The sequence below is a fragment of the Staphylococcus caprae genome (assembly GCF_002902725.1).
GTDB lineage: Bacteria > Bacillota > Bacilli > Staphylococcales > Staphylococcaceae > Staphylococcus > Staphylococcus caprae.
In genome coordinates, this window is the sequence record NZ_PPRT01000072.1 from 8,144 (window position 1) to 65,814 (window position 57,671).

General features: G+C 33.1%; 61 protein-coding genes, 8 tRNA genes and 2 riboswitches (1 of these 71 cut by a window edge). Of the genes, 46 read left to right on the top strand and 23 right to left on the bottom strand.

Translation table 11 applies throughout. From position 1 onward, the window contains the following. Window positions 1-60: 60 nt before the first annotated feature. From CD155_RS11235 to fumC, 4 genes are all read left to right on the top strand, one after another. Window positions 61-660 (top strand): 6-phosphogluconolactonase, encoded by a 600-nt coding sequence (locus CD155_RS11235; RefSeq protein WP_070872359.1) that lies wholly within the window; start codon window positions 61-63, stop codon window positions 658-660. Between the two features lie 24 nt (window positions 661-684). Next, entirely contained in the window at window positions 685-864 is a 180-nt protein-coding gene (locus tag CD155_RS11240; RefSeq protein WP_002443566.1) for an SAS053 family DNA gyrase inhibitor, read from the top strand. 234 nt (window positions 865-1,098) lie between these two features. Continuing rightward, window positions 1,099-1,497: a hypothetical protein gene (locus CD155_RS11245; protein WP_103213369.1), complete on the top strand. Its 399-nt coding sequence runs from the start codon at window positions 1,099-1,101 to the stop codon at window positions 1,495-1,497. 152 nt (window positions 1,498-1,649) lie between these two features. Further along, window positions 1,650-3,035 (top strand): class II fumarate hydratase, encoded by a 1,386-nt coding sequence (gene fumC / locus CD155_RS11250; RefSeq protein ID WP_103213370.1) that lies wholly within the window; start codon window positions 1,650-1,652, stop codon window positions 3,033-3,035. A 209-nt stretch (window positions 3,036-3,244) separates the two neighbouring features. Here the strand turns inward: fumC and CD155_RS11255 are convergent, their stop codons facing one another. Next, the gene (locus CD155_RS11255; protein ID WP_070833371.1) at window positions 3,245-4,072 is read right to left on the bottom strand and encodes an RluA family pseudouridine synthase; all 828 of its coding nucleotides are present in this window, start codon (window positions 4,070-4,072) and stop codon (window positions 3,245-3,247) included. Window positions 4,073-4,250: 178 nt separating this feature from the next. Here CD155_RS11255 and CD155_RS11260 point away from each other — a divergent pair, with 178 nt between their 5' ends. The 9 genes from CD155_RS11260 to CD155_RS11300 all read left to right on the top strand — a co-directional run bounded on the left by CD155_RS11260 (window position 4,251) and on the right by CD155_RS11300 (window position 14,253). After that, on the top strand, window positions 4,251-5,363 hold the full coding sequence (locus CD155_RS11260; protein ID WP_002443558.1) for a GAF domain-containing sensor histidine kinase: 1,113 nt from the start codon (window positions 4,251-4,253) through the stop codon (window positions 5,361-5,363). Between the two features lie 18 nt (window positions 5,364-5,381). Then, window positions 5,382-6,005 carry a response regulator gene (locus CD155_RS11265; RefSeq protein ID WP_070833365.1) on the top strand — a complete coding sequence of 208 codons (624 nt, stop codon included), beginning with the start codon at window positions 5,382-5,384 and terminating at the stop codon, window positions 6,003-6,005. A gap of 252 nt (window positions 6,006-6,257) precedes the next feature. After that, complete coding sequence (gene xdrA, locus CD155_RS11270) at window positions 6,258-6,722, top strand: XRE family transcriptional regulator XdrA (RefSeq protein WP_002443555.1); 465 nt, start codon at window positions 6,258-6,260, stop codon at window positions 6,720-6,722. Between the two features lie 229 nt (window positions 6,723-6,951). After that, entirely contained in the window at window positions 6,952-8,082 is a 1,131-nt protein-coding gene (locus tag CD155_RS11275; protein ID WP_103213371.1) for a DUF445 domain-containing protein, read from the top strand. A 71-nt stretch (window positions 8,083-8,153) separates the two neighbouring features. Beyond that, window positions 8,154-8,498, top strand: a complete 345-nt coding sequence (locus CD155_RS11280; protein ID WP_002443551.1) for a YlbF/YmcA family competence regulator — start codon at window positions 8,154-8,156, stop codon at window positions 8,496-8,498. A 384-nt stretch (window positions 8,499-8,882) separates the two neighbouring features. Continuing rightward, the gene (locus CD155_RS11285; RefSeq protein WP_070872346.1) at window positions 8,883-10,079 is read left to right on the top strand and encodes a metallophosphoesterase family protein; all 1,197 of its coding nucleotides are present in this window, start codon (window positions 8,883-8,885) and stop codon (window positions 10,077-10,079) included. Further along, a complete protein-coding gene (locus tag CD155_RS11290) occupies window positions 10,069-13,005 on the top strand; it encodes an ATP-binding protein (RefSeq protein ID WP_103213372.1) in 2,937 nt (978 codons plus the stop codon). The genes CD155_RS11285 and CD155_RS11290 overlap by 11 nt, the downstream gene beginning before the upstream one ends. Then, window positions 13,005-13,946: a 3'-5' exoribonuclease YhaM gene (gene yhaM, locus CD155_RS11295; RefSeq protein ID WP_002443545.1), complete on the top strand. Its 942-nt coding sequence runs from the start codon at window positions 13,005-13,007 to the stop codon at window positions 13,944-13,946. Before CD155_RS11290 ends, yhaM begins: the two co-directional genes overlap by 1 nt. 202 nt (window positions 13,947-14,148) lie before the next feature. Then, complete coding sequence (locus tag CD155_RS11300; protein ID WP_037541522.1) at window positions 14,149-14,253, top strand: type I toxin-antitoxin system Fst family toxin; 105 nt, start codon at window positions 14,149-14,151, stop codon at window positions 14,251-14,253. Between the two features lie 157 nt (window positions 14,254-14,410). Here the strand turns inward: CD155_RS11300 and prsA are convergent, their stop codons facing one another. The 4 genes from prsA to CD155_RS11320 form a co-directional block, all read right to left on the bottom strand. Beyond that, window positions 14,411-15,406: a peptidylprolyl isomerase PrsA gene (gene prsA, locus CD155_RS11305; RefSeq protein WP_103213373.1), complete on the bottom strand. Its 996-nt coding sequence runs from the start codon at window positions 15,404-15,406 to the stop codon at window positions 14,411-14,413. Window positions 15,407-15,609: 203 nt separating this feature from the next. After that, entirely contained in the window at window positions 15,610-16,179 is a 570-nt protein-coding gene (locus tag CD155_RS11310; protein WP_002443541.1) for a DUF3267 domain-containing protein, read from the bottom strand. Between the two features lie 181 nt (window positions 16,180-16,360). Continuing rightward, window positions 16,361-16,732 (bottom strand): YtxH domain-containing protein, encoded by a 372-nt coding sequence (locus CD155_RS11315; RefSeq protein WP_070833355.1) that lies wholly within the window; start codon window positions 16,730-16,732, stop codon window positions 16,361-16,363. A 79-nt stretch (window positions 16,733-16,811) separates the two neighbouring features. Further along, a complete protein-coding gene (locus tag CD155_RS11320; RefSeq protein ID WP_103213374.1) occupies window positions 16,812-17,234 on the bottom strand; it encodes an HIT family protein in 423 nt (140 codons plus the stop codon). Window positions 17,235-17,365: 131 nt separating this feature from the next. Between CD155_RS11320 and ecsA the strand changes: the two genes are divergently transcribed. Together ecsA and ecsB are read left to right on the top strand one after the other, a co-directional pair. Beyond that, complete coding sequence (ecsA, locus tag CD155_RS11325) at window positions 17,366-18,106, top strand: ABC transporter ATP-binding protein EcsA (protein WP_103213375.1); 741 nt, start codon at window positions 17,366-17,368, stop codon at window positions 18,104-18,106. Continuing rightward, window positions 18,099-19,322: an ABC transporter permease EcsB gene (gene ecsB, locus CD155_RS11330; protein WP_103213376.1), complete on the top strand. Its 1,224-nt coding sequence runs from the start codon at window positions 18,099-18,101 to the stop codon at window positions 19,320-19,322. The genes ecsA and ecsB overlap by 8 nt, the downstream gene beginning before the upstream one ends. A 136-nt stretch (window positions 19,323-19,458) precedes the next feature. Here ecsB and traP read toward each other — a convergent pair whose 3' ends face one another. Further along, the gene (traP, locus tag CD155_RS11335) at window positions 19,459-19,962 is read right to left on the bottom strand and encodes a signal transduction protein TRAP (RefSeq protein WP_002443532.1); all 504 of its coding nucleotides are present in this window, start codon (window positions 19,960-19,962) and stop codon (window positions 19,459-19,461) included. 339 nt (window positions 19,963-20,301) lie between these two features. Here traP and hemE point away from each other — a divergent pair, with 339 nt between their 5' ends. The 14 genes from hemE to menC all read left to right on the top strand — a co-directional run bounded on the left by hemE (window position 20,302) and on the right by menC (window position 28,825). Further along, entirely contained in the window at window positions 20,302-21,336 is a 1,035-nt protein-coding gene (gene hemE, locus CD155_RS11340) for a uroporphyrinogen decarboxylase (protein WP_103213377.1), read from the top strand. Window positions 21,337-21,410: 74 nt separating this feature from the next. Beyond that, a complete protein-coding gene (hemH, locus tag CD155_RS11345; protein ID WP_103213378.1) occupies window positions 21,411-22,334 on the top strand; it encodes a ferrochelatase in 924 nt (307 codons plus the stop codon). A 275-nt stretch (window positions 22,335-22,609) separates the two neighbouring features. Further along, a complete protein-coding gene (gene hemY, locus CD155_RS11350; protein WP_044466431.1) occupies window positions 22,610-24,004 on the top strand; it encodes a protoporphyrinogen oxidase in 1,395 nt (464 codons plus the stop codon). Between the two features lie 144 nt (window positions 24,005-24,148). Further along, complete coding sequence (locus CD155_RS11355) at window positions 24,149-24,703, top strand: RBBP9/YdeN family alpha/beta hydrolase (RefSeq protein ID WP_002443520.1); 555 nt, start codon at window positions 24,149-24,151, stop codon at window positions 24,701-24,703. Between the two features lie 308 nt (window positions 24,704-25,011). Further along, window positions 25,012-25,085: transfer RNA gene (locus tag CD155_RS11360), tRNA-Met, on the top strand. A gap of 15 nt (window positions 25,086-25,100) precedes the next feature. Next, window positions 25,101-25,176, top strand: a tRNA-Asp gene (locus CD155_RS11365). Window positions 25,177-25,186: 10 nt separating this feature from the next. Further along, window positions 25,187-25,259 (top strand) — tRNA-Phe (locus CD155_RS11370). A gap of 13 nt (window positions 25,260-25,272) precedes the next feature. Next, window positions 25,273-25,348 (top strand) — tRNA-His (locus tag CD155_RS11375). Between the two features lie 17 nt (window positions 25,349-25,365). After that, a tRNA-Gly gene (locus CD155_RS11380) sits at window positions 25,366-25,439 on the top strand. Window positions 25,440-25,450: 11 nt separating this feature from the next. Beyond that, window positions 25,451-25,525, top strand: a tRNA-Asn gene (locus CD155_RS11385). Window position 25,526: 1 nt separating this feature from the next. Then, a tRNA-Glu gene (locus tag CD155_RS11390) sits at window positions 25,527-25,598 on the top strand. Between the two features lie 59 nt (window positions 25,599-25,657). Then, a tRNA-Ser gene (locus tag CD155_RS11395) sits at window positions 25,658-25,746 on the top strand. Between the two features lie 678 nt (window positions 25,747-26,424). Then, a complete protein-coding gene (menE, locus tag CD155_RS11400; protein WP_103213379.1) occupies window positions 26,425-27,834 on the top strand; it encodes an o-succinylbenzoate--CoA ligase in 1,410 nt (469 codons plus the stop codon). Continuing rightward, on the top strand, window positions 27,824-28,825 hold the full coding sequence (gene menC / locus CD155_RS11405; RefSeq protein ID WP_103213380.1) for an o-succinylbenzoate synthase: 1,002 nt from the start codon (window positions 27,824-27,826) through the stop codon (window positions 28,823-28,825). Before menE ends, menC begins: the two co-directional genes overlap by 11 nt. Here menC and yidD read toward each other — a convergent pair. Further along, on the bottom strand, window positions 28,822-29,070 hold the full coding sequence (yidD, locus tag CD155_RS11410) for a membrane protein insertion efficiency factor YidD (RefSeq protein WP_037541567.1): 249 nt from the start codon (window positions 29,068-29,070) through the stop codon (window positions 28,822-28,824). The two genes, menC and yidD, sit on opposite strands and share 4 nt — an antisense overlap. Before the next feature lie 71 nt (window positions 29,071-29,141). On the opposite strand from yidD, the gene ytkD reads away from it, so the two are divergent. Both ytkD and CD155_RS11420 read left to right on the top strand, forming a co-directional pair. Next, complete coding sequence (gene ytkD / locus CD155_RS11415; protein WP_103213381.1) at window positions 29,142-29,615, top strand: RNA deprotection pyrophosphohydrolase; 474 nt, start codon at window positions 29,142-29,144, stop codon at window positions 29,613-29,615. Further along, on the top strand, window positions 29,596-30,378 hold the full coding sequence (locus CD155_RS11420) for an alpha/beta hydrolase family protein (RefSeq protein ID WP_103213382.1): 783 nt from the start codon (window positions 29,596-29,598) through the stop codon (window positions 30,376-30,378). Before ytkD ends, CD155_RS11420 begins: the two co-directional genes overlap by 20 nt. A 78-nt stretch (window positions 30,379-30,456) precedes the next feature. On the opposite strand, the gene pckA is transcribed toward CD155_RS11420, so the two are convergent. Continuing rightward, complete coding sequence (gene pckA, locus CD155_RS11425; RefSeq protein WP_070830767.1) at window positions 30,457-32,049, bottom strand: phosphoenolpyruvate carboxykinase (ATP); 1,593 nt, start codon at window positions 32,047-32,049, stop codon at window positions 30,457-30,459. Between the two features lie 155 nt (window positions 32,050-32,204). Next, a riboswitch (SAM riboswitch) is annotated at window positions 32,205-32,315 on the top strand. Window positions 32,316-32,424: 109 nt separating this feature from the next. Between pckA and metK the strand changes: the two genes are divergently transcribed. From metK to CD155_RS11440, 3 genes are all read left to right on the top strand, one after another. Continuing rightward, a complete protein-coding gene (metK, locus tag CD155_RS11430; protein ID WP_070830769.1) occupies window positions 32,425-33,621 on the top strand; it encodes a methionine adenosyltransferase in 1,197 nt (398 codons plus the stop codon). 106 nt (window positions 33,622-33,727) lie between these two features. After that, a complete protein-coding gene (locus CD155_RS11435; protein ID WP_070830771.1) occupies window positions 33,728-34,636 on the top strand; it encodes a nuclease-related domain-containing protein in 909 nt (302 codons plus the stop codon). A gap of 155 nt (window positions 34,637-34,791) precedes the next feature. Beyond that, entirely contained in the window at window positions 34,792-35,628 is an 837-nt protein-coding gene (locus CD155_RS11440) for an aldo/keto reductase (RefSeq protein WP_103213383.1), read from the top strand. 276 nt (window positions 35,629-35,904) lie between these two features. On the opposite strand, the gene CD155_RS11445 is transcribed toward CD155_RS11440, so the two are convergent. The 3 genes from CD155_RS11445 to CD155_RS11455 form a co-directional block, all read right to left on the bottom strand. Further along, the gene (locus tag CD155_RS11445; protein ID WP_172605815.1) at window positions 35,905-36,258 is read right to left on the bottom strand and encodes a fluoride efflux transporter FluC; all 354 of its coding nucleotides are present in this window, start codon (window positions 36,256-36,258) and stop codon (window positions 35,905-35,907) included. Further along, window positions 36,255-36,620, bottom strand: coding sequence for a fluoride efflux transporter CrcB (crcB, locus tag CD155_RS11450; RefSeq protein ID WP_103213385.1), 366 nt, complete (start codon window positions 36,618-36,620; stop codon window positions 36,255-36,257). Before crcB ends, CD155_RS11445 begins: the two co-directional genes overlap by 4 nt. A 97-nt stretch (window positions 36,621-36,717) precedes the next feature. Beyond that, window positions 36,718-37,026 carry a hypothetical protein gene (locus CD155_RS11455; protein ID WP_044466752.1) on the bottom strand — a complete coding sequence of 103 codons (309 nt, stop codon included), beginning with the start codon at window positions 37,024-37,026 and terminating at the stop codon, window positions 36,718-36,720. Between the two features lie 292 nt (window positions 37,027-37,318). Between CD155_RS11455 and CD155_RS11460 the strand changes: the two genes are divergently transcribed. Together CD155_RS11460 and CD155_RS11465 are read left to right on the top strand one after the other, a co-directional pair. Further along, window positions 37,319-38,032 (top strand): transaldolase, encoded by a 714-nt coding sequence (locus CD155_RS11460; protein WP_070873395.1) that lies wholly within the window; start codon window positions 37,319-37,321, stop codon window positions 38,030-38,032. Between the two features lie 157 nt (window positions 38,033-38,189). Beyond that, on the top strand, window positions 38,190-38,633 hold the full coding sequence (locus CD155_RS11465; protein WP_103213386.1) for a hypothetical protein: 444 nt from the start codon (window positions 38,190-38,192) through the stop codon (window positions 38,631-38,633). Here CD155_RS11465 and CD155_RS11470 read toward each other — a convergent pair. Beyond that, entirely contained in the window at window positions 38,620-39,063 is a 444-nt protein-coding gene (locus CD155_RS11470; RefSeq protein WP_103213387.1) for a competence protein ComK, read from the bottom strand. The two genes, CD155_RS11465 and CD155_RS11470, sit on opposite strands and share 14 nt — an antisense overlap. A gap of 13 nt (window positions 39,064-39,076) precedes the next feature. Further along, a complete protein-coding gene (locus tag CD155_RS11475) occupies window positions 39,077-39,553 on the bottom strand; it encodes a sigma-70 family RNA polymerase sigma factor (RefSeq protein WP_103213388.1) in 477 nt (158 codons plus the stop codon). Between the two features lie 208 nt (window positions 39,554-39,761). Between CD155_RS11475 and CD155_RS11480 the strand changes: the two genes are divergently transcribed. The 7 genes from CD155_RS11480 (at window position 39,762) to ribH (ending at window position 46,756) form a co-directional block, all read left to right on the top strand. After that, entirely contained in the window at window positions 39,762-39,980 is a 219-nt protein-coding gene (locus CD155_RS11480; protein ID WP_002443489.1) for a hypothetical protein, read from the top strand. A gap of 314 nt (window positions 39,981-40,294) precedes the next feature. Beyond that, window positions 40,295-41,146, top strand: a complete 852-nt coding sequence (gene sagB, locus CD155_RS11485) for a peptidoglycan release complex glucosaminidase SagB (RefSeq protein WP_103213389.1) — start codon at window positions 40,295-40,297, stop codon at window positions 41,144-41,146. Window positions 41,147-41,463: 317 nt separating this feature from the next. Beyond that, a complete protein-coding gene (locus CD155_RS11490; RefSeq protein WP_103213390.1) occupies window positions 41,464-42,954 on the top strand; it encodes an FAD/NAD(P)-binding protein in 1,491 nt (496 codons plus the stop codon). A 139-nt stretch (window positions 42,955-43,093) separates the two neighbouring features. Next, window positions 43,094-43,227, top strand: a riboswitch (FMN riboswitch). 151 nt (window positions 43,228-43,378) lie between these two features. Further along, the gene (gene ribD / locus CD155_RS11495) at window positions 43,379-44,422 is read left to right on the top strand and encodes a bifunctional diaminohydroxyphosphoribosylaminopyrimidine deaminase/5-amino-6-(5-phosphoribosylamino)uracil reductase RibD (RefSeq protein ID WP_103213391.1); all 1,044 of its coding nucleotides are present in this window, start codon (window positions 43,379-43,381) and stop codon (window positions 44,420-44,422) included. Window positions 44,423-44,428: 6 nt separating this feature from the next. After that, window positions 44,429-45,061, top strand: coding sequence for a riboflavin synthase (ribE, locus tag CD155_RS11500; protein ID WP_103213392.1), 633 nt, complete (start codon window positions 44,429-44,431; stop codon window positions 45,059-45,061). 11 nt (window positions 45,062-45,072) lie between these two features. Further along, window positions 45,073-46,254: a 3,4-dihydroxy-2-butanone-4-phosphate synthase gene (gene ribB, locus CD155_RS11505; protein WP_103213393.1), complete on the top strand. Its 1,182-nt coding sequence runs from the start codon at window positions 45,073-45,075 to the stop codon at window positions 46,252-46,254. A 43-nt stretch (window positions 46,255-46,297) separates the two neighbouring features. Further along, complete coding sequence (gene ribH / locus CD155_RS11510; RefSeq protein ID WP_070873388.1) at window positions 46,298-46,756, top strand: 6,7-dimethyl-8-ribityllumazine synthase; 459 nt, start codon at window positions 46,298-46,300, stop codon at window positions 46,754-46,756. Between the two features lie 72 nt (window positions 46,757-46,828). On the opposite strand, the gene CD155_RS11515 is transcribed toward ribH, so the two are convergent. Continuing rightward, window positions 46,829-47,830 (bottom strand): proline dehydrogenase family protein, encoded by a 1,002-nt coding sequence (locus CD155_RS11515; protein ID WP_103213394.1) that lies wholly within the window; start codon window positions 47,828-47,830, stop codon window positions 46,829-46,831. 247 nt (window positions 47,831-48,077) lie between these two features. On the opposite strand from CD155_RS11515, the gene CD155_RS11520 reads away from it, so the two are divergent. Next, window positions 48,078-48,905, top strand: a complete 828-nt coding sequence (locus tag CD155_RS11520) for an alpha/beta fold hydrolase (protein WP_103213395.1) — start codon at window positions 48,078-48,080, stop codon at window positions 48,903-48,905. 209 nt (window positions 48,906-49,114) lie between these two features. Here CD155_RS11520 and CD155_RS11525 read toward each other — a convergent pair whose 3' ends face one another. Together CD155_RS11525 and CD155_RS11530 are read right to left on the bottom strand one after the other, a co-directional pair. Further along, window positions 49,115-49,474, bottom strand: a complete 360-nt coding sequence (locus CD155_RS11525; RefSeq protein ID WP_037541238.1) for a HesB/IscA family protein — start codon at window positions 49,472-49,474, stop codon at window positions 49,115-49,117. A gap of 76 nt (window positions 49,475-49,550) precedes the next feature. Further along, complete coding sequence (locus tag CD155_RS11530) at window positions 49,551-49,796, bottom strand: YuzB family protein (protein ID WP_070832133.1); 246 nt, start codon at window positions 49,794-49,796, stop codon at window positions 49,551-49,553. 313 nt (window positions 49,797-50,109) lie between these two features. Here CD155_RS11530 and CD155_RS11535 point away from each other — a divergent pair, with 313 nt between their 5' ends. Continuing rightward, window positions 50,110-51,174, top strand: a complete 1,065-nt coding sequence (locus tag CD155_RS11535) for an NAD(P)/FAD-dependent oxidoreductase (RefSeq protein WP_002441759.1) — start codon at window positions 50,110-50,112, stop codon at window positions 51,172-51,174. 60 nt (window positions 51,175-51,234) lie between these two features. Here the strand turns inward: CD155_RS11535 and CD155_RS11540 are convergent, their stop codons facing one another. Then, complete coding sequence (locus CD155_RS11540; protein ID WP_103213396.1) at window positions 51,235-51,555, bottom strand: YuzD family protein; 321 nt, start codon at window positions 51,553-51,555, stop codon at window positions 51,235-51,237. 99 nt (window positions 51,556-51,654) lie between these two features. Here CD155_RS11540 and CD155_RS11545 point away from each other — a divergent pair, with 99 nt between their 5' ends. Further along, window positions 51,655-51,897: a NifU family protein gene (locus CD155_RS11545; protein WP_002433501.1), complete on the top strand. Its 243-nt coding sequence runs from the start codon at window positions 51,655-51,657 to the stop codon at window positions 51,895-51,897. A 162-nt stretch (window positions 51,898-52,059) separates the two neighbouring features. Here the strand turns inward: CD155_RS11545 and dltD are convergent, their stop codons facing one another. The 6 genes from dltD to CD155_RS11575 form a co-directional block, all read right to left on the bottom strand. Further along, on the bottom strand, window positions 52,060-53,301 hold the full coding sequence (gene dltD, locus CD155_RS11550; RefSeq protein WP_103213397.1) for a D-alanyl-lipoteichoic acid biosynthesis protein DltD: 1,242 nt from the start codon (window positions 53,299-53,301) through the stop codon (window positions 52,060-52,062). Then, window positions 53,298-53,534, bottom strand: a complete 237-nt coding sequence (gene dltC / locus CD155_RS11555) for a D-alanine--poly(phosphoribitol) ligase subunit 2 (RefSeq protein ID WP_002433359.1) — start codon at window positions 53,532-53,534, stop codon at window positions 53,298-53,300. The genes dltD and dltC overlap by 4 nt, the downstream gene beginning before the upstream one ends. 17 nt (window positions 53,535-53,551) lie before the next feature. Then, window positions 53,552-54,766, bottom strand: coding sequence for a D-alanyl-lipoteichoic acid biosynthesis protein DltB (gene dltB, locus CD155_RS11560; RefSeq protein WP_044466326.1), 1,215 nt, complete (start codon window positions 54,764-54,766; stop codon window positions 53,552-53,554). Next, on the bottom strand, window positions 54,763-56,220 hold the full coding sequence (gene dltA / locus CD155_RS11565; protein ID WP_103213398.1) for a D-alanine--poly(phosphoribitol) ligase subunit DltA: 1,458 nt from the start codon (window positions 56,218-56,220) through the stop codon (window positions 54,763-54,765). Before dltA ends, dltB begins: the two co-directional genes overlap by 4 nt. Window positions 56,221-56,235: 15 nt before the next feature. Next, window positions 56,236-56,385, bottom strand: coding sequence for a teichoic acid D-Ala incorporation-associated protein DltX (locus CD155_RS11570; protein WP_002441749.1), 150 nt, complete (start codon window positions 56,383-56,385; stop codon window positions 56,236-56,238). Window positions 56,386-56,796: 411 nt separating this feature from the next. Beyond that, window positions 56,797-57,671, bottom strand: the 3' portion of a protein-coding gene (locus tag CD155_RS11575; protein ID WP_103213399.1) for a 2-hydroxyacid dehydrogenase. It continues 94 nt past the right edge of the window; 875 of the gene's 969 nt are visible here — the last part of the coding sequence; its start codon lies off the right edge, out of view; it ends in the stop codon at window positions 56,797-56,799.

Below are 57,671 nucleotides of genomic sequence, written 5' to 3' on the forward strand. Positions count from 1 at the left end.
TATTTGAAATTAATATCAATCATTCTATGTAAAGAGCAAACTTAGAGGAGTGTAATGAATATGGCAATGAACTTTAAAGTATTTGATAATAATGAAAGAGTAGCAGAATACGCTGCTGATATTATTCGTAAACAATTTAATAATAATCCTACAACAATTGCAGGATTTCATTTAGACAAGGACCAAGCGCCTGTTTTAGATGAACTTAAGAAAAACGTTGATACACACGCTGTAGACTTTAGTCAAATCAATATCTTAGATTATGACGACAATCGCTCTTATTATGAAGCTTTAGGAGTACCTGAAAGTCAAGTTTATTCAATCTCTTATGAAAAAGATGCAATTGAATTTATCTCAGATAAAATGAAAACGAAAGAAAATAAAGGAAAATTAATCCTTCAAGTTCTTTCTATCGATGAAAATGGCAAATTAGATGTTAGCGTACGACAAGGTTTAATGGAAGCTAGAGAAATCTTCTTAGTAGTCACTGGTAGCAATAAACGTGATGTGATTGAGAAATTATATCGTGAAAATGGTAAATCTAGTTATGAACCAGCAGATTTAAAAGCACATCGTATGGTTAATGTTATCTTAGATAAAGAAGCGGCTGCAGGTTTACCTGAAGACGTTAAAGAGTACTTCACAGCACGTTTTGTCTAACCATAGAGATTGTGGGGGAAAACAATGGCTAAAGAACAAGAATCTAAATTGAATTATCATGAAGAAGAAAATGCAATGGTGACAGATTTAGATGATTTGAAAGAATTAGGTAAAGAAATGGAGCAAATTTCAGAAGAGAATGACGAAGACAAACTGAATCAATCTCACGATGAAGACGTACGTTCCGACCTACAAGATAAATAATTTGATAATGGGGCAGGGATGGATAAAATTGTAAGAAGCTTGTTATAAGCACACTTTCAATTTCACCATCTACTGGCCAAAATGTTTAAGGAAACTGAGATCATTAAATACATCTCAGTTTTTTTATTTTTGAAAATTTATGTCACCAATCAACTTTGTACCATGCTTATCTCCCTCATCAATCACAATTGTGATATCATACTTAATAGTGATTAACACAAGGAGATTTAAAATATGCTAGGAAAATATTGGATACATTTAATGATAGCGACTGTGATTATAAGTTTAATCTCTGTCAAAGGCTTTCCTCTTGCTTTAGGAGCATTATACTTGCCCTTACTTTTTAAAATTGTGCAATTACAACTTAATCTCTCTAAAGGATTAGTAGATGACGTGAGTGCACAAACGTTTATTAAAAGTAATCAATCTGGTGTAATCATTAGCGTCATTTGTTGTTTAGCAATTACAGGTATACTGATTTATACCTTGAATGATTTTTATAGCCGACTTACTGGCATTTTAGGATTTTTAGTCCAAATTAGTCCTGTCACAATAGTAATAAGCGCTATATTATTCATATTATTAGCAATTGCGATTGTTCAAGCGACTAAAACTAAATATAAACATTGTTAAATTTCACATAGTTGAGACCTTAATTATTTTAGTAGATAAGCAAAGTAATTAGGGTCATTTTTATTATGTAAACGTTTCACCTCATCGTTGCCCATCTAAATTAAATAGTGCTATACTACAAATAAATAAAGACAATAAGGGGAGAGAAATGTATGTCAGTCAGAATTGAACATGATACTTTTGGAGAAATTGAAGTACCTGGAGATAAATATTGGGGTGCTCAAACTGAAAGAAGTAAACGTAACTTTCCAGTAGGTAAAGAACGTATGCCAATTGAAGTCGTTTATGGGTTTGCACAATTAAAAAGAGGTGCTGCGTTAGCCAATCATGAACTTGGTAAGTTAAGTGATGAAAAGAAAGATGCAATCGTATATGCTTGCGACCGTATTTTAAAGGGAGAGTTAGATGAACACTTCCCATTAGTCGTTTGGCAAACAGGTAGTGGTACACAAAGTAACATGAATGTGAATGAGGTTGTCAGCTACGTAGCAAATGAATACTTAAAAGAACATAATAGTGATGAATCAATTCATCCAAATGATGATGTTAATAAATCACAAAGTTCTAATGATACATTCCCTACAGCTATGCATGTCGCTTTATATCATGAAGTTGAAACAAAATTAGAACCAGCACTTAAAAACTTACGTGATACATTAAAAGAAAAAGAAGACCAATATCAATCAATCATTAAAATTGGACGTACACATTTACAAGATGCGACACCAATTAAATTAGGCCAAGAAATCAGCGGTTGGCGATACATGTTAGACAAATGTGAAGAATTGCTAAGCGAATCTAAAAAACATATCCTTAGCTTAGCTATTGGTGGAACAGCTGTAGGTACAGGTATTAACGCGCATCCAGAATTTGGTGATAAAGTTGCAAAATTCATCTCAGATAATACAGGTTATCCATTTGTTTCATCTGAAAATAAATTCCATGCAATGACAGCCCATGATGAAGTTGTTCAATTACATGGCACATTTAAAGCTTTAGCTGGCGATTTAATGAAAATAGCTAATGATGTGAGATGGTTAGCTTCAGGCCCACGTGCTGGTTTAGCTGAAATTTCTATTCCTGAAAATGAACCTGGCTCATCTATCATGCCGGGTAAAGTTAATCCTACTCAATGTGAAATGTTAACGATGGTAGCAGTACAAGTGATGGGTAATGATACTGCTGTAGGTTTCGCAAGTTCACAAGGTAACTTTGAACTGAACGTGTTTAAACCAGTTATTCTCCATAATACGCTACAATCAATTTATTTATTAGCTGACGGTATGCAAACGTTTAATGATAATTGTGCTGTAGGTATTGAGCCAATCGAAGAGAACATTAATAATTACTTAAATCAATCATTAATGTTAGTTACTGCACTTAACCCTCATATTGGTTATGAAAAAGCAGCTCAAATTGCTAAAAAAGCTCACAAAGAAGGTTTAACTTTAAAAGAATCAGCTATTAATAGTGGCTATGTGACAGAAGAACAATTTGAAGAATGGATTAAACCAGAAGATATGGTTGATCCTCACTAAAATTCATTTAAATAACTAGGGAGAGGGACAGAAATATAATTTAGCAAAATTATTTTCGTTGTCCCACCTCGGCAAGGATGGCTAGGATTGAAAGAAGCTTGATATAAGTGAACTTTCAATTCAGACATCTACTGCCAATATGTTAAAGAAGGCTGAAACATTTAATTATGTCTCAGCCTTTTATTTTGGTATCGAGTTTCAATCCTCAACTATTTCTTATCATCTAAACTTACTGAAATCAGTTCGCGTGTAAGTGGATGAATGAATTCGATTTGATGACTGTTTAATTCTAATTGGCGTAATGTAGAATCGCCATACAGAGGGTCCCCAATGACAGGATGACCTATTTCAGCCAAGTGTACACGTATCTGGTGTGTACGCCCCGTATCTAATTTAATATCAAGTTGACAGACGCCTTCTTTAATCATTTGAGAACTTAAGATATGTGTAATCGCACGTTGGCCAGTATTTGAAATTCTGCGTTTATTAGGATGAAATTTATCCTTACCAATAGGCATATCTATCGTTTGTGGTTTAATAGGCAACAATGCTTTTACATTTGCTTTATAGACACGCGTAATTTGATTATCTTCTAACATTCTATCCAATATTTTCTTCATGATAGGATTCTTTGCTACAATCAGTAAGCCCACTGTTTCTTGGTCAAGACGATGGATTGGCTCAACATAGTCACTATCTATCGTATAAATAATGTGATTCATTAAAGTGTTACTTTCTTTTAAATCATTAGGATGCGTTTTAACACCTTTAGGTTTCATAACGATGGCTAAATCATCATCTTCATAATAGATTTGTGCGTAACGATAACTAGGTAAATAATTACTTTTTTCTTCTGGCGTGGGCACAATGACCTCGTCTCCAGTGACAACTTTGTCAGTTAATTTAGCTTGTTGCTCATTGATTTTTATCTCTTTTGACATATTCAGCTGATGTAAATCCTTCTTAGGAAGTTTCAATTGTTGAAATATCTCTCTTAACGTATATTCATTATATTGTTCAGGTATCGTAAATTTCATAATATCCTCCTATAGTTTCTATATCATCATATCACAAATTATTTATTCTCTATATCATGTTTATTTTTTGAAAAATGATTCCTCAAACACTTTTCAATGATGTATTTAACTCTATTTTTAAAATAAAGCGAACCCATGTATAATGTAAATAATATGGATAAAGTATTGGGGCGATAAAATGGAGAAGCCAACTAGACTCGCATTGCTAAAGGAAATAGCAGAGTTTCTTAATGAGGAAACTGAAATGTATAGCATGATGCATGGGGGTTTACGTTCACTGATAGATGGTAGTGACTTCACTACAGGATGGATATTCTTCATCAATCAGGAAGGTGAGCATGAACTTGTATCAGCAGTTGACCTCCCTGGTGCATTATCGAAAAAAGAGTGCCATTATATGACAGAAGGAAGCTGTTGGTGTGTACAGGCATATCATAATAGGAAGCTAACGAAGGCTTCTAATATCATCAATTGTTCGAGAATTAATTTAGCAAATCGTGCATATCATGAAGAAACGGAAGGTATTACGCATCATGCAACTGTGCCTCTTCGTTCCGGTGAAGAACAATTTGGACTACTCAATGTCGCTTCTTCGAACAAACAACATTATAGTGAAGAAGATTTAGAATTACTGGAGTCCGTAGCATTTCAAATCGGTTCTGCAATTAAACGTATTTTACTTACGGATAGAGAGAAAGAGGCGGCTAAAATTAATGAAAGGAATAGGTTAGCACGTGATCTTCACGATTCGGTCAATCAGATGTTATTCTCATTAAAATTAACTGCCCATGCAGCTCAAGGTATGACTGAAGATGAATTCTCTAAAAAGGCCTTTAAAACAATTGAAGAAACAAGTCAAAATGCTGTGAATGAAATGAGAGCACTGATATGGCAGTTAAAACCTGTCGGGTTAGAACATGGGCTGGTGCATGCTTTAAATAACTATAGCCATGTCTTAAATCTTGATTTAGAAGTGCATGTTGATGGTCTGATTGATTTATCCAATTATATTGAAGAAAATGTCTATCGTATGATACAAGAAGCAATGAATAATGTTCGAAAGCATGCGGATACCAATGAAGTATTCTTGCATTTAACACAAGATAAAGCACATTTAATCATTCAAATTGTTGATTCAGGAAAGGGATTTGACCTTAACTCAATCAATGATAATACTTCTAATGGTTTGAAGAACCTTAAGCAACGTACACATGCGATGGATGGTAAAATAGACATCAATTCAACGCCTCAACAGGGTACGTCGATATCAATTAGGATACCTTTAAAGTAATTAAAAAGGAGAAACATTATGCATAAAGTAGTATTAGTAGATGATCATCATATCGTACGACAAGGATTAGAATTTTTACTTTCAACAGTTGAAGATTTAGAAGTAGTCAAAGGCTTTTCTGACGGGCAATCGTTCTTATCATTTTTAAAGGAAAATGAAGAACCTGACATCGTATTGTTAGACTTAGTTATGCCGGAAATGAACGGGATAGAGATTACAGAAATACTAAAAAAACAATATCCACAAATTAAAGTATTAGTATTAACGAGTTACGTGGATGACGAACATGTGATTTCAGCCATCGATAAAGGCGCAGATGGGTATGAGATGAAAGATGTCGAACCACAGAAACTTATTGAAACGATACATAAAGTTTTAAACGGTGAACGTATTATTCACCCAGAAGCTAAAAATGTAATTGAAGCCGTATCTAAGAAACCTCATTTTACAAATAAATTATCCAAGCGCGAAGTAGAGGTCTTGAGAGAAATGGTGAAAGGGAAGACGAATAAAGAAATTGCTCAAACCCTGTTTGTCTCGGAAAAGACTATCAAAACACACGTCAGTCATATCTTTAATAAGTTGCAAGTCACGGATAGAACACAAGCAGCAATTTATGCGATGGAAAATAAATTAATTTAATTGTCATAAAAAGTTCAATTTATTAGTACTCAATTTAAAATTCAAATTAAAGTTGAGCGGATACCGTTAAATGTAAATATTTAATTATTTTGATAATTTTGCCTTTAATAAAAATAGGTAGAAAAACACGATTCACTCTTTTATTTTTATTAAAAATATATTAAGATGTAATTTGTGTTTCAAGAAATGTGTATAATTGCAATTTCTTGTGTCCGGATAAAATATTTCCAATTAGAAAGGTAGATAAATAGAATGGATAGACAGAGTTTCACAGATTTAATTCAGACAAAATTTAAAATGGTTCGTATTGAAGCGGGTTACACGCAAGATACAATGGCCCAAACAATTGGCCTTTCAAAGAAAACATTAGTACAAATTGAAAAAGAAAGAGTTTTACCTAACTGGACGACATGTGTATCAATTTGTGCATTATTTAGAGATTCAGATGTATTAAATAGCACATTTGGATGTGATCCTTTAGAAATCGTACAAACGATTTCAAGAAATCATTGTGCGTATCCAAATCACGCAACAACAAGCGATATTTATTGGAATACAATCGAAACACGTAATGGCTTTATTTTACAAAGCAATAAAGTGAGCAATATTTACCGTGTGTTAAATGCTGATAAACAACCTATCTTCGGTACTTCTAAAATGAGAGAAGCAGAAACATATTTCAATAGAAATGCTAAAGAAGAATTAGTACACATCTAATTCTCTTTGAAAAGTGATAGTAGAATCTAGAAACGATTTAGTCACTTTATTAAAATGATAGATGAACGCTATGATAATAATATTTACACGTAACGATGAACTCAATCTTTTGATTTCATCGTTTTATTTTTATTATTTTAGTTTAAGTCAAAGTTTAATAGCACGAGTGAAAGGTTAAATGGTGTTATAATCGAAACACATTTTAAATTGATACAAGGGAGTCAAGGATATGCATGCCTTTTTAATTATTGTTTTTATGGCCATTATTGGCGCTTTAATCGGTGGTATTACAAATGTTATCGCAATACGAATGTTATTCCACCCATTTAAACCATATTATATTTTTAAAATGCGAATCCCATTCACACCTGGATTAATCCCCAAACGACGAGATGAGATTGCGAATAAAATAGGCCAAGTCATTGAAGACCATTTAATTACAGAGGAAATGATTCGCGAGAAACTCAACCAACCTCAATCAAGAGACGCGATTCATGATTTAGTTCTTACACAAATTCATAAACTCAAAGGTAAAGATGCAACAATTGAAAATTTTGCACAGTACTTTGACATTAATATTCATGAAGTGATAGATGGAAAGATGAGCCCCGCAATCGAAGGGCAATTGAACGCCTTCTATTATAATCATCAACACGAAACAATACACCATTTGCTTCCCAAAGAACTTATCGAATTAGCTGACCATAAAGTAGAAGACATAGCGGATTTATTATGTGAACGAGCAAAGGTTTATTTAAACTCAGATAAAGGTGCGCATGATATTTACGATATGCTGGATACCTTTTTCCAGGAAAAGGGAAAAATAGTAGGTCTTCTACAAATGTTTATGACAAAGGAAAGTATCGCGGAGCGTATACAGCATGAATTGATTCGTCTTACTCAACATCCGAAAGCGCGTACGATTATTAATCAAGTGATTCGAAACGAATATGAGACGCTAAAGAATAAAACATTAATTGAATTAATTGATAAAGAACAATTTGAAAATATTTCCAAGTCAACAAGTGAACTTGTTTTATCGTATATGAATTTGAATGATAAAGTACGAATACCTATAAGCGAATTAGCACCTCAATTGATTGGTTATTTGGAAAATGAAGCAGCAACTAAAATAACATCTGTCATTGTGCATAATATTTCTCAACATCTTACAAAAATTATGCAAAAGATTAATTTACGACAACTCATCGAAGATCAAATTAACACGTTCGAATTAGATTATATTGAAAATTTAATTATAGAAATTGCCAATAAAGAATTAAAATTAATCATGTCATTAGGTTTTATTCTTGGAGGTATTATCGGTTTATTCCAAGGTGTGATTGCAATCTTTGTCTAACGGTGACATATATGTTAAAGTTATTTGTGAGTGGTTAAAACACAAATTAACTCAAAGGAGTGCAATGAACTATGGCAGTAAATTTATATGATTATGCAAATCAATTAGAACAAGCTTTAAGAGACAGTGACGAATATAAAGCGATTAAAGATGCATTTGCAAAAGTTAAAGAAAACGAAGAATCAAAAAAATTATTTGATGAATTCCGTGAAACTCAAATCAGTTTCCAACAAAAACAAATGCAAGGTGAAGAAATTCCTGAAGAAGACTTACAAAAAGCTCAAGAACAAGCTCAAGAAATCGAAAAAGATGAAAATATCTCTGAACTAATGAATGCTGAGCAAAAAATGAGCCAAGTATTCCAAGAAATCAACCAAATCATCGTAAAACCATTAGATGAAATTTACGCTGACTAATTGATAAGTCTTTAGATTTAGTTTGGAAGATACAACTTCTAGACTTAATATTTGCCTTAGAAAGGTTATGACTATAATCTTTCTAAGGCTTTTTTCATATGATTAGGAACCATCATTTGAGTTAAATATCGTATTCAGTTCAATTCCATTATATGACGCTTAATTTTCAAATGAATGATACTCTTAGTCGTCGACTGAACTTTAAGTGTTATGGTAAAATAATTAAATATAAAGTAAAGTTATTTTTCATGATACATAGTTTATTAATTTATTGTCATTCATCTATCTTAATGCTAACTTTTTTTATTTTTATCAATAATTGAAGTACATTCAAATTGCATTATATCTTTTAACTTTACGGCTTTTCTAAGGAGAATTAAACTTATGGTTAAATTTATACACTGTGCCGACTTACACTTAGACAGTCCCTTCAAATCTAAAAGTCATTTGAGTCCTAAAATATTTGAAGATGTTCAAAAAAGTGCATATGAAAGTTTTAAAAATATTGTAGATTTAGCATTACAAAAAGAAGTAGACTTTATCATTATCGCGGGTGATTTATTTGATAATGAGAATCGTACGCTCCGTGCGGAAGTCTTCCTAAAGGAACAATTTGAAAGATTGCGTAAAGAGCAAATATTTGTATACGTATGTCATGGAAACCACGATCCTTTGACTTCAAAAATATCTGCAAATTGGCCTAACAATGTTTCTGTATTTTCGAATCAAGTAGAAACCTATCAAGCCATCACTAAAGACGGGGAAACCATTTTTATACATGGATTTAGTTATCAGAATGATACGAGTTATGAAAATAAAATTGATTCCTATCCTTCAAGTCAAGGACAAAAAGGAATACATATCGGCGTTCTACATGGCACTTATAGCAAATCGTCTATAAATAATCGCTATACTGAATTCCGATTAGAAGATTTAAATAGTCGCCTCTATCATTATTGGGCGTTAGGACACATTCATGAACGTGAACAATTAAGTGATATGCCTGTGATTAACTATCCAGGTAATATCCAAGGGAGACATTTCAACGAGCTAGGAGAAAAAGGATGTTTGCTCATAGAGGGTGACCATCTCAAATTGACTACAGAATTTTATCCTACACAGTATATTAAATTTGAAGAGGCCACGATCAATACAGATCATACCTCTAAACAAGGTTTATATGAGGACATTCAATCATTCAAAGACAAGGTAAGACCTGAGGGTAAAGCGTTCTATCGATTAAAGGTAATGGTTAATAGTGAAGATACCATTGCCCCTCAAGATCTTATCCAAGTGAAAGAAATGATTACAGAATTTGAAGAAAATGAAAATCAATTCGTATTCATAGAGGATCTAAATATTCAATATGTTCAAAATGATGAATCACCTCTTGTGAATGAATTTTCTTCTGATTTATTAGAAGATGCGTCAGTATTTAATTCTGCTATGAGTGACTTGTATCTTAATCCAAGAGCTTCAAAATTCTTAGATGATTATACAGAATTTGATAGAACTGAATTAGTCAATCATGCGGAAAGTCTGTTAAAAGATGAGTTGAGAGGTGAACAAAATGATAATTAAATCGCTTGAAATATATGGATATGGTCAATTTGTTCAGCGTAAAATCAATTTTAATAAAGGATTCACTGAAATTTTTGGTGAAAATGAGGCAGGTAAATCAACTGTACAAGCATTTATCCATTCTATTTTATTTGGTTTCCCTACTAAAAAGTCTAAAGAGCCTAGACTTGAGCCACGTTTAGGTAATCAATACGGTGGAAAATTAGCCTTAATATTTGATGATGGTATAGAAGCTGAAGTAGAAAGAATCAAAGGTAGTGCACAAGGCGATGTTAAGGTATATCTCGCTGACGGTACAGTGCGTGATGAGGCTTGGCTTAATAAGAAATTAAATTATATTTCTAAAAAGACATATCAAGGTATATTCTCATTTAATGTATTAGGTCTGCAAGACATACACCGTAATCTCGATGAAAAGCAATTACAAGATTATTTATTACAAGCGGGTGCACTTGGATCTACTGAATTCACAAGTATGAGAGACACAATTGGTCATAAAAAGGACGAGTTATACAAGAAATCAGGCAAGAATCCAATTATTAATCAGCAGATAGAACAACTTAAACAACTTGAAAGTCAAATACGTGAAGAAGAGAGTAAATTAGATACGTATCATCGATTAGTAGACGAAAAAGACAAATCCTCACGTCGTTTAGAGCATTTGAAACAAAACTTAAATCAGTTGTCTAAGATGCATGAAGCTAAACAAAAAGAAGTGGCACTTCATGATCAAACTCAAGAATGGAAAGATTTAGAACAAGTGCTTAATATTCAGCCTATCCATTTTCCTGAAAAGGGCATAGATCGATATGAAACTGCGAAGTCTCATAAGCAGTCACTAGAAAGAGATATTGGTCTTAGAGAGGAACGTTTAGCGCAATTAAATAAAGACGCTGAAAGCATTCATCCTGTAGAGCAGAAAGATATCGATGCGTTTAATGGACTGTATCAACAAGAAGAGGAAATTAAACAAAAAGAATATGAACTACGTTCAATTGAAAAAGATATTTCCGACAAACAGCGAGAGAAGGACAGTCTACAAGCAAATATAGGATGGAATGAACCTCATCATGAAGTGGACAGTTCTGAAGCAATGAAAAGTCATGTAAGTGAACAAATTAGAGGTAAGCAAGAACAAAGTGCCTATATTTTACAATTAGAGCGTGGCATTGAAGATAATAAAATTGAACGTAATTCCAATACCAATGAGCTCGATCAACTTGAAAATGATTTAGTCCCTGAAGAAACATTTGAGAAGAAAAAAGAATACGCACAACAAGTGTTGGAACTTCATGAAAAAGAGAATTTATATGAAAAATTAAAAGAATCATTTGAAGAAGAACAGGTTCGTAAAAATCAACGTCAGAAACTATTGAGAATTTCATTTATAGTACTAGCACTGATTGGTGCGGCACTTACTGTCTTTTCATTTGTAACAGCAAATATGATATTTGGTATTATTTTTGCAATTCTGACTGTCATCTTTATTGTAGGTATTTTCCTATCAAAAACTAAAGATGTCGATTATAGTACAGCAATGGCTCAAGAAATTAATGACTTAGAGAATCAACTCGATCAACTTGAAAGCAACTATGATTTAGAATTTGATTTAGATCATCAGCATCGTATTCGTGAACAATGGCAAAATGCTATTAAAACTAAAGAAATGTTAGATGAAAAACATAACTATTTAAATCAAACGATGAACGAAGCACAACATCGTCTTCATTCATTAACTGAAAGTATCGATAAAGTAAAAGAAGAGTTACATTTATCTCCTAAGATTTCTGATGAACTTATTGTCGATAGCATTACGACAATGGGGAATATTAAATCACATGATAAATACGTACAAGCGTTAAATCAGAAGCGCACACAACTAGTTAGTGAAATCGACCAATTTTACCAACATGCTGAAGATGTTACACAATCTCATTTTACTTATTTTAATAAAATGTCATTCTTCCATGATGTTAAACAGTGGTTGAAAAACGCTGAAGAAAATAACGATAGTTGGCGTAAAAATCAAGATGAAACACAATTACTCTCAAGTGAACTTAAACAACTTAAAACGCGTTTAAATGAAAACAACAGTGTCATTAAGGAATTATTTAATCATGTGAGTGTTGAAGATGAAGAAAGCTATTATAAGCATCATCAAGACTATGAAACGTATCATAATAATTTAAATCGTTTTAATGATTTAACAAAATATCTTGAGAATCAAAACTATTCATACGAAATGAGCTCAAAATTAAGTGAAAAAACAACAGCTCAATTAGATGAGGAAGATAGTACTTTAGCTAGACAAGTTGATGAATATAATGATCAATATCTCGAGATGCAAGCTGAGGTAAGTGATTTAAATGCTCAAATTAATCATATGGAAACAGATACAACATTAGCGCATTTAAGACATGAATATTATAGCTTGAAAAATAGACTCAACGATATTGCGAGAGATTGGGCAAGCTTAAGTTATCTACAAAACTTAGTAGAGGAACATATTAAACAAATTAAAGATAAGCGTTTACCTCAAGTTATTAATGAAGCAATTTCAATATTTAAGTACTTAACTAATAATGCTTATACGATGATCAATTATTCAGAAGATGATACGATTCGCGTTAAACATGCCAACGGACAAGTATTTGAACCAATGGAATTAAGTCAATCTACTAAAGAGTTGTTATATGTTGCTTTAAGAATTAGTTTAATTAAAGTTTTAAAACCGTATTATCCTTTCCCAATTATTGTCGATGATGCATTCGTTCATTTTGATAAACATAGAAAAGAAAGAATGTTAAATTATTTAAGAGATTTATCTAAAAATTATCAAGTGCTTTATTTCACTTGCACTAAAGATAATATGATTCCATCTAAAGAAATGATTATTTTAAATAAACTAGAGGAAGGCGGGAAATAATGAGAAATGTAGAGAATTTAAATCCCGGCGATTCAGTTGATCACTTTTTCTTGATTCACCGTGCAACACAAGGTGTAACTGCACAAGGTAAGGACTATATGACGCTTTACCTTCAAGATAAAAGTGGTGATATAGAAGCTAAATTATGGACTGCGACCAAAGAAGATATGCAAACATTAAAACCTGAGGAAATTGTTCACGTTAAAGGTGATGTGATTAATTATCGTGGTCGTAAACAAATGAAAGTGAATCAGGTGCGCTTAGCGAAACCAGAAGATAACTTATCAACGAAAGATTTTGTTGATGGCGCACCTATGACACCCGGGGAAATTCAAGAAGAGCTCTCTCATTTTATGTTAGAAATTGAAAATGCAAGTTTACAGCGCATTACACGACATTTAATAAAGAAATATCAAGATAGTTTCTTTACGTATCCTGCTGCAAGTTCACATCATCATAACTTTGCGAGCGGTTTAAGTTATCACGTATTAACAATGTTACGTGTAGCTAAGTCGATTTGTGATATATATCCGTTGTTGAATAGAAGCTTATTATACAGTGCGATTATTTTACACGACTTAGGAAAGGTAAGAGAATTAAGTGGTCCTGTTGCAACAACTTATACAGTTGAAGGTAATTTGCTTGGACATATTTCTATCGCTAGTGATGAAGTAGCTGAATCAGCTAAAGAATTAGGTATAGAAGGTGAAGAGGTGATGTTGTTAAGACATATGATTTTAGCGCATCACGGTAAAATGGAATTTGGATCACCTAAATTACCACATTTAAAAGAAGCTGAAATTTTGTTCTTTATTGATAATATCGATGCTAAAATGAACATGTTTGAGAAAGCCTTCAAGAAAACAGACAAAGGGCAATTTACTGAAAGAATTTTTGGTTTGGAAAATAGACAATTTTACAATCCAACAAGTTTAGATTAATTAGAAGTAGAAGTGCAAAGCTTTCCTATGAATAATGGTACGAATTCACATCAATTTTTTGACTAAATCATTATTGACATAGAAAAGAAGCTTTGCACTTTTTTTATTTCAAATTTAATCCAAGAAAGTTCAATGTTATAATATATAAGTCGCCTATCTTCTCTTCTCAGGCGTCAATATGACAAGGGAAGGAGGTGCATATATGCTTTTTGATATCTTTGTACACATCATGACCACAGCAACAAGTGGTTGTATCGTTGCATTATTTGCGCATTGGCTACGCAACCGCAACGGTAAACGTAAATAGGCGACACACAAGAATAGCCACACCATAAAAAATCCCCTCACTACTGGCATAGTGAGGGGATTTGGTGCATATACGCTTGATATCTTTGTTAACTATAGTATAACACTTTAACGCTTAAATGCAAAAGTTTAAACCATTTAACAACGTTTAGTAAGTTTTAAGAAGCACTGCTTGTTAAACCAGAAGAGCCTGACGCGCCACCTTGAGATGATTGTTGTTGCTGCTGTTGTTGTTTGATTTTATCTGGGTCTAAGATAGAATCTTCTACAGCTTTTTTAATATCTCTATCTTTATAATCAACTTTGTAATCATCTAGTAAGTCTTTGTAAGCATCAGTTAATAATTTAGGTTTTTTCTGTACTTTTTGTTCAATAATTTTTTCTTTAAGATTAGATTTCTCTTTATTAAAGTCTGTTTCTTTATCTGCTTTGATAATATGGTAACCGTAGTCTGTTTTAACTACTTTAGAAACTTGACCTTCTTTTAATTTAAATAGCGCTTTTTCGAAGCTATCTACCATTTGACCTTTAATGACATAACCTAATGAACCATCTTTCTTAGCTGAAGAACTATCCATTGATTCTTTCTTAGCTATTTCACCAAACTTGCTAGGATTTTTTTCTACTTCTTTTTGGATTTTTTCAGCTTTTTCTTTAGCTTTCTTATCAGATAAGCCTTCTTTATCGCTAGATTTTGATTTTACTTTTATTAAAATATGAGAAGCTTTCTTAGAGTCATCTTTAATTTCTTTATCAGAAACTTTTGCTTTATCTAGAAGTAATTGTTTTTGGTAGGCAGAAAGTTTTTTCTGTTCTTTATAATCATCTAGTGACATACCTTGTTGTTTAAGCATACTTTCAAATTGATCTTTACCACCATATTGTTTTTCTTCTTTTTTAATATCTTCATCAACATCTTTAGTATTCACTTTATCTTTATATTTATCTGCTAAGATTTTGTTTAAAACGATATTGAATGAAGTATTCGCAATTTGCTCTTTACCAATTTTCTTCATTACGTCAGCAACTTTTACATCACCTGCTTTTGAAGAAATAAGCGTGTTGTCTTTAGATTCAGTTGCGTTAGAACCGCAAGCACCTAGTAACAGTGCACTAGCAGTTACGGGAACAATAATTTTATTCATTAATTTCATAAGTTGATAGCTCCTTTATGTATTAATCATCGTAAATATAACATATTATTGAATGACTACCAATTAGAAACCCCCTTCCTAAGACTATAGTATGACTAGGAAAGGGGGAGAATGAACTAAATTTTATAATGTTCTAAATTGAATACTATGTTTATATTTATGAAAATTCAATACAAATTCACAAATGAATGTTTAAATACTTTTTAAAGAGATGTTCTAGTGGCACGAGGATTATTTACTTTATTTAAAATATGTAGCCCAGACTGATGTTCTTCGACATAATGACCATCATTTGAAAATAGCAATATTTTTAAATATAAAATATCCATCATTGAGAACCCAATATTTAACGAAAGTAAGAACATGAAGTAATGACCATACTGTGGGAAATGAATACTCAATAATATGAATATGCCAGATAATACAATAATAGGTAAAATTAAATTAATACAATAATAAATTTTATGGATAGGTGTATTCACATATGTATTAAAATATGGAAGCCACTTTTTATTTACTAATTTATGAACTCTAAACGATTTATAAAATGGTAAAAAGAAAACTAAATGCATCACTTTATGAATAGGGTACATGAGTACGATAAATAATAATAAAATCAGAAAGTGTTTGTCAGAGAGTGGTGTGTTAGAGAAATAATACATGATCTCGTAACTGACTAAAAAAGTGATGATTGTAGCTACAATACTTATAAATGTGATTCTCTGAATACCGAATCTCGCATGAATATCAATTTGTCGAGTACATAAAAACATAATTTAATCCTCATCTCTATGTTAATGTTCGTTACGTATTATCTACGTCTTTATGAGAATAGTCAAGGCCTTATAAGTATAGACGTTGATAAAAAGAAGGCGCTTAAATATCATTTGTGTTTATGCGTGAATTATAGTTGAAATTAAAAAAGCTATGGGCTTGACCCATAGCTCGCGTTAATTACTTATCTTTTGAGAAAGCATTACTAATGTCTTCTCCACGATTTTGTAAATTCTCAATATGTGATTGTAGTTTTTCGATATTAGGATTGATATCTGATTTAAAGTTACCAATTAAGTCTTTAAATTCATCACCAATTGAACTACCATATTCAACGCTTTCATTTTTGATTTGTGAACCATAATTAAGAATATCGTTAAATGTTTGTTTCATATTCTCAATTTCACGTTCAAGTTCTGATTGTGCACCAGTGGGTTGGCTAGCATCAATCGTATTATGTTTTACACTATGGTCGTCACGGTTTCTTAAAGCGACTGCAAATCCAGCTGCAGCACCTACACCTAAGCCAAATAATATTCTTGTGACTTTCATTCTTATTCTCCTCACTTTATATGTCGGATAATTGTATTATTTTTATCATACCCAGTATAACAAGGAATATGCATGATTATTAAAATTGTGCTTGAATTTGTTCAGCGATTTCTTTTTTAGCCTCATCATCAATTGTATCTTCATGAGTTTCCCATTTATAACCAAAGCCATCTATATCATTCTCATATCTTGGAATAAGATGGAAGTGTAAATGGAAGACAGATTGATCTGCAAATTCTCCATTATTTTGTATGATATTTAAGCCATCCGGGTTAAAAGCAGCTTTAATCGCATTTGCTACTTTTGGTAAAGCTACGCCAATATGTTTCATTGTTTCTTCATCTGTCTCATAAATATTTGCTGAAGCCTTTTTTGGTACCAATAAGGTATGACCTTTAGTCACTTGTGAAATATCAAGAAAGGCATAAACGTAATCATTTTCATAAATTTTAAAGCTTGGAATCTCTCCAGAAATAATTTTACTGAAAATAGTTTCTGACATAGCACGACACTCCTCTATAACATGTGATAGTCATTATTATAGCATTCCTACATTTAAAACAACATCATAGCAATGCTAATTTTAGGTTTAAAGCACTTTTTTTGGTACAATAGTTGGCATGGAGGTGCCTTATGACAGTAAAAGTTGAACATCTTACCGGGGGATATGGCAAACGACCTGTGATTAAAGATATTAATTTTGAATTGAATAAAGGCGAAATTGTTGGCTTAATAGGTCTTAACGGAGCAGGAAAAAGTACAACGATTAAACACATGCTAGGATTACTGAATCCTATGGAAGGATCTTTATCCATTTCAGATACAAATATTAATGATGATATTGAAGTTTATAGAAGAAAATTATCTTATATACCAGAAGCACCAGTGATATATGAAGAATTGACGCTAGAAGAACATATTGAAATGACAGCAATGGCTTATCACTTAAGTAGAGAAGAGGCTATGCGACGTGCAGACCCGTTATTAAAGGTTTTTCGATTAGAAAATGAATTAAAAGTGTTTCCTAGTCACTTTTCTAAAGGTATGAAGCAAAAGGTAATGATTATATGCGCATTTATCGTCGATCCTGAATTATATATCATTGATGAACCGTTTCTAGGTTTAGACCCATTAGGAATACAATCCATGCTTGATTTAATGGTAGAAAAGAAAAATGAAAATCGCACGGTTTTAATGAGTACACATATATTAGCTACTGCAGAGCGCTATTGTGATCGATTTATTATTTTAGACCATGGAAAAGTGGTGGCATTCGGCAATCTTGAAGAATTGCGCGAACAAACAGGATTAAAAGAGCAGTCGTTAGATGACATCTATATCCATGTGACACAAGGTGGCAATGCCTATGACTAATGAAGCATTAACCTTGTTCAATAAAAGATACAAGGCGATTCGTAAAGAAAAAAGCTATTATAATAAATTTATATTTAACGGTCACTTTACTGTGTTTTTACTTATTTTATTAGGCGCGTTTATTTTTGGTTATGGTGAATGGCTACAGCACATTCCTAAACACATTGATTATGCTTTATTCTCAAGTATAGTAGTAGCTTTTATATCATTATTTCCAATACGTACATTATTGAAAGACGCCGATAGAATTTTTCTATTACCATTTGAAAAGCATATGAAAGATTATATGAAAGTAAGTTTAATTTATAGCTATAGTGCTAGAATTTTCTTGCAAATCATACTTATTATTGTGCTATTTCCACTTTTTTATAAATTAAATAACCATCATTTTGGATTTTACATTGCATTTGCTATAAGTGCCTTAATATTTCCTTATATAGGCTTATTGGTTAAGTGGCAATGGTTGAAATTGAAATTATCGACGTGGACTGTTAATTTAACTTTAATTGTATTATTTGCTTTAACGTATTATTTAACTTTAAGATTTCATAATTATTTGGCGATTATTTTTATTCTTATTTTAGTTGGTCTTTTCTTTATTTTGAAAATGAAAAGCAAAAAGCAATTATATCCATGGGAGAAAATGATAGCGATAGAGCAACAACATCACACAAATTATTATAAATTCGTAAATATGTTTACGGATGTGAAACATTTAAGAGCAACTGCAGTACGAAGAAGTTATTTAGATTTCTTACTTTCTAAACCTAAAGGTAAGAAGTTTAATGAGAATCGTATGTACTTATTCTTATTTGTGAGAAGCTTTGTGAGAGGGAGAGATGCGTTTAGTATCATTCTGAGATTAGTCATCATTGCTTTAGTGCTAATGATATGGCTATCTAATCCTTTCGTTTCTATAATAATAGGAAGCTTATTTATGTATATTACCTTATTACAAATGTCTCAGTTTTATACACAACAAGCTTATGGATTATGGCCTCAAGTGTGGCCAGTACCTGACACAAAAGTGATTAAAGGATATGAACAATTTTTATATCGTCTAATGATCATAGTAGGAACGATATTTACCATTGCATTCGTGATTAAACATCCTGCATTATTCTTTTTCGCAATCGTATTCTTTATAGTAGGGTGGTTAACGATTAGAAGTACTGTGAAGAAACTGAAATACCAAGAGACACTATTAAGAGATTAAAAAAGTTTGGGCAACAAGCCCATTTTTTAAAGATAAGCGAAGTATTGAATTAAAAAAAGCAGTAAGAAGATTTCTAATTGAAATCATCTTACTGCTATTATTTTTGGACAACGCTGTCTAAAGCTATTTTATGTTATTACTGTTCTTCAATTGGATATAAGTATCTTTCGAAATAGCTAGAATGTTGCCCGCTTGCACCAAAGAATTGACTTAAAGCCACTTTTGAGAAATTATCATTGAAAATATCAGAAGCTTTAAAATCTTCGTAAGCAGTGCGACTCGCAAATCCAAAGTAAATTTTATAAGTATTACCTTCTAACGGTCTAAGTAATCGATAACTTTTGAATCCAGCAAATGATTCAAATGGTGCACCTAAATGCAATAACTTTTTCTCTAATTGATTACTATGATCCTCAGAAGAAGGAATAAACATTGCACAGTAGAAATGATCTTCATTAAAATCTCCAACACTATAAAGCACATTATAAGAGCTTGGATGTTTGAGAACAGATTTTTCATCTGTTTCTTCTAAAATGACTGAAGTATCAGATGCTGAGAATTGGAATAGTTGATGATCAGGATTATTAAGTTTAATTTGATTTAAAAATCCATACGTCCCATAAGATGTATATAGATTCATGATACATTCCTCCCTTATTTTAATTTATTATACGATTATAATATTTCTTTTGCTACAACAAAACTCTAGATTTTCTAATAAAAAGTAATAGAATTCTTCATAAAATTACAAATTTAACTAAAAATATAATTGAATATTTAGTTTAACTTTATTAGAATGTCCACGAAATAAATACCCGATTTTTAATAAAAATAAAGTATTATTTTAAACTTTATAAAACTAGGATTTACAAATAAAAGTACTATGTCTTTTTTATGACATTTAAGCATAATAAAATACGAAATTGCGTACAATATGCTATTATAGATAAGAATGATTTTAATGTAGGAGGACGCGAAGGTGCATAGTAAAAACGATACGATTTTAAAGACAATAAAAGGTGAAACAACGTCACACACACCCGTGTGGTTTATGCGTCAAGCAGGACGTTCACAACCTGAGTATCGCAAATTAAAAGAAAAATATTCACTTTTCGAAATTACGCATCAACCAGAATTATGTGCTTATGTCACACAGTTGCCTGTGGACAATTATCAGACTGATGCGGCAGTTCTTTATAAAGATATTATGACACCTTTAAAACCAATAGGTGTAGATGTAGATATTAAATCTGGTATAGGGCCAGTGATTTCTAATCCTATTAAATCGGTTCAGGATGTTGAAAAGTTATCTCAAATAGACCCTAAACGTGACGTGCCTTACGTGTTAGATACGATTAAGCTTCTTACAGAAGAGAAACTTAATGTACCATTAATTGGATTCACAGGTGCGCCATTTACATTAGCATCTTACATGATTGAAGGGGGTCCTTCTAAGAATTATAATTTCACTAAAGCGATGATGTATAGTGATGAAGAAACATGGTTTGCTTTAATGAATCATCTTGTTGATATTTCAATCACATATGTAGTTGCTCAAATTGAAGCAGGTGCTGAATTGATTCAAATCTTTGATTCATGGGTAGGTGCATTAAACACACAAGATTATAATCACTATATTAAACCTGCCATGGAAAAATTAATCAGCGGAATTAAAGCCCACCATGATGTACCGGTGATTCTTTTCGGAGTAGGTGCGAGCCACTTAATTAATGAATGGAATGATTTACCAATAGATGTGCTAGGACTTGATTGGAGAACTTCAATTAAACAAGCTGATGATATGGGAGTCAAAAAGACATTGCAAGGTAATCTAGATCCTTCATTATTATTAGCGCCTTGGGATGTTATAGAAACACGTTTGAAGGAAATACTTGACCAGGGGATGAATCGTGGCAAACATATATTCAATTTAGGTCATGGTGTATTTCCTGAAGTGAAACCAGAAACATTAAGAAAAGTGAGCGCGTTTGTTCATCAATATACTCAAAAATAGTTCTTTTGAAGATTTGGTGTCTCCCAAACCTTACTTAAGTAACGATAACTAACAATTAAAGGAAGGTTTTATCAATGAGTAAAACAATTGGATTATTAGTAATGGCATACGGTACACCGTATAAAGAGAGTGATATCGAGCCGTATTATACTGATATTAGACACGGTAAAAGACCAACTGAAGAAGAACTACAAGATTTAAAAGATCGTTATGAATTTATCGGAGGTTTATCACCTTTAGCAGGGACTACAGATAGACAAGCTGAAGCGTTAACTCAAGCTTTAAATGAAACGTATGATGATGTGAATTTCAAATTATATTTAGGTTTAAAACATATTTCTCCGTATATTGAGGATGCAGTCGAGAAAATGCATGAAGATGGTATTGAAGAAGCTGTCACAGTAGTATTAGCACCGCATTATTCAAGTTTCTCTGTCGGTTCATATGATGATCGTGCGCAAGAGGAAGCGGACAAATATGGTATGAAGCTTACGCACATTAAGCATTATTACCATCAACCTAAATTTATTAAATACTGGACTGATAAAATCAATGAAACATTGAATCAAATTCCAGAAAATGAGCATGATGAAACGGTGTTAGTTGTTTCAGCTCACAGTTTACCTAAAGGATTGATTGAGCGTAATAATGATCCTTATCCAGACGAATTACATGAAACTGCTCAGATACTTAAACAAGATTCCAATATCATTCACGTTGCTGAAGGTTGGCAATCTGAAGGGAATACTGGAACACCTTGGTTAGGACCAGACGTTCAAGACCTTACTCGTGATTTATACAATAAACATCATTTTAAAAACTTTATCTACACGCCAGTCGGTTTCGTATGTGAACATTTAGAAGTTCTTTATGATAACGACCACGAATGTAAAGTCGTGTGTGATGAAGTAGGTGCCAATTACTATCGTCCAGATATGCCGAATACGGATCCTTTATTTATCGGTGCCATTGTTGACGAAATTAAAGCGCATTTTTAAAATAATGTTAAAAGCATATATATAATATTGAATAGGAGCGGAGCAGAAATAACATTTAGTAAAATTATTTGTGTTATCGCACCTTGGCAAGGATGGCAAGTATTGAGAGAAACTTAAAATAAGAATACTTTCAATTTGGAGTTCTATTGCCAATATGTTAAATGAGGCTGAGATAATCAATGATGTCCCAGCCTCATTTTTGAGGAAATTAAATTTAAGAATAATACACATTTTCAGGATAGATTTTTACGGGTCTGAAAGGAAGCGTGAAACAATTGAGTAAAAGAATTGCAATTATTGGAGCTGGAATTACAGGTTTATCGAGTGCATATTTTATTAAAAAGCAAGATCCTTCGGTAGAAGTGACGATATTTGAAGCGTCCAATCGTCCAGGTGGTAAAATACAAACATATCGCGAGGATGGATATACTATTGAATTAGGTCCAGAATCTTATTTAGGACGTAAGACGATTATGACAGATCTTGCTAAAGATATTGGTTTGGAAAATGATTTAATTACCAATACGACAGGTCAATCGTATATATTTGCTAAGAACAAGTTATATCCGATTCCAGGTGGTTCAATCATGGGCATACCTACGGATATTAAGCCGTTTATAAAAACGAAGTTAATCTCACCACTTGGTAAATTAAGAGCTGGTCTTGATTTGTTTAAGAAGCCGATAGAGATTGAAGATGATATTTCTGTAGGAGATTTCTTTAGACAAAGATTAGGCGATGAAGTGCTTGAAAACTTAATCGAGCCATTGATGGGTGGAATTTATGGTACGAATATTGATGATTTAAGTTTAATGAGTACGTTTCCTAATTTTAAAGAGAAGGAAGAACAATTTGGAAGTTTGATTAAAGGGATGAAAGATGAGAAAGAACAACGTGTGAAACGACGTCAACTTTATCCTGGAGCACCAAAAGGTCAGTTTAAACAATTTAGGCACGGGCTTAGTTCATTTATTGAAGCACTTGCTAAAGATGTGCAAAATAAAGGCGTCAATATTCGTTACAATACGACAGTTAATGATATTAAAGTCTATCAAAAAGATTACGAAATCGTGTTAGATAATGAGAGCGAGCGTTTCGAAGGCGTGTTAGTTACAACGCCACAACAAGTGTTTATGAAATGGTTCAATCATGATCCAGCATTTGATTACTTTAATAATATGGATTCAACTACTGTAGCAACTGTCGTGATGGCATTTGACGACAAAAATATTGAAAACACATACGATGGCACAGGATTTGTGATCGCACGTACCAGTAAGACTGATATCACAGCTTGTACGTGGACATCTAAAAAATGGCCATTTACCACTCCAGAAGGGAAAGTGCTTATCAGAGCATACGTAGGTAAGCCAGGCGATACTGTAGTTGATGATCATACGGATGACGAAATCGTCTCTATTGTAAGACGAGATTTAAGTCAGATGATGACGTTTAAAGGTGATCCTGATTTTACAATTGTTAATCGTTTGCCGAAAAGTATGCCTCAATATCATGTTGGTCATATTAAGAATATTAAAGCAATTCAACAACATATTAAAAACACGTACCCTAGATTACGTATCACAGGAGCTCCTTTTGAAGCTGTAGGATTACCGGATTGCATTCAACAAGGTAAGAACGCTATCGAAGAAATTTTAGAAGAATTGTAAATCTTATATAACACTTTAATAAGAATGATTGCATTTAACTTGGCTCTATGAAAGAGTGATAGTTTATCGCAGTAGTATCATTCCTTTTAAAGTGTTTTTATTTTAAAATAGAGATGAAGTGAATCAACTTATGAGGTGAAGAACATGACAGATGTGATTATCGTACATTCAAAATATGGAAATGCCACAAACCATTGGTATGAATGGTTAAAGCATAATTTAACATTAGAAGGTTATCACGTGACTTTATTTAATTTAGACGCGGATGCACATGCTCAAATCGATGAGTGGGTAAGCCAAATGAAAGATCAAATTCGAATTCGCAAATATGATACATACTTTGTCACTCATGGCTTTGGTACCATTGCAGCGTTAAAATTTATTGAAGGCACAGACCATCATATAGAAGGATTATTTAGCATCGCAGGTTTTAAAGAAGATGCTCATGATATCGATGAGAATGTAAATTTAGATGGCATTTCTATTAATTATGAAAAAGTGAAATCACAGGTCGATCATTTTTATGGACTTTCTTCAAAAGATGACAAATACGTCTCTTATAAAGAAACGAAAAGATTAATGGATACGTTGAATGGAAAAATACGTATCGTTGAAGAGGGCGGACACTTTCTAGAAGATGAGGGGTTCACAACATTTACTTCTTTACAATCAAGAATGCAAGGTTATATGACAAGGTAAATTGTATAGTCTCAATGCTAAGCGTGCTTTAAAAGTAGTAGATGAACTTGTGAAATATATATTTTAGTAAAGAAAAATATAAAAAGATATATGAGGTAATTTTTTACACAATTTAATTTCAAAACAATATTGACGAAATGTATTGTAATTTATATACTAATAAAGTACTTATTTGAGACGTCATTCATTTCAATTATCACAAATTGATTTAAAGTTGAAATGAACGAAATGTTAAATTTCTTTAAAAAAGTATTGACATTGTAAAGACGAAAATGGTAAGATAATAAGGTAGTCAAAAATAATATTGGCGCGGGATGGAGCAGTTCGGTAGCTCGTCGGGCTCATAACCCGAAGGTCGGTGGTTCAAATCCGCCTCCCGCAATACATCATTTTAATAGGTCTCGTAGTGTAGCGGTTAACACGCCTGCCTGTCACGCAGGAGATCGCGGGTTCGATTCCCGTCGAGACCGCCATTACAATTGTGGTTCAGTAGCTCAGTTGGTAGAGCAATGGATTGAAGCTCCATGTGTCGGCAGTTCGACTCTGTCCTGAACCATTCGCTATTTTTGGCGGTTGTGGCGAAGTGGTTAACGCATCGGATTGTGGTTCCGACATTCGAGGGTTCGATTCCCTTCAACCGCCCCATAATCGTATTACACAGTGCGGGTGTAGTTTAATGGCAAAACCTCAGCCTTCCAAGCTGATGTTGTGGGTTCGATTCCCATCACCCGCTCCATTTTTTATTAATCCACAGTAGCTCAGTGGTAGAGCTATCGGCTGTTAACCGATCGGTCGTAGGTTCGAATCCTACCTGTGGAGCCATGGCTCCTTGGTCAAGCGGTTAAGACACCGCCCTTTCACGGCGGTAACACGGGTTCGAGTCCCGTAGGAGTCATACAAACAGAAGTGAAATATCGCTTCTGTTTTTTTATATCTTGATTAAAATAGAATAGGGGAAGGTTGTCCGAGCTGGCCGAAGGAGCACGCCTGGAAAGTGTGTAGGCGCCACAAGCGTCTCGAGGGTTCGAATCCCTCACCTTCCGTTAAGACGCTTATAGTGATTGATTTCATTATAGGCGTTATTTTTATGTGAACTATGTTATACGTTACGTGTACGGTTCAGAATGATTCTAAGTTTATAAAAAAGCATCTCCTCAAGCTAAAATTAATTGTGGTCAGCCAACCAAAATTTAATCAAGTTGAGGAGATGCTATTTAATGTCATCTGACATAGATAATTTAGCACATACTAATTAAAATTGTAAGTAATGAACGGAGGGGGACGTCATTATTTCTTATCTTTTTTAAAGTACATGAGTGTGATGACAATTGAGTAAACAAACAGAAAGATCATTATCATCGTTGCCATATTAAGTTCCTCCTTTTATCTGTCTGGACTTATTTTGATTTTTTAATGAAATGAATTTAATTAACCATTTTTAGTTATTCATTTTTATTTATTAATTTAACATAGTTAACTTTACTTCATAATATAACATTTATAAAAATTTAGTGAGTGGTGTTCACTAAATTTAAACTATTTACTTTTCAGCACCCTTAATAACTAGATAAACGTGAATTCCACTTTTCAAAATATATATTCGACTACATATACCTCCAACTTATATCCATTTCTTCAATCATAATTTCAAGCTAAAGTACTGATAAATATGTTCTGAATCGTTATAATATACATTGTATTTATTTTTGGAGGAATGTCGTGTGGATTTTTGGTTAAAAGAACAATCTCATATTAATAAAGATAAAATAGCGATAATGACAGATGACCAATCGCTTACATTTGAAGAATTGTATACGCAAGTTTATCAATTAGCGCAATGTATGACATCACTTCGCCAAAACAGAGTAGGGCTATATATTAAGAATGATTTAGATTCTATCATACTGATTCACGCATGTTGGCTTGCGCGTGTTGAAATTGCGATGATTAACACACGATTAACAGAACAGGAAATCATCAATCAAATGCATTCTGTTAATGTCGATACGATCTTACATACGATTCCTCTCGAATTAGACAATTTTAACCTTTATGATATCGATGTAATTAATAAATTAAAGGCTCAAAACATTGAGTCTAGTCAATTTAATATGAATGATATTGCATCTATTATGTTTACTTCCGGTACAACTGGTCCTCAGAAAGCTGTACCTCAAACCTTTCATAATCACTTCGCAAGTGCGACAGGATGCAAACAAAGTTTAGGTTATGACCAAGATACGAAATGGTTATCAGTGCTGCCTATTTATCATATCTCTGGACTTAGTGTCATATTAAGATCAGTTATTGAAGGTTTCACAGTACGAATAGTTGAAAAATTTAAAACCAAAAAAATGCTTAAAATCATTATTAATGAAGACATCACGCACGTCTCATTAGTACCACAAACATTAAAGTGGTTAATGGATGCTGGATTAACTCAACCTTATTCAATAGAAAAGATTTTGCTTGGTGGTGCGAAGCTTTCATCTCATCTTATCGATCAAGCTCTGAACTACCAATTACCTATTTATAATTCATTTGGAATGACGGAAACATGTTCCCAGTTTCTAACGGCTTCGCCTAAAATGTTATCTCAAAGATATGACACTGTAGGTAAACCTAGTGATAATGTAAAGGTTAAAATTAAAAATCCGAATCATTTAGGTCACGGAGAACTCCTTATAAAAGGGGAGAATGTAATGAATGGTTATTTGTATCCTGAGCATTTGACTGATACATTTGAAGATGGTTTCTTTAAAACTGGTGATATTGCAGAAATAGATAATGAAGGCTTTGTCATGGTATATGACCGTCGCAAAGATTTAATTATCAGTGGTGGAGAGAATATTTACCCTTATCAAATTGAATCTGTTGCTAAGCAATTTAACGATATTTCTGATGCAGTTTGTATTGGCGTTTCTGATGAGACGTGGGGTCAAGTTCCAGTGCTTTATTTTACTGCTGAAAATGAAATTAACAAGAGCGAATTAGTTGATTATTTTCAACAAAATTTAGCCAAATATAAAGTACCTAAAGCGTTTTATCAAGTAGAGACGTTACCTTATACATCAACGGGGAAATTACAGCGAAATAAAGTTACAAATGAAGGTATAAAATATGAAAATTAAAGCTATCAATCTCTTTGAATATGAAGAACCCTTTCAATCTCCAATGATTACGCCGAAAATTAAGCTAAACGAACGTAAAAGTTTAATTATCGAAATACTAACGCATGATGATCAATCTTATTATGGAGAGTGTAATGCATTTGCCACGAATTGGTATGATAATGAAACCATCGAGAGAGTAATCGAAACAATCAATACTTGGAAATCGCAAATTATTGGAAAGGTGTTTACATCTTTCGACGCATGGTTACCTTATTTAAGTGAATTGGATTCTATGCCAGCGACACGTGCAACTGTTGTTATGGCAGTGTATCAGATGTATCACACACTACCTTCTTTTTCAGTTGAATATGGTGCAACAGTAAGCGGTTTATCCAACTCGCAATTGTTAACGTTATATCGAACTAAGCCGAAGCGAATTAAACTTAAATGGTCTTCTCAATTAGCTGAAGATTTAAAACGTATACATCAACTTGATTTCGAGTGTGATATTGCAATTGATGCTAATGAATCGCTAACAGTTGATTCATTTTCAGAAATAACAGAGCTAGAATCGGAAGATATTCTGTATATTGAAGAACCGTTTAAGTCGTTGGATACATTAAATGAATTGAATGCTAGTCATTATCCTTCTATTGCAATTGATGAAAAAGCAACATCTATCAAGCACATTGTATCCATCGTCAATCAATACCCAGTTAAAGTGGTCGTACTGAAGCCATTTAGATTGGGTGGTATCGATAAAGTCATCGAAGCAATGAAGATATTAAAGGCGAAAGGAATTCAATTCGTCGTGGGAGGCATGTATGAGTTTGGCTTAAGTCGGTATTTTACAGCGATGTTAGCTAAAGAGGGGGATTATCCTGGAGATATTACGCCTTCAGGGTATTACTTTAAAGAAGATTTAGCTAAAGATTCAGGCATATTAAAAGAGGGAATGATTGAATTCACTCCCCCTAAAGTTGAGCTATCGAAATTAAAGCCACTTTAATGTTTATGTTCGGTAGATGAATGCTTCTCTTTCTTTAAAGGTACGGGATCAAAGCCGCCTTTATGAAATGGATGACATTTAAGTATACGTCTGATGCCTAGATAAAGGCCTTTAAATGCACCATGATATTGAATTGCTTCTCTAGTATATTCTGAACATGTTGGATAAAATCGACAGGTCGGTGGTGTCAATGGCGATATAAAGCGCTGATAAAACACTACCATCGCTAGAAATAATTTTTTCATCATCGAAATTACGCCTCCAACAATTAATTTAATAAATTTAGTTTAACATAGTACGAGGGGATGTGTGGAATGTGAAGTTTCGTGATAAAGATAATAGAGAAGTAACGCTTACTTATAAGAATCATACAAATGTACCAAATGGAAATCACGTGCTTAGCATTCCAGTGTATAACGATCAGTTATTATTTACACAACATAAAATCCGAGGCATTGAATTTCCGGGAGGTAAAGTAGAGAAAGGTGAAACGCCTTCAGAAGCAGTTTTAAGAGAATTGTATGAAGAAACAGGAGCAATTGCTCGAAGTTGTTACTACTTTGCACAATACGAAGTGACAACAAATGATAATGAATTATTTTTAAAGGATGTCTTTTTCATAGAAGTGAGTCATTTTGAAGCACATCATACTTATTATGAAACGAACGGTCCTTCTCTTTTTGAAAATGTAACTAATATACCTCGTGAGAAACAAAGTTTTCTAGTGCAAGATGCGACAATTTTAAAATGTCTTGAAAGGGTGAGAGCGCTTGGATTTTACAAAAATTAAGAAAATGCCTATAGACGCTCATACACATCGATTTGAGGAAGTTACTTATCAAGTAGACCATTTAAATGTTAAAGCATTGATGATGACACCATATCAATCTGTAGATCGAATTGTCGTTTATCTTAGAGGCGGAAAGGGACAAGTAGGGCGTGTCAGAGCAGCAAGATTAATGCAGTTTGCAGATGCGCATTCATTGGTTGTTGGCCCTTATTATCGCGGTAACAACGGCAGTGAAGGTAAGGATGAGTTCTATCGTGGAGATTTAAATGATGTAACACAATTGATACGACTATTACATCATCAATATCCTAAGGCGCATGTTCATATGATTGGATTTTCTCGTGGTGGGCTTCAAGGATTATTAACGTTTCAAGATTTACCTGTAGATAGCTATATTATTTGGGGCGGTGTATCTGATATTCACCTAATGTATGAAGAGCGAGTGGATTTAAGAGGAATGCTACGTCGAATGGTGGGTCATCCTAAGAAAGATGTAGACGCTTATAATAAAAGAGATGCATTAAAAAATATTGATGCACACAGTCCTCCTATACTCATTGTTCATGGTGGAAAGGACTGGCAAGTTGGTATTCATCAAGCATATGATTTAGAGGAAAAACTACAAGCCAAAGGAACATATTACGAGACGTTCTATCAATTTAACGAAGGTCATGTGCCAAGACCACCAGCTATGAGAGAGACACTGTCAAAAGTGCGTCAATGGATGCAAAATATAGAAAATCATAAACGTAAAAACTGCTAGCAAACGCTAGGTAAATAAATAGAAAAAAGGTAGAAAGCTCGAATTGCGTGCTTTCTACCTTTTTCAATTCTGTCAATTTTATTTATTAAAAGCGCCTTTTTCAGCAATATGTTCAACTTCAGAACCGAATTTTTTGAAGTTTTCTTCAAAACGGTTAATTAAGTCTTGAGCTTGTTCGTGATATTTATTCGCATCGCTCCAAGCATTAACTGGATCTAAGATTGTTTTAGGAACATCTTTAATTTCAACGGGAATATTTAAACCGAATGTATCATCTTTTTTGTATTCGACGTCTTTTAATTGTCCTGAAATTGCTTGGTTCACCATTTGACGAGTATAATGCAAGCTAATACGACGGCCTACACCGTATTTTCCGCCAGTCCAACCAGTGTTAACTAAGTAAACATCTACATTATGTTTGTCGATAAGTTCACCGAGTAAATCAGCGTAAACTGTTGGATTTAATGGTAAGAAAGGTGCGCCGAAACAAGTTGAGAATGAAGGTTCCGGTTCAGTGACACCGCGTTCAGTACCAGCTAATTTAGATGTGAAACCACTTAAGAAATGATACATTGCTTGATCTTTGGTCAATTTAGAAATTGGAGGAATGACACCAAAGGCATCAGCAGTTAAGAAAATAATTGTATTTGGATGTGCTGCTTTAGAAGGTAGAACGATATTATCAATATGTTCAATAGGGTAAGCGGCACGTGTATTTTCAGTAAATTTATTATCATCAAAATCTACTGTACCATCTTCTTTAACGACTGTATTTTCTAAAATAGTACCGTATTCAATTGCATTATAAATTTGTGGTTCTTTTTCTTTAGAGAGGTTAATGGCTTTGGCATAACATCCGCCTTCAATATTGAACACGCCATTTTTATTCCAACCGTGTTCATCATCCCCAATTAATTTACGTTCTGCATCAGCAGAGAGCGTTGTTTTACCTGTACCTGAAAGACCGAAGAATAAAGCAACATCACCTTTTTCTCCAACATTTGCTGAGCAATGCATACTCATAATATCTTGCATTGGTAATAGGTAGTTCATTACTGAGAAGATACCTTTTTTCATTTCACCAGCGTATTCAGTACCGCCGATTAAAATCACTTTATGTTTGAATGAAATGATGACAAATGTCTCTGATTTAGTCCCATCTACTTCTGGGTCTGCTTTAAAGTGTGGGGCAGAAACAATTGTGAAGTTAGGTTTGATATTCTTAGCTTCCTCTTTTGAATCTGGACGAATAAACATATTATGTGCAAATAAGTTATGCCACGCTAATTCGTTGATGACTGTTAGCTTTAAACGTGAATCTTTATCACTTCCCGCATAACCATTGAATACATAGAGTTCATCTTTCTTACCCAAATAATCTAAAACTTTATTGTAAAGTTTTAAAAATGTCTCTTCATCAATCGGTTGGTTGATGTCTCCCCAATTGACATTATCTCTATATGAAGGTTCAGTTACGATGAATTTATCTTTAGGTGAACGACCAGTATATTTCCCCGTACTTGCGTTAACTGCACCTAATTCAGTTAATTGTCCTTCATTGTTGTTTAAAATCTTGTTGTAAAGTTGAGTTGTTGAGAGTTGAAACTGAGTTGATGGTTTTTCTAGTAAATTTTTAATTTTAATTGTTTCTGTGTATGTGTCTACTGACATACTCAATCCCTCCAAAGCAATAGTAGTTATGTAAGCCTTTACATTTAAATAGTATAACACAACACAATGATTAATCCACAGTAAATATAAGCTATAGAGCGAAATCATAAATTGACATTAAACTATGAATTCGGTAGTATTAATTTTAACGGATTCTCTTATCCTGAGTGGTGGAGGGACATGGACCCAACGAAACCCAGCAACCTCTTTTTAGTAAAGAAAGGTGCCAAACCGTTTGCAGACATATATCGTCTGAACGATAAGAGCGAATGGACGTTTAAGAGCCTTCTCTCTATCTTGATAGTGTAGAAGGCTCTTTTATTTAGCTCACACATAAAAGAGAATTTTCGTAATCAATATATAAAGGAGCAAAACATGACTTATAATAAACGATTATTTACTTCAGAATCAGTCACTGAAGGTCATCCCGATAAGATTGCAGACCAAGTATCTGATGCCATTCTTGATGAAATTCTTAAAGATGATCCTAATGCACGTGTTGCATGTGAGACAACAGTAACTACAGGTATGGCGCTTATTTCTGGTGAAATTTCAACTTCTACATACGTAGATATTCCAAAAGTAGTTCGCGAAACAATTAAAAATATTGGCTACACAAGAGCTAAATATGGATACGATTACCAAACAATGGCTGTATTAACAGCAATTGATGAACAATCTCCAGATATCGCACAAGGTGTAGATAAAGCGCTAGAATATCGTAATGAAATTTCTGAAGAAGAAATAGAAGCTACGGGTGCAGGAGATCAAGGTTTGATGTTCGGTTACGCTACAAATGAGACGGATACTTACATGCCACTTCCAATCTTCTTATCACATCAACTTGCTAAACGCTTATCCGATGTACGTAAAGATGAAATTTTAAATTACTTACGTCCTGATGGTAAAGTTCAAGTAACTGTAGAATATGATGAGAATGATCAACCTAAACGCATTGATACCATCGTTGTATCTACTCAACATGCAGAAGATACAGAACTTGAACAAATTGAAGCGGATATTAAAAAACACGTCATTTATCCAACAGTATCTGAAGATCTATTAGATGAAGAAACGAAATTCTTTATTAATCCTACTGGACGATTTGTGATTGGTGGACCACAAGGTGATGCTGGTTTAACAGGACGTAAAATCATTGTTGATACGTATGGTGGTTATGCTCGCCACGGTGGCGGTTGCTTCAGTGGTAAAGATCCTACTAAAGTAGACCGTTCTGCTGCATATGCTGCAAGATACGTAGCTAAGAACATTGTAGCTGCAGAATTAGCTGATCAATGTGAGGTACAATTAGCGTATGCCATAGGTGTTGCAGAACCTGTGTCAATTTCTATTGATACGTTTGGTACAGGTAAAGTTTCAGAAGCTGAATTAGTAGAGGCAGTTAGAAATCACTTCGATTTAAGACCAGCAGGAATTATTAAAATGTTAGATTTAAAACAACCTATTTATAAACAAACTGCTGCTTATGGTCATTTTGGTCGTACAGATGTTTTACTACCATGGGAAAAGTTAGACAAAGTGAATTTACTTAAAGATGCGGTTGAAGCATAACCATTGCTTTCAATTGAGTGAAAGGAAATATCAATTAAATGTCGATAAATTGAGTGTTTTCTATTATAATGAAAGTTATTGAAATGGTTAAAGGAGCGTTGTTGTGATGAGTTTATCTTCACCGATAGTTATAGGCTTAATCGTTGCAATTGTTGTGGCAATTCTTTTCTTTATTCTCTTTTTAGTTGCAATTAGCAGTAAAAAGAAAATTAAAAATCAAACAGAAGCCCAATATAAAGAAAAAGAGCAACATTTGAAAGAATCTCATGAAGAAGCCTTAGAAAAAGAAAGAGTAGAAAATAAAAAGGCTGTCACTAAACAAAAAGAAGATTTTGATGCGACAGTAAATAGTAAAGATAGAGAAATTGATGCATTAAAGCTATTTTCTAAGAATCATAGTGAATACGTTACAGATATGAGATTAATTGGCATTCGTGAACGACTTGTAAATGAGAAAAGAATTCGTCCCGAAGATATGCACATCATGGCGAATATCTTTTTACCAAGTAATGAATTTAACAATATAGAGCGTATCAGTCATTTAGTATTAACTAGAACAGGATTATATATCATTGATTCTCAACTATTGAAAGGGCATGTATATAATGGTATTAGTGGCGCTCAATTCAAAGAGTTGCCGACCATGTCACAAGTGTTCCAAACACTTGATTTAGATCAATCAAGTCCACAAACATTAGTTTTAGATCAAAATGAGGATCAAAAATCATTGTCATTTGTGAATTACTCTGAAAAGATTCAACAAATTCAAACACTCGCGGGTGATTTACAAAGTGAGTTAAATACGAAATATACGCCAACATCAATTTTATACTTCAATCCTAAAGATGAAGGCGATGTGACAATTTCTAATTACGCACAATCATCGAATGTCAAAGTGCTTGTAGGTCCTGAACAACTAGATGAATTCTTTAATAAGTTTGTCTTCCATGGACGTATTCAGTACAATGTTGATGATTTACAAACAATTATGGATAAAATCGAATCATTTAATTAAAGCATACAAACGTAAGGAATAGATTTTCTTACGTTTGTATTTTTTTGTTTGAAAAGGGTATAAAGACATTGAGAAACCATGGTGAGTTAACATTTTTTACATCAAAAAATGGAGATAGTAACATGTACATCATAGCTTAATAAGGAGTGAGTGTAATGGAAACAATTCAATTTTATAACGGAAGGGAAATGCCTAAGGTAGGATTAGGTACTTATAGAGTTGAGAACAGTAATGAATGTAAGGATGCAGTTAAGCATGCGATTGAAAGTGGATATAGAAATATAGATACAGCCAGAATATATGGGAACGAAGAAATGGTCGGACAAGGGATAAAAGAGGGTCTTGAATCGACAGGTTTAAATCGTGAGGATTTATTTATTACGTCTAAATTGTGGCTTGAAGATTATGGTCGAGCGAATGTAGACCAAGCTTATAATCATTCAATCCAGCGCCTAGGCTTAGATTATTTAGATTTATACTTAATGCACTGGCCAGGGACAAATGAAGCTGTCATGATTGATACTTGGCAAGGTATGGAAGACTTGTATAAGGAAAGTAAGGTTAAAAATATTGGAGTAAGTAACTTTACACCAGAAAATTTTGAAGCTTTACTTGCGCAAGTTTCTATTAAACCTGTCATTAATCAAGTTGAATTTCATCCTTATTTAATTCAAAAAGAGTTACGTCAATATTTAGAAGCGCAAAGCATTGTAATGGAATCTTGGTCACCATTAATGAATGCGCAAATTTTAGAAGATGAAACAATTAATGATATTGCTAATGAGATAGGGAAATCACCTGCACAGGTCATCATAAGATGGAATGTACAACATGGCGTTGTGGTGATACCAAAATCTGTAACGCCTAGTCGTATAGAAGAAAATTTAAACGTCTTTGACTTTGAATTATCTGATGCTCAAATGGAAAGAATTGATCAATTGAATAAAGATGAAAGAATGGGACCTCATCCAGCTCATTATAACGGACATTAATTTATAGACGATTCCAACATCTAATGAGATTTGCGCGTTATGGGTGCAAATCGATAAAACGCGATAGTATAAAATAAGCTCTAAGACATTTTCGTTAATGTATTGTCTCCTTAAAGTTGAGTAACATTCCAACTTTGAAGAGATATAGAACATTTCAGAATTTGTCTTAGAGCTATTATTTTAGTATTTAATCTTAATTTTCATGGATATGATTGGTTTCATACGAAATGAATACATATCATTGATTGGAAATTGGGCGATGCATTACTTTTAATATTAAATGTGAAAGCCGAGATAACAAGAGATAAAGCCAATTAAAAATTGTAGTAATGAATAACCAATAAAATGACCTAATTTAAATTTAGGTGTAAGAAAATGAACCAGCTCGTTTGAAAGTGTGGAAAAAGTAGTTAAACCACCAAGTACACCTGTAATAAAGAAAGGTGAAATCCAATGATGAGAAATTGAAATCCCCATTGTAATTCCTATTAAAAAGCTACCAATGATATTGACGATAGGTGTTGCGATTGGGATTGTTGAATTAAATTTACGATTACAAATATCTGTAACAAGTGCACGTAACACTGCTCCAATACCTCCGCCAAGCATAACAAGAAGTATAGCAATCATGATAGACGACCTCCAACTTTAACGCCTAGATAACAAAGTATAATTCCTAAAATGTAACTTGTTAATCCATAAGTGAAGAGCATGATAAAATGCTGATGATCAAATAGTTGTACAAGTTCAAATTGAAAAGTAGAAAAAGTAGTTAATGCGCCTAGGAAACCAGTGGTAATTGCCTTTTTAACGAGGGGATATCTCTGAAATAGAGAAATAGCTAAGGTACCAATCAGTCCCATTAAAAAAGCACCTGTAAGGTTGGCTATCAATGTGCCAATCGGTAATGATGATCCTTCACTGATTATTGAGAGGCCATAACGCAAAAGTGCGCCAAACGCACCACCAATAAATACATATAAATATTGCATCGCAAATCACCTTAATATAAATTTGATATCTTTTTAACCATTTTCATAAAAGTCATTATCTTCACAATAACTATTAGATTTAGCTATAAAGTCGTTACTATTTAAAAATAAAACCAAAAGTATGTAACGAAGATAGGATATGAAAAATAATAACAATAAAAATGATTAACGGTAAGAGTCTACTCGCTACTTTAATCCAATCTGTGCTTTCTCTAGAATGTTTAATTGATTTATCTGCAAAAATGATAGATAAAATTAAAATAATAATATTTACTAGTGTTGTAGCAACCATTATTTTCATAAATGAATTGAAAATATGACTTAATAAAGTATTATTAGTGTTAAAAAAGAAACTAATAATAATCATTAGCAAACTCAAGTAAAAGTATTTTTTTGAACGTGCCATAAGTTGCCTCCTTGATTAACATCATTACAATATACTATCACATTTTAAGAAGATGAGAATAGTAAAACTCATTTTATAACAATAAATTTATTTGATGCACTTTTTTATAAACTGCGATTTCTAGGCAAATTATTCGCTTACATCATTTACGCATGTTATAAATATGTTATAAAGTTCTATGACTCAACGTGATAATAAGAATTCTATTTACTTTGTAAGTATACATATAGATATGAGTTTCATTTACATATAGATTATCGTTTTGAGCGTAATGTTTAGGAGGAATAGCGAAATGGCGAAATTAAATGTAGAAGTTTTTGCGGATGGCGCAGACATCGAAGAAATGAAGGCAGCGTACGCTAACAAACAAGTTGATGGATTTACTACGAATCCTAGTTTAATGGCTAAAGCAGGTGTTACAGATTATAAAACATTTGCTGAAGAAGCGGTTAAAGCAATTCCAGATGCATCCATTTCATTTGAAGTCTTTGCAGATGATTTAGAAACAATGGAAAAAGAAGCAGAAATTTTAAAACAATATGGTGATAATGTATTCGTTAAAATACCAATTGTTACCACAAAAGGGGAGTCCACTCTTCCACTAATTAAGAAATTATCTGCGGACAATGTGAGATTAAACGTTACTGCTGTTTATACAATTGAACAAGTTAAAGCTATTACAGATGCTGTCACTGAGGGCGTCCCAACTTATGTGTCTGTATTTGCCGGTAGAATTGCAGATACAGGGGTAGATCCACTTCCTTTAATGAAAGAATCAGTTGAAGTGACACATAGTAAAAAAGGCGTAAAATTACTTTGGGCTAGCTGTCGTGAAGTGATTAATGTGATACAAGCTGACGAAATCGGTGCAGATATCATCACATGTCCAGCTGACGTCGTTAAGAAAGTTAACACTAACTTAGGACGTGACATCGAAGAACTTTCAGTGGATACTGTTAAAGGGTTTGCGAAAGATATTCAAAGTTCAGGACTTTCTATTCTTTAAATATTTGATAAAAATACGGAAAAGCAATCGAGTATGAATTTAACTTTCTCGATTGCTTTTTTAATTTGTAGAGTCAATTAAGTGATAATTGAAACCTTTTTATAATTAATATATGATTTATAGAAAATGAGAAATATTGAGGAGCGAACTCCAAAAAATGAACAAAAATAAATTCACAGAAAAAGTTCAGAAACAATTATGGTTCTTAAATCGAAAAGAAAAGGACCAATTGAAGCAAAAATTAAATGCTTTAGATGAAAATCAAAATGTTGATTTTAATAAACCGATTAAATTCTCTAATCAATATTTAAAGGACTTTGTATTCAAGGAGAAAACAATGTCTTCTGGAAAGATATTCATGTTGCTTATTGGGATTGTATTGGCTTATGCAGTCTTACTAGGATTATTTTTATTAGGTTTAATTACAAGTTTAGCTGCGGTGCATTATTTTATAAATCCTAAAGTAGCATTATCTAGTATTGTTGTAGTGCTCATTATTGTGGTGGCGATTATAATAATGATTCTAAGTCTGTATTGGATTAAAATAGCTACCGCATTGTTTACGAAGAAATTACTCGAATTGAAGTTTAATAAAAGCTAGTTTTTTCAATGATTTGTCCGAGGGCGAGGCTTTCTTGCCATTTTTTAGTGACTAGGGTATAAGGTATATCAATACTAAGTGTTGTTGAATTTTCAAAAATAATGATTGTAGCATTAACAGAAGAATGAATACCTATGATTTTACGTGCGTTAATAAAATACTTTATTGACGCGCGTTTTTGCGTAATTGGAAATAAAATCGTGTCGTTATCTATAAAGATAGGGATAAGCTTATTAATGTTTAGAACTCTCTTAGCTCGTGCATTTTGTACTTGTAAAGAGGTGTGATTGAGTTCGAGAATATAATTTATCAATTTATGAGGAGGAAAAGGTAAAGTCATCTCAAAATTTGCGTATTGAATATCTGTAGCTATATTCGTCGAGATAGCAGTTTTTAAATAGAGGAGATTATACGTAGATAGTGATTTCATGATGTTCATTCCTTTATAAATAATTAAATTTACTTAAACATTTATGTCGAGTATGGGCTTTTATTCTTTTAATTGTTGTTTTTGATAAATGCATGATTTGTGCAATTTCATATTGTTTGTAGCCTTGAAGGTGTAATGAGAGCCAGCGTTTTTCTTGGGGATTAAGATGAAGTGTAATATCTTCTAAATGTAAATTGAAATCGTTGAGGACAGTTGAGGGTTCTTGAAAAGATTCTGTTGTATAGGTGGAACCCATCATTTCCATTCTATAACTTTCTTTTCTAAAAATGTCGATTAAATAATACTTTAATCTAACGAAAAGATATGTGTGTAGCACTGAAGCCTTTTGATTGTCATAGTCTAAAATGAGTTCCCACATTTTAATAAGTAAGAGTTGATAAAATTCATCATAATTATAAGTGATTTGATAGCTTTTTAACAAATGATGAATGATTTTATTATATTTTTCGTAAGCTAGGTCAAATTCCATGTTGTGTACTCCTATTTATGTACATAAATGTTATTTCCGGATAAATAGAAGTTAACTTAAATTATAAAAATTATCATTTGCGTAATTTTCAAATAAGGTGTTAAATAGTAACCATAGACTTAATAAAACTAAAATATTTAACATGAAAATGACTGTAAAATAACAATTCGACATAAATAAATTCTGATAAATATTAAGGGAGGTAAACATGGATTACGCACACTTAAACTTAGAACACTTTTTCGCACGTAATGATGATTTAGATGTGATTAGAGATCGTTCTGATTTCGTAATGATTAATAACTTTACGAATGAAATGAAATATCGTGATGGGGAGATCGAGGGAACGATTGATTTAAATCAATATTATTATAAAAATCGTTCTCAAGCAGCAAGCTTCATCATGATGGAATATAAAAAATCATAATCTAATTGTAATAAAATCGAGGTAACTTATCGTCATTAAATGATATTCTGAACTTTAGTTTCACTGTTTATAGAACCAATTGATAGACTGATTTCTACATTATATATGTTGATAGAAATGCATGTTTAAAGGACTATTATTAATGATGATCAAGTAAGACCTCTATTTTTATATAAAGTTTCAATTTTATTACTTTTTATTTATGAATTTGTAACAATACTAATATAAAATTGTGAATCCGAATCAATAATGTTAAACTTTATTATCGTAATGAAATTGAATAGTTTAACAACAATGACCTAAGAGGTGTGAATATGATTAAGCACAAAAAGGGCTCTATTACTTCTATAATAGGACTACTTATAGTATTCGTTGTTGCTGCTTTTATTTTCTTTTCAATGATTTCTGATCAAATTTTCTTTAAACATGTGAAATCACAAGAGAAAGTAGTTAAGTTGGATAAAACTTTAGATAAAGCAGCAAAGAAACAAATACATAATTATACGAGCCAACAAGTATCTAATAAGAATAACAATGCTTGGCGAGATGCATCTGATACTGAAATCAAAACAGCAATGGATAGTAGTAAATTCATTGATAATGACAAACAAAAATATCAATTTTTAGATTTATCAAAATACCAAGGTATCGATAAAAATAGAATTAAACGTATGTTGTTTGATAGACCAGTTTTATTAGAACATACTGATGACTTTATTAATGCAGCGAAAGCCAAACATGTGAATGAAGTTTACCTTATTTCTCACGCGCTTTTAGAGACTGGGGCAGCGAAAAGTGAACTTGCAAAAGGTGTAGAAATAGACGGTAAGAAATACTATAACTTCTACGGTGTAGGCGCGTTAGATAGTGATCCTATCAAAACGGGAGCTCAATACGCTAAAAAACATGGTTGGGATACACCTCAAAAAGCCATTTACGGCGGAGCGGATTTCATTCATAAACATTTCTTGTCACATGAAGACCAAGATACGTTATATAGTATGAGATGGAACCCTAAAAATCCTGGTGAACACCAGTACGCAACTGATATTAAATGGGCAGAAAGTAATGCCAGTATCATTGCTGATTTCTATAAAAACATGAAAACTGAAGGTAAATACTTCAAGTTATATGTTTATAAAGATGACAAAGAACATCAAAAGTAAACGATGAAATGAATAAAGCATCACTATTAAGATAAGTTAACCTTGATAGTGATGCTTTTTCTAATTCATGTCGAATATGCATTATAAATGAGAAAATTATTTAGCTTTATTTTTGTTAGTGAACCATGCGAATAAAACAATAAATACGATAATGATTTTAGTAATTAATTTCATATTTTCACCTCAGTAAAATGATTTTAGCATATCTTTTAAAGATTAAAAGTAGTTAGATAAGGATATGTTAATAGGGAGTCAATGTTTAGATCGTTTAAACACATTCATAAAAGAAGCGAATACATAGATAGAAGGTTGATAAAATGCGTGTAGCAATTATTGGGATGGGAACAGCTGGCGTGAGTGTCTTGCGACAACTCGTTAAACATGAAGAATTCTCAAAATTAAAAGTAGATGTTTATGATGATGAAAAAAATATGGGACAAGGCGTTCCGTTTCAAAATGATAGTAGTGAATTATTAATTAATATGCCATCCAAAAAGATGAGTTTAAATTTAGATGATGATGAAGAATTCTGGAAATGGTATCAAAACCAAAATGATTTTGAATTTCAAAACCCACAATATCTACCAAGATTTGTTTTTGGTCATTATATGAAATCATATTTATCACAATATGACGAGCAATATGAGAATTTAACAATTATTAATGATAAAGTACAGGAAATATTTACTAATTCCGATGTGGATGATACAAAATTGAAGTATTATGTCTGTACATGTGAAGATGATAAGGAATGGAGAGAGTATGACTATTTATTTTTAACATTCGGGACCTTTAGCTACCATGATCCTTATCATCTAAAAGGTAAAAAAGGATTTATTAAAACACCATATCCTACATATAATACATTAGACGATGTGGAAGATTCAGATAGAATCGCTATTGTAGGAACTGGATTGGCAAGTTTAGATGTTGTGAGATATGTTACAGCGCATCACCCTAATTTACCTATAACGATGACAAGTCGCTCAGCGTCTTTGCCTAGTGTAAGAGGGAAGATGATAGACATTCAATTCACGCATTTAACGAAAGACCATTTTAATGGTATTAAGGAAAATCATTACGGGAATGTTCCATTGGATCAAGCAGTAGCATTGTTCTTGAAAGAGTGTGAGGATTATGGCATTGATTTTCAAAAATTAATCCATCGTCGTACTGGAAATCACATTCAAGATTTGAAGTATGATTTAGAGCATGAAACTGAAATGGGGATATTCCAAAGTATTATCGAATATTTGAAAGAAAATTTAAATTGGATTTGGAATAGTTTAAGTGTTAAAGATCAAGAGGAATTTAATCGTAAATATACTAAGATGATACAATTGAACTCAAATCCAATGCCACCTCGAACAGCGAAGTTATTAATTCAATTAATTCAAAAAGGTGAGCTTGAAATTAAAAAGAATTTACATGATGTGCAACACAATAATAATCAATTTTACTTGATGTTTAATGATGATTCACAGCGCACTGAAGCCTTTGATATTGTCATCAACGCAACAGGTTCTAAGACACACTTAGAACAGTTAGATGAAGATGATCAATTAGTGTTAAATCTTGAAAATCGACAAATCGTACAACGCCATTCGATGGGTGGAATACAAATTATTCCTGAAACCAATCAAGTGATTAGTCCGCGATATGGTACTTTGACAAATGTGATTGCAATTGGACAAATGACGAATGGTGTCAATAAACTTCGAAATGGGGTTAAAATGATTGTTGGTCAAGTGGTCAATACAGTATCTCAATTATATTTAACTCAAAAAGAAATGGATAAAAAAGAGTAGAACCATTTCCAAAGTATAAAATTTCACAATTAATTGAGCTTGATTAAAGCGACTAAATTGAGTTTTCAAAATAATTATAGTACCATTTAACTTGTAGTAATAAACTACAATCACTCAATTAACCAATAACAATTTCATAGCATTCTTTCGGGGCAGGGTGTAATTCCCAACCGGCAGTAAATTAAGCCTGCGACCTGCTAACACATAATGTTAGTGGCTGATCTAGTGAGAATCTAGAGCCGACAGTTAAAGTCTGGATGGGAGAAAGAATAACAACTATCGACAAACACTAAAAAAGTGTAACGATAAGCCAATTTGTATCAGTATGTCTTCTGACATGCAAATCGGCTTATTTAAAGATATACAAGTCTCCTTATGCCTTTTACATTGGTATAAGGTTTTTTTATTTTATTGAGGTGATAAATTGAGTCGATTTATGAATTATGCCATTCAACTTGCACAAATGGTTGATGGCCAAACAGGTATAAATCCACCAGTAGGATCTGTTGTAGTTAAGGATGGTAGAATCGTTGGTTTAGGAGCTCATCTGAAAAAGGGTGACAAGCATGCGGAAGTTCAAGCGTTGGATATGGCTGGACAAGCTGCAAAAGACGCTACGATTTACGTTTCTTTAGAACCGTGTACGCATCATGGTTCAACACCACCATGTGTTGATAAAATTATCGAATTTGGTATTAAAAAAGTCATATACGCGGTAAAAGACACAACGTTAGTTTCTAAAGGCGATGAAATTCTGAAAGAAGCAGGTATTGAAGTTGAATTTCAATTCAATGAAGATGCTGCTGAACTTTATAAAGATTTCTTTCCAGCTAAAAGGAAGGGCATACCTGAATTAACTGTTAAAGTTTCATCAAGTCTCGATGGCAAACAAGCCACTGATTTAGATGAAAGTAAATGGATCACAAATAAAGAAGTTAAAGAAGATGTGTATCGACTGCGTCATGAACATGATGCGGTAGTAACTGGTCGAAAAACAATCGAAGCAGACGACCCCTTATATACGACTAGGGTGCCAGATGGTAAAAATCCGATAAGGGTGATACTATCGAAAACGGGAGATATCAATTTTGAACATCAGTTATTTAAAGATACAACTTCACAAATTTGGATTTATACTGAAAATGAAAAATTAAAAAATAACGATAAACATATAGAAATCATATATATGCAAGAATGCGAAACGACAGAAATATTAAAAGATTTATATCGCAGAGGTATTGGCAAACTGCTAGTCGAGGCAGGACCAAATATTACTTCACAATTTCTCCAATCTGATCATTTAAATGAACTTATTCTCTATTTAGCCCCGAAATTAATAGGTGGTTCAGGTAAACATCAATTTTTCAAAACGGATGAAGTTATTGATTTACCAGAAGCTACGCAATTTGAAATTGTTTATTCCAAGTTAATTAATCAAAATATTAAATTGAAACTACGAAAGAAGTGAATAGGCATGTTTACAGGTATCGTTGAAGAAATTGGTACCGTTAAACAAGTTCGCACCCAACAGTCAGTAAGAACATTAGAAATTAGTGCTAAACAAATTTTAGAAGATATGCATATTGGTGATTCTATTAGCGTCAACGGTGCATGTTTAACTGTCATTGATTTCAATGATTCAACTTTTTCTGTACAGGTGATTAAAGGTACGGAAAATAAAACCTACTTAGCTGACGTACAACGACATTCTGAAGTCAACCTTGAAAGAGCCATGAGTGGTAAGGGTCGATTCGGAGGACATTTTGTCTTAGGTCATGTGGATGAACTTGGAACAATTTCTAAAATTAATGAAACAGCTAACTCAAAAATCATTTCAATTAAAACTTCGAAAAATATATTGAATCAAATGGTAAAACAAGGTTCTATCACTGTCGATGGAGTCAGTTTAACAGTATTTGATCTTCATGAAACGACCTTTGATATTCATCTTATTCCTGAGACACGAAAGTCAACGATATTATCAGGAAAGAAAGTAGGCGATGCTGTTCATTTAGAAACAGACGTCCTTTTCAAATATGTAGAGAATATCATGAATAATAAGAAGAGCGAACTTACTGAAGATAAATTACGTGCATTTGGTTTTTAGGAGGAATTCACATGCAATTTGACAATATTGAGTTGGCTATAGAAGCTTTAAAAAATGGTGAAAGCATTATTGTAGTTGACGATGAGGATAGAGAAAATGAAGGAGATTTAGTCGCTATTACTGAATGGATGGCTGATAATACGATTAACTTTATGGCAAAAGAAGGACGAGGTCTTATATGTGCACCAATTGATCGTTCAATTGCGCGTCGTCTAGAATTAAATGCGATGGAAAGCAATAATACTGACGTATATGGCACTCATTTTACTGTAAGTGTGGATCATAAAACTACGACAACTGGCATTAGCGCGAATGAGCGCATGTTAACTGCAAGAGCATTGATAGATGACAATGCAAGTGCGACAGATTTCAATCGTCCTGGACATTTATTTCCATTGATTGCTAAAGACAATGGTGTATTAGAACGTAATGGTCATACTGAAGCGGCTGTCGATTTAGCCAAATTATCGGGGGCACGACCTGCTGGCGTCATTTGTGAAATTATGAATGATGATGGCACAATGGCTAAAGGTAATGATTTACAAACGTTTAAGGAACGCCATAATTTGAAAATGATTACGATTGAAAGTTTGATTGCGTATCGTAAACAAACGGAGTCTCATGTTGAATTGAATGCTAAAGTTAACATGCCTACGGATTTAGGTATATTTGATATGTATGGCTTCACTACTGATTTGAGTGATGAAGAAATTGTAGTCATTGCTAAAGGAGATATCCGCAGAAATGAAAATGTTCGTATTCACTCTGCATGTTTAACGGGCGATATTTTCCATAGTCAAAGATGTGATTGTGGCGCTCAACTTGAAGCATCAATGAAATATATTGATGAGAACGGCGGTATGATTATTTATCTTCCACAAGAAGGTCGTGGTATTGGGTTGATGAACAAATTACGTGCTTATGAACTCATTGAAAAAGGATACGATACAGTTACTGCGAATCTTGCTTTAGGTTTTGATGAAGATTTAAGAGATTATAATATAGCGGCTCAAATATTGAAATACTTTAATATTGAAAAGATTAAATTACTCAGTAATAATCCTAAGAAATTTGAAGGATTAAAAGAGTATGGTATTAACATTGAAGATAGAATTGAATTAATTGTTCCTGAAACTGAACATAATCATAGCTACATGGAAACGAAGAAGACAAAAATGGGACACTTGATTTAAGTTACTATATAACAAACCGAACAAACGAGGAGGAAATTTAATCATGAATTTTGAAGGTAAATTAGTTGGTAAAAATTTAAAAATTGCTATTGTGGTAAGCAGATTTAATGATTTTATTACTGGACGTCTATTAGAAGGTGCCAAAGACACGTTAATTCGTCATGAAGTTGAAGCGGATCAAATTGATGTAGCGTATGTACCTGGTGCATTTGAGATACCATTAGTTGCTAAGAAATTAGCTCAAAAAGGGGAATATGATGCGGTCATTACACTTGGTTGTGTAATTAGAGGTGCTACGTCTCACTATGATTATGTATGTAATGAAGTCGCTAAAGGTGTATCGAAGGCGAATGATGTCTCTGATGTACCAGTTATCTTTGGTATATTAACAACTGAAAGTATTGAACAAGCTGTTGAGCGAGCAGGTACTAAAGCAGGGAACAAAGGTTCAGAAGCTGCTGTTAGCGCAATTGAAATGGCTAATTTAATTAAACAAATATAGACAAAGCAATACGGCACGAAGAAGTTATCATGGCGGGTGCGTCGACTTCTTCGTGCCGTTTGGTTTGTTACCTTAACGCTTGAGTAGTTGTGTTGCTATGGCGAGGGTGCTGGCGACGCCTGCAGCGATGCCTCCGTAAAGGCCTACCTTTTTTAAAACTTTAGGGTTAGTAAATTCTTTAAAAGCAAGTGATAAATTTTGAGGTCTTTCAGCTAATCTTCTCATAAAGTATGCAAACCAATCATCACCGTATGGTACATAAACTGTAAAATGGTAACCCTCGTTAGCGATAGATTGTGCTAACTCAGAACGGAAACCATATAACATTTGGAATTCCATTTGGTCTTTTTCGATATGATTTTTCTTCATAAATTGTTTAACATGATTAATAATTTGATCATCATGTGTAGCAATAGATGTATAATTACGTGCATTTAATAAACGTTTCTCGATTATATGAATGTAATTTGCATCAATCTCTTCTTTAGTTTGGTATGCGATAGTTTCATTTTCTTTATACGCACCTTTTACTAAACGTAAACGAAGATCGGGATATTTATCTATTAAATCTTCAGCTTCATAAAGATACGCTTGTACCACAGTTCCGACATTTCTAAATTCACCTTTAAGTCTGTCTAATACTTGCTGAATTTGTTGCAAACTGTCGTATTTTTCAGTATCTATGTTAATATGCATTTTGTCACATTCGTCTGCTTTGAGAAGTATTTCTCGCATATTTTCATAAGCAAGATCTAAATCAAATTCACTACCTAATTGACTTATCTTAACAGACATATGCGCCTCAACATCATAAAATTGAATTGCTTCGATAATTTCTAAAATTTGTTGTTTGGCATGTAAACTTTCTTCTCTAGTACCAACAAATTCACCTAAACAATCCACTGTCACAGCGATTTTATATTCATTTAAATATTGAATGGTTTCTATTAATTCAGGAATTGTATTTCCTGCTACAACTTTATTTGCGCCCATTCTTGGTCCTACTTTTTTAGCGGTTTCATTTAAATAAGTACTGTTAGATAATGCGATAAAGAAATCTCTAAAAAGTGACATATGTAATACCTCCCTTTGCGATGAAACATTTATGTTTAAAAATAGTGTATCACGAAACTTATATATGAGAAAGCGTTTACATAATGCGATAAAACAATATTCGGGTATAATTATACTTTTATTTTTATGTGAGATTTGTATCGTTTAATTGATTTTTAATTGAAAATAAGGCTATAAATGGTAATCAATATGTTCGTTTTGCTATAATTGTACTATTAAAGAATAAATAAAAAGGGGCAGTCTTAGAATGTGGAAATGGGAAACAGAAAATGATGCTAAAGGCATTGTGGTCATTGCTCATAATATTTTAGAACATACCGGACGATATGCGTACGTTATTACCATGCTTAGAAGAAATGGTTATCACGTTATCATGGGAGACTTGCCTGGACAAGGACAAACATCTCGCGCAAATAAAGGACAAATTGAGGATTTTAATACATATCATGAGCATTTTGTAGAATGGATAAAAATTGCCAATGAATATAAACTTCCTACTTTTGTATTAGGTGTTGGTTTAGGTGGATTAATCATATTAAATCTTTTAGAAAAAGTAGACCTACCAATTGAGGGGATGATGTTAATGTCCCCAATGTTAGAACTTCGCAAATCTGGTAAGGATCGTAAAAATAAGATGATATCTAATCTAGGTAAAATGTCTAAAGATACACGTTTTAAAGTTGGAATTACGACGCAAGATTTAACACGTAATGAGGAAATTATTGAAGAAACTGACAATGATGGATTAATTCTAAAGAAAGTGACTTATCGTTGGTATAATTTAATCGTTGAGAAGATGAAAGAAACAATGGATCATATTAAAGATATTAAACCATTACCTTCATTAATCATGTACGGTACAGAAGATAAAATTGTAGATACCGATGTCATTATTGAATTAAAAGATAAATTAGCTACAAATGAACTATACTTTAAATCTTGGGAAGGGTTATATCATGAAATTCAAAATGAACCCGAAAGAGACCAAGTGATGAGATATGTATTAACTTTCTTAAACAATAGTGTAAATACAATGGGATTTGTTGTCGAAGAGGAAGAAATTGAAGATATTTAAATTTTGAGGGAGTGAGACATAATTAAATGTATCAGCCTTCTTTAACATATTGGCAGTAGATGTCTGAATTGAAAGTGCGCTTATATCAAGCTTCTTTCAATCCTAGCCATCCTTGCCGGGGTGGGACAACGAAAATAATTTTGCTAAATTATATTTCTGTCCCACTCCCCTTAATACAAAATCATCGTATTTAATTTGTTATAGGATAATTAACATTGTTCAGGGTTTCCTGAAACTTTAGCTGTTTTAAATGAACTGCCACAACCACATGAAGCGATGGCATTCGGGTTATCGATTTGGAAACCGCCACCCATTAATGATTGTTTAAAATCAATTGTCGTACCATTTAAAACTGGTGCGTCATATTTATCTACGAGCACTTTAAGTCCATAATACTCTAGCACTTCGTCATTATCGCCAGGTGTTTCTTCAGCAGACATACCGTATGTTAACCCAGTACATCCACCACCATTTACTTTAATTTTTAAATAGCCATCTGACATATCATTACTTGCTAACATATCTTTCACTTCATAAGCTGCTGCTTCTGTTAAGATTACCGTTGGCATATTACTACCTCCCAAGATCATTCTCTCTGATAATAAAATTCTACTATATCTATTCTAATATGATTTGCTTTTCTCATTAAAACATATTCGTAATATCATTTTCTTCAATATGTTTATAAATGTTATTTAATAAATCATCCGGTGTATCACCTTCAACGATATCACCATCGACAAGTGCATACAACCCACTAGAACATATCCCACAATTTTGTAGGCATCCGTATTCTAATACATCAACACCTGGATCATTTTCTAGTTTTTCGTAGACAATATCTCCGCCCTTTGCCATATTCGAGACACAAAATTCTACTAACGGGAACATAAGACACCTTCTTAATATTTATTAGTTCACATATTATAACAAAGTTACTGCCTCTATGACTATCCGTCAGCTTGACGATTTCTACAACCTACATTTTTACTATTTTTACAAATTAAATTGCATTCTACATTTGTTTGTAGTCATTTTGAAAAACCGATATAATAGTGTTACACATACATATTTACTTTAAAATTCAGGGGTTAAGTAAATATTACGAAAGTTATCTTTGATGTTAACGGGTACATGAAAGATATTTTTAAAAGGGTCTCAATAATTAATAAATAAAATATGTTGAATAAAGGGGTATAAGGTAATGAAAAACTTAGTATTACTAGGCGGGGGTTACGGTAATATGCGAATTATGTCACGTATTTTACCTAATTCAATTCCCGAGGGGTACAACGTGACGTTAGTCGATCGTATGCCATTCCACGGTTTAAAGCCTGAATTCTATGCATTGGCAGCAGGAACGAAATCCGACAAAGATGTGCGCATGCGCTTTCCTGATAATAACCAAATTAATACGGTTTATGGAGAAATAAATGACATCGATTTGGACGCACAAATTATCTCAGTAGGAAATTCAAAAATTGACTATGATGAGCTTATTATAGGTCTTGGTTGTGAAGATAAATATCATAATGTACCAGGTGCAGAGGAATACACGCATAGTATTCAGACTTTGTCTAAATCTCGTGATACTTTCCACAGTATTAGTGAATTACCAAGTGGTGCTCGCGTAGGTATCGTTGGCGCAGGATTAAGTGGTATCGAATTAGCAAGTGAGCTACGTGAAAGTCGCTCAGATTTAGAAATCTTACTTTATGACAGAGGTCCACGTATTTTAAGAAATTTTCCTGAAAAGTTAAGTAAATACATATCAAATTGGTTCTCAAAACATAATGTTACTGTAGTACCGAATTCAATCATTGATCGCGTTGAACCAGGGAAAATTTATAATAATGGAGAACCAGAAAACATTGATTTAGTAGTATGGACTGCTGGTATCCAACCTGTTGAAGTAGTTAGAAATTTACCTATCGATATCAGTAATACCGGACGCGTCATTCTTAATCAATATCATCAAGTTCCAACATACAAAAATGTATACGTCGTAGGCGATTGTGCAGATCTTCCTCATGCACCAAGTGCTCAATTAGCTGAATATCAAGGCGATCAAATTGCTGATGTGCTCAAGAAACAGTGGAACAATGAACCACTTCCTGAAAAGATGCCTGAAATTAAAATTCAAGGTTTCTTAGGATCACTTGGAGACAAACAAGGTTTCGCGTACATTATGGATCGCACGGTGACTGGACGTTTAGCTTCTATACTTAAGTCCGGCGTATTATGGCTTTATAAATATCATAATGGTTAAACATGTTCACGAAGGCAAGTTCTATTTATTCTAGAACCTGCCTTCAATTTGTATATTCAATTAATTTTCAAAGTGAGCGTCAATAAAACGTGTGACTTGCTTCGTTTGAATGTAACCATCAGCGACATATTCATCGTTCATTGTCACTAAAGGGTAAAATAGCTCATCTTCATGAATTCTTTCAATAAACTGTTCATCATGATCCGTCAAATTCTCTTTATCTTTATTGATATCAATATATGTGAACTCAAAATGATGTTCAGGAAACTTTCTTTTAAGTAATGGTGGTAACCACTCAAATGTATCTTTTGAGGTTGGTGCATTAACGCAACTCGCACACACCACGTCAGCGCCATACACAACAACACTAATTTTAGTCATCAAAATCCCCCATCTTGTTTTATAGATTTTTACTACTGAATCTATTATAATGAATAAATAATGATTATGAAATAAATGACTTGAAAGGAGACATGTCTCATGCCTACTGAGAATGCAACAATGTTCGATCAAGTAGCTGAAGTCATTGAACGCTTACGTCCATTTTTATTACGTGACGGCGGTGACTGTACACTCGTAGACGTCGAAGATGGTATTGTTAAATTACAACTACACGGCGCTTGTGGTACATGCCCAAGTTCTACAATCACATTAAAAGCTGGTATTGAACGCGCACTTCACGAAGAAGTTCCAGGCGTTATCGAAGTAGAACAAGTATTCTAATTCAATATATAAGAAACGCGATAAGTGCTCTAATGAGCGCTTATTTTTTATAACAAAAAAGCCAAACACTACTTTGTGAGGAATCCCCTGAAAGTTAGATTTTAATCAAACTTTCAGTGACTTACCGATTTGAGTTAGTGTTTGGCTTCTTTTTAATCTTTATTATTTTTTATCTTCTTTTTTCTCATGATGTTTTTGGTCTTTGTGTGTAGCGTGTGGTGGTTTATTTTTAGAGTAATCTACTTTATGATTTTTTGGATCTTGACCTTTCATGTGTTTAGCAATTTGTTGATCTACGTAGACCCAACCTTTCCATCCAATATGGACAGCATCACTAATTACATACTTTTCATAATCTTTATTAGTCATATCGTAAATCTTACCACCATTATCGACAACGGTAGAATGAATTTTTTTATAAACACCTTCACGTCGATCTTTATCAATACCGATATGGTCATACCATCTACCATTGGATGGAATACTTACATATTGTACGTCTGCACCTGCTTCATGCAATGTTTGTACTAATAATTTTAAGTCATCGAATTCAGGAGAATTAATATTGAACTCATAATCACGTTTAACTTTACGTTTATTTTCTTTAATTAATTTCCAGTAAGGATCTCTAATATCAAAACGATTTGTTTTAGTATTTGCCTTACCGATATCAACCGCTTTATCTTTCATCTCATCCCATGATGCATCCTCTTTAGTAGCAGGTTTAACATGTGCTAATGGAGGTTGCTTGAATGAGAATAAAGATTTAATCGCTTCAATTTTAACAAGTTGATTTTCTTTGAATGCTGAAATGTAATTGCCTGAAACGTCTTCAGGATGTTTCGCTTGCTCTCTTAAATAAGGTTTGTTGTGAGCATGCGGGAATTGTAATAATCTTTGTGCATAACGTTTCTTTAAGTCAGCTGGCATATCCTTCTGATTGAACATTTGGTTGATTTGAGTTTGAGACATACGAGCATCAAAATTTTGGTTCGTTAAACCATGGTTTGTAAACCATTGTGGAGAAATTATAAATGTTAATTTCTTACCCTTAAGTTGATCGTATTGAGATGCCAATTCAACAGCATTAATCAAATCTGTTGATCCACCTGTACCGAGTAAAAATGTTTGTTTGCTTGAATTGTGTTTATTCAAAGCAATTGCCGGATTAAATGGATCGTCTTTACCAAGTTCACTTGAACCAAAGATAGGATAATACTTATTTGACTCAAATAATTTATTTTGAATGAGCGTGCCTTTTAAAACTTGATCAGTTAGAGAAATTCTATTATCAGCTAGCGTTTTATTCGTTACTAGTCCTGTAAACCAACTGGCTGGTAAAAGAACAAAAATAATGAATATCACGCCACTGATTAAGATAGGTAAAAAAGGTTTAAATTTCATCGTAATTCTTCTAATGCTTCTACGATTTTATTTGGAGTTGCCCACTCATCTCTATCAAAGTCCATAATTGAAACTTCAATATCTAATTTATTTTGGATTTCCAAAAGTAAACCAACTGTTTGGAATGAATCAATAATTCCTTCTTCAAAGATTTCAACGTCTGGGTTTTCTTTTACAATATCATTTTCAGCAACTTCTGCTAATAAATCTAATACTTGATCTCTAAATTCCATAATTAATTACTCCTTTATTAAATAAATTTACCTGAGAAAATTAAGAATCCAAATGTTACAAAATGGAATGTAATAATGATACTTAGTGCGGTTGTAAATCCATTTTGCCAACGTGGTGGATGCTTTTTACGCCAACGTTCATAATAGCCATAACCAATGAACAATGCCGCATGGTATAAACCATATACAATGTAATAAACTTCAAGACCGTGCCATACACCCATGATAAAGAAGTTCAAGAAGAATGCCATATTAGACATTGCGAATTGGCTTTTCAATAACTTCTTACGAGACATATAGAATAATGATCTCATGTAAATACAATCTCTAAACCAGAACGATAAAGTCATGTGCCATCTGTTCCAGAAATCTTTAATATTTCTAGCCTTGAATGGTTGATTAAAGTTCGGTGGCGTTTTAATTCCGTATAAATAACTTACTGCTATCGCAAATAAACTGTATCCTGCGAAATCGAAGAATAAATAGAAACTATACGCGTACATGTATAACCACATGTGCGTAAAGCCATGTAAGTTTAATTGTAACGGATTAACCGCATAAACTTGAATGAAATACGCAATAATGTATTTATATAAGAAACCTAACATAATCATGTGGATAGCTTTAAGAACAAGTTCTCTATATTCTCCACCTGTAGGTACCTTTTTATCGTCTTTAACAAAGCGTTTATAACGATCGATTGGCCCTGAAGAAATCGTTGGGAAGAATGAAATAAATTGAATTAACTTCCCTACTTTAATTTCTTTAATTGAACCATCACGAATTTCCATGATTAATTGAACACTTTTGAATGTGACATATGAAATACCTAGGAATCCAACAAATTCGATTAACTTGCTCTCATGAAAATGAATTTGATGTCCGCCTAACCAAGTACTTTGTAATATTTTAACCAAAGCTAAAGGTAAAATGGATAAAACCATTACAGTTACAAACTTAGCAAATGTATTATTCTTCTGTCTTGATTTATAGTAGAACATAATCAATGCGACTTGCCAAATAACATAAATAATAAAACTCAATAGTTGTACACTTAAATACTTTTGACCGAATAAATTGTGTTTATCTGAAGAGAAGATTAACACAATCATAATGGCAGTACTTATACCGTTATAAATATAACTTCGCTTACCTAAAAATCCGAGTATAATAACTGGAATAAGTACAATAAAAGCAATTAAGAAGAAGGTAAACGTTCCATATGGAATCATCCGTTAACTACCTCTGCAATCTTTTTACGATCTAATTTACCATTTGATGTAAGTGGCAACTGTTCCATCCATTCGAACTTTCTCGGAATCATATACTCTGGTAAGCGAGATTTAAGTTCATGTTTGATGTTCGTCGTCATTGCTAAATTATCTTCAACTGGTTCATGTGGCACAACTGCGCCAATGAGATGTACAACTTTACCATTTTTATAAACTGGTACAACAATTGCTTCTCTTACATATTGAGATTGACGCAATTGTGTTTCAATTTCTTCAAGTTCCATTCGATAACCATTAAGCTTGATTTGGAAATCAATACGTCCTTGGATAAACCATTGTCCGTCTTCTTCTTTAGCTTTATCGCCTGTATGATATGTTCTTGTACCATCTTCAAAATTGAAAACAGCTGAAGTTTTCTCTTCATTCTTCAAGTAACCTAAGCTCACACTTTGACCTTCAATGACAAGTTCGCCTTCATCTGTGGTTGATAAAGTAGTACCAGGTCTAGCCACACCAACTGGTAATGGATTGTATTGATCTAATACATCTTGTGTAATTTGAATACTAGTCACAGCTACAGTCGCTTCAGTAGGACCGTAAGTATTATAAATTGTAGCGTTAGGATATCTACTTACTAATGCTTTCGCTGTTCTATGAGGTAAGATTTCTCCACAGAAGAAGAATTGATTTAAACTACCATATTGTTCCTCATTAAGATTAGGTAATAGTAAACACATTTCTATGAATGACGGAGTTGAAACCCACACATTAATAGGCGTATTGACTAACATTTCATTTAGTAGTTTAGGCTTTTTAATCATATCTTTGTCTACTAAATTTAAAGTTCCGCCTGATGTTAAACATGGGTAAATCGCCATTACAGATAAATCAAACGAGAATGGCGCTTGGTTAAGCCATTCTTTACCTTCGCCTGCTTTATTAAGTGAAACCATCCATTCTGCAAATTCAATCAAACTTGCATATTCGATTTGTACACCTTTAGGCTCACCTGTCGAACCAGATGTAAAAATGGTATAAACAACGTCATTTGTTTTCATTTGGCTATCGAAAACGATTGGAAATTGAGATTCCTTAACGTCTTTGATAGAAATGACTTCAGCAATAGATTGGTCTACATCTTCTTCTGAAGTATTGAAAATATATTCTGGTTGTACCTTTTCAATGATCATTTTCACACGTTCTTCTGGAACTGATGTGTCAATAGGTACATAACCACAACCTGCTTTGATTGCACCTATCATACCTACAATCATGTAAGGAGACATATGACCATATAAGACCATTGGTTTCTTACTATCTTGTAATTGATGCGCTAGCTTACTTGATGCATGATCTAATTCTTTATAAGTTAAGACTTCATTTGTATGTCTAACCGCAATCGCTTCAGGTTGTACCTTAACGAAATGGTTTAACGTATTAATTATTTCTGCCATAATTACTCTCCCTCATTAGAATTCATTATAAATGAAGTTATTATGTGTATCGCCACTACCGTATATTAAATACAAAGCTATAAATATAGCTAAATATAATAATGTTAGTAAGTAAGGCTTCATTTTCTCAAAATGCTTGTTAGGTTCTTTACCTTTAGCTTTCATATAGCACCTCTCAAACTTGGACTATTTTATTCGTTCATAAACAACTATTCTGCTTATATAAAATACGTCTATTAAAATCTAACGTTTTGAACCGTGATTTTTAAAATACAAAGCTACTTTTATATTTTAGTTTTACAATTTATTATAATCGTATTCGAATTATAATTCAATTCAATTTTTATAATCTTTGTATAATGAGCTAACTCAATATTGAATGACGAATTAAAAAAGTCGTCACGTATTTTAAACGATTGAACGTTCTCACTTTTATTAGAACAACATCATTTTAAAACTAAACAGTCAAATAGACAATTACAGACTGTATAACAAAATTGTTAGATTAAGCCACAAAAAACTCATATAATCAAAACACGTCCTTTAAACTATGATTACATGAGCTTTTATGTCTATTTAATTTTTAAATTCCACAGCAGTGATTGGTGGTTTATTTTCTAAAACGGCTAAAATATTATCAGCACAAAGTTGAATCATTCGATCTCGTGTACGGCGAGAAGCACTACCGATATGAGGCAACACCACTGCATTTGGTAGTTGTAACAATGGATGATTCATATCAATCGGTTCTTGACGTAAAACATCCAGACCACAAGCTAAAATGTCATGACGTTGTAATGCTGCAACTAATGCTTCTTCATCAACGATGGCTCCTCGCCCAATATTGATAAATATGGCATCATTTTTCATCATCTCAAAAGCTTTAGCATCGAATTTGTTTTCCGTTTCTTGGGTCAATGGTGCTGTACAAATCACAAAATCACTCTCTTTTAACAATTCTTCGAAAGTGACATATGTGGCGTTTAATTCCTTTTCAGCATCTGAATGACGAGAGCGATTATGATATAAAATACGTGTATTAAACCCCTTCAACCGGTGAGCGAATGCCTTACCAATATCGCCCATACCAAAGATGCCAACTGTTGAACCATAAACATCTTTGCCTGAAAGTAGATACGGTCCCCAGCTTTCCCACTGGCCTTCTTGCACATATGTTGCCGCTTCTATAATTCGTCGCGCCACAGTAAGCATCAATGTAAACCCTAATTCAGCGGTTGTTTCAGTCAATACATGAGGCGTATTTGTTACTGTCATACCATACTGACTTGCCTTATTTACGTCGATATTGTCATATCCGACTGCCATGTTCGCAATAACCTTAAGGTTTGATGCATCTTTTAATACTTCTTCATCTATTCTTTCACTTAAAGTACTTAAACATGCCGTGGCGTCTTTGATTTCCTCTAGGAATGCTTCTCTAGGCATGGGCG

Coding starts and splice junctions, on each gene's coding strand:
- CD155_RS11235 (WP_070872359.1), top strand. CDS start 61: ATGGCAATGAACTTTAAAGTATTTGATAATAATGAAAGAGTAGCAGAA.
- CD155_RS11240 (WP_002443566.1), top strand. CDS start 685: ATGGCTAAAGAACAAGAATCTAAATTGAATTATCATGAAGAAGAAAAT.
- CD155_RS11245 (WP_103213369.1), top strand. CDS start 1,099: ATGCTAGGAAAATATTGGATACATTTAATGATAGCGACTGTGATTATA.
- fumC (WP_103213370.1), top strand. CDS start 1,650: ATGTCAGTCAGAATTGAACATGATACTTTTGGAGAAATTGAAGTACCT.
- CD155_RS11255 (WP_070833371.1), bottom strand. CDS start 4,072: ATGAAATTTACGATACCTGAACAATATAATGAATATACGTTAAGAGAG.
- CD155_RS11260 (WP_002443558.1), top strand. CDS start 4,251: ATGGAGAAGCCAACTAGACTCGCATTGCTAAAGGAAATAGCAGAGTTT.
- CD155_RS11265 (WP_070833365.1), top strand. CDS start 5,382: ATGCATAAAGTAGTATTAGTAGATGATCATCATATCGTACGACAAGGA.
- xdrA (WP_002443555.1), top strand. CDS start 6,258: ATGGATAGACAGAGTTTCACAGATTTAATTCAGACAAAATTTAAAATG.
- CD155_RS11275 (WP_103213371.1), top strand. CDS start 6,952: ATGCATGCCTTTTTAATTATTGTTTTTATGGCCATTATTGGCGCTTTA.
- CD155_RS11280 (WP_002443551.1), top strand. CDS start 8,154: ATGGCAGTAAATTTATATGATTATGCAAATCAATTAGAACAAGCTTTA.
- CD155_RS11285 (WP_070872346.1), top strand. CDS start 8,883: ATGGTTAAATTTATACACTGTGCCGACTTACACTTAGACAGTCCCTTC.
- CD155_RS11290 (WP_103213372.1), top strand. CDS start 10,069: ATGATAATTAAATCGCTTGAAATATATGGATATGGTCAATTTGTTCAG.
- yhaM (WP_002443545.1), top strand. CDS start 13,005: ATGAGAAATGTAGAGAATTTAAATCCCGGCGATTCAGTTGATCACTTT.
- CD155_RS11300 (WP_037541522.1), top strand. CDS start 14,149: ATGCTTTTTGATATCTTTGTACACATCATGACCACAGCAACAAGTGGT.
- prsA (WP_103213373.1), bottom strand. CDS start 15,406: ATGAAATTAATGAATAAAATTATTGTTCCCGTAACTGCTAGTGCACTG.
- CD155_RS11310 (WP_002443541.1), bottom strand. CDS start 16,179: ATGTTTTTATGTACTCGACAAATTGATATTCATGCGAGATTCGGTATT.
- CD155_RS11315 (WP_070833355.1), bottom strand. CDS start 16,732: ATGAAAGTCACAAGAATATTATTTGGCTTAGGTGTAGGTGCTGCAGCT.
- CD155_RS11320 (WP_103213374.1), bottom strand. CDS start 17,234: ATGTCAGAAACTATTTTCAGTAAAATTATTTCTGGAGAGATTCCAAGC.
- ecsA (WP_103213375.1), top strand. CDS start 17,366: ATGACAGTAAAAGTTGAACATCTTACCGGGGGATATGGCAAACGACCT.
- ecsB (WP_103213376.1), top strand. CDS start 18,099: ATGACTAATGAAGCATTAACCTTGTTCAATAAAAGATACAAGGCGATT.
- traP (WP_002443532.1), bottom strand. CDS start 19,962: ATGAATCTATATACATCTTATGGGACGTATGGATTTTTAAATCAAATT.
- hemH (WP_103213378.1), top strand. CDS start 21,411: ATGAGTAAAACAATTGGATTATTAGTAATGGCATACGGTACACCGTAT.
- CD155_RS11355 (WP_002443520.1), top strand. CDS start 24,149: ATGACAGATGTGATTATCGTACATTCAAAATATGGAAATGCCACAAAC.
- menC (WP_103213380.1), top strand. CDS start 27,824: ATGAAAATTAAAGCTATCAATCTCTTTGAATATGAAGAACCCTTTCAA.
- yidD (WP_037541567.1), bottom strand. CDS start 29,070: ATGAAAAAATTATTTCTAGCGATGGTAGTGTTTTATCAGCGCTTTATA.
- pckA (WP_070830767.1), bottom strand. CDS start 32,049: ATGTCAGTAGACACATACACAGAAACAATTAAAATTAAAAATTTACTA.
- metK (WP_070830769.1), top strand. CDS start 32,425: ATGACTTATAATAAACGATTATTTACTTCAGAATCAGTCACTGAAGGT.
- CD155_RS11435 (WP_070830771.1), top strand. CDS start 33,728: ATGAGTTTATCTTCACCGATAGTTATAGGCTTAATCGTTGCAATTGTT.
- CD155_RS11440 (WP_103213383.1), top strand. CDS start 34,792: ATGGAAACAATTCAATTTTATAACGGAAGGGAAATGCCTAAGGTAGGA.
- CD155_RS11445 (WP_172605815.1), bottom strand. CDS start 36,258: ATGATTGCTATACTTCTTGTTATGCTTGGCGGAGGTATTGGAGCAGTG.
- crcB (WP_103213385.1), bottom strand. CDS start 36,620: ATGCAATATTTATATGTATTTATTGGTGGTGCGTTTGGCGCACTTTTG.
- CD155_RS11455 (WP_044466752.1), bottom strand. CDS start 37,026: ATGGCACGTTCAAAAAAATACTTTTACTTGAGTTTGCTAATGATTATT.
- CD155_RS11460 (WP_070873395.1), top strand. CDS start 37,319: ATGGCGAAATTAAATGTAGAAGTTTTTGCGGATGGCGCAGACATCGAA.
- CD155_RS11465 (WP_103213386.1), top strand. CDS start 38,190: ATGAACAAAAATAAATTCACAGAAAAAGTTCAGAAACAATTATGGTTC.
- CD155_RS11470 (WP_103213387.1), bottom strand. CDS start 39,063: ATGAAATCACTATCTACGTATAATCTCCTCTATTTAAAAACTGCTATC.
- CD155_RS11475 (WP_103213388.1), bottom strand. CDS start 39,553: ATGGAATTTGACCTAGCTTACGAAAAATATAATAAAATCATTCATCAT.
- CD155_RS11480 (WP_002443489.1), top strand. CDS start 39,762: ATGGATTACGCACACTTAAACTTAGAACACTTTTTCGCACGTAATGAT.
- sagB (WP_103213389.1), top strand. CDS start 40,295: ATGATTAAGCACAAAAAGGGCTCTATTACTTCTATAATAGGACTACTT.
- CD155_RS11490 (WP_103213390.1), top strand. CDS start 41,464: ATGCGTGTAGCAATTATTGGGATGGGAACAGCTGGCGTGAGTGTCTTG.
- ribE (WP_103213392.1), top strand. CDS start 44,429: ATGTTTACAGGTATCGTTGAAGAAATTGGTACCGTTAAACAAGTTCGC.
- ribB (WP_103213393.1), top strand. CDS start 45,073: ATGCAATTTGACAATATTGAGTTGGCTATAGAAGCTTTAAAAAATGGT.
- ribH (WP_070873388.1), top strand. CDS start 46,298: ATGAATTTTGAAGGTAAATTAGTTGGTAAAAATTTAAAAATTGCTATT.
- CD155_RS11515 (WP_103213394.1), bottom strand. CDS start 47,830: ATGTCACTTTTTAGAGATTTCTTTATCGCATTATCTAACAGTACTTAT.
- CD155_RS11520 (WP_103213395.1), top strand. CDS start 48,078: ATGTGGAAATGGGAAACAGAAAATGATGCTAAAGGCATTGTGGTCATT.
- CD155_RS11525 (WP_037541238.1), bottom strand. CDS start 49,474: ATGCCAACGGTAATCTTAACAGAAGCAGCAGCTTATGAAGTGAAAGAT.
- CD155_RS11530 (WP_070832133.1), bottom strand. CDS start 49,796: ATGTTCCCGTTAGTAGAATTTTGTGTCTCGAATATGGCAAAGGGCGGA.
- CD155_RS11535 (WP_002441759.1), top strand. CDS start 50,110: ATGAAAAACTTAGTATTACTAGGCGGGGGTTACGGTAATATGCGAATT.
- CD155_RS11540 (WP_103213396.1), bottom strand. CDS start 51,555: ATGACTAAAATTAGTGTTGTTGTGTATGGCGCTGACGTGGTGTGTGCG.
- CD155_RS11545 (WP_002433501.1), top strand. CDS start 51,655: ATGCCTACTGAGAATGCAACAATGTTCGATCAAGTAGCTGAAGTCATT.
- dltD (WP_103213397.1), bottom strand. CDS start 53,301: ATGAAATTTAAACCTTTTTTACCTATCTTAATCAGTGGCGTGATATTC.
- dltC (WP_002433359.1), bottom strand. CDS start 53,534: ATGGAATTTAGAGATCAAGTATTAGATTTATTAGCAGAAGTTGCTGAA.
- dltB (WP_044466326.1), bottom strand. CDS start 54,766: ATGATTCCATATGGAACGTTTACCTTCTTCTTAATTGCTTTTATTGTA.
- dltA (WP_103213398.1), bottom strand. CDS start 56,220: ATGGCAGAAATAATTAATACGTTAAACCATTTCGTTAAGGTACAACCT.
- CD155_RS11570 (WP_002441749.1), bottom strand. CDS start 56,385: ATGAAAGCTAAAGGTAAAGAACCTAACAAGCATTTTGAGAAAATGAAG.